This is a genomic window from Pedobacter jamesrossensis (assembly GCF_042650905.1).
GTDB classification, from domain to species: Bacteria; Bacteroidota; Bacteroidia; order Sphingobacteriales; family Sphingobacteriaceae; genus Pedobacter; species Pedobacter jamesrossensis.
The window spans coordinates 1-57,671 of record NZ_JBHSBY010000137.1; the positions used below are offsets into that span (position 1 = coordinate 1).

The 57,671-nt window shown below is 33.3% G+C and carries 47 protein-coding genes and 1 tRNA gene (1 of these 48 running past the window's edge); 20 read left to right on the forward strand and 28 right to left on the reverse strand.

Annotated elements, in window-relative coordinates; translation table 11 throughout:
* Positions 1-155: 155 nt before the first annotated feature.
* Positions 156-695, reverse strand: coding sequence for a DUF2892 domain-containing protein (locus tag ACFOUY_RS16310; protein WP_378962218.1), 540 nt, complete (start codon positions 693-695; stop codon positions 156-158).
* Positions 696-809: 114 nt separating this feature from the next.
* On the opposite strand from ACFOUY_RS16310, the gene ACFOUY_RS16315 reads away from it, so the two are divergent.
* The 3 genes from ACFOUY_RS16315 (at position 810) to ACFOUY_RS16325 (ending at position 2,729) form a co-directional block, all read left to right on the forward strand.
* The gene (locus ACFOUY_RS16315; RefSeq protein WP_378962220.1) at positions 810-1,328 is read left to right on the forward strand and encodes a thioredoxin family protein; all 519 of its coding nucleotides are present in this window, start codon (positions 810-812) and stop codon (positions 1,326-1,328) included.
* A gap of 69 nt (positions 1,329-1,397) precedes the next feature.
* On the forward strand, positions 1,398-2,075 hold the full coding sequence (gene ung, locus ACFOUY_RS16320; RefSeq protein WP_378962223.1) for a uracil-DNA glycosylase: 678 nt from the start codon (positions 1,398-1,400) through the stop codon (positions 2,073-2,075).
* The gene (locus ACFOUY_RS16325) at positions 2,076-2,729 is read left to right on the forward strand and encodes an alpha/beta fold hydrolase (protein ID WP_378962225.1); all 654 of its coding nucleotides are present in this window, start codon (positions 2,076-2,078) and stop codon (positions 2,727-2,729) included. It begins immediately after the preceding gene.
* 61 nt (positions 2,730-2,790) lie between these two features.
* Here the strand turns inward: ACFOUY_RS16325 and ACFOUY_RS16330 are convergent, their stop codons facing one another.
* Positions 2,791-3,261 (reverse strand): Lrp/AsnC family transcriptional regulator, encoded by a 471-nt coding sequence (locus ACFOUY_RS16330; protein ID WP_056090420.1) that lies wholly within the window; start codon positions 3,259-3,261, stop codon positions 2,791-2,793.
* 126 nt (positions 3,262-3,387) lie between these two features.
* On the opposite strand from ACFOUY_RS16330, the gene ACFOUY_RS16335 reads away from it, so the two are divergent.
* Together ACFOUY_RS16335 and ACFOUY_RS16340 are read left to right on the forward strand one after the other, a co-directional pair.
* Positions 3,388-4,050 carry a metal-dependent transcriptional regulator gene (locus ACFOUY_RS16335; protein WP_378962226.1) on the forward strand — a complete coding sequence of 221 codons (663 nt, stop codon included), beginning with the start codon at positions 3,388-3,390 and terminating at the stop codon, positions 4,048-4,050.
* A complete protein-coding gene (locus ACFOUY_RS16340) occupies positions 4,037-5,899 on the forward strand; it encodes an Nramp family divalent metal transporter (RefSeq protein ID WP_378962228.1) in 1,863 nt (620 codons plus the stop codon). The genes ACFOUY_RS16335 and ACFOUY_RS16340 overlap by 14 nt, the downstream gene beginning before the upstream one ends.
* Here the strand turns inward: ACFOUY_RS16340 and ACFOUY_RS16345 are convergent.
* Positions 5,892-6,365 carry a TlpA family protein disulfide reductase gene (locus tag ACFOUY_RS16345; RefSeq protein ID WP_378962231.1) on the reverse strand — a complete coding sequence of 158 codons (474 nt, stop codon included), beginning with the start codon at positions 6,363-6,365 and terminating at the stop codon, positions 5,892-5,894. The genes ACFOUY_RS16340 and ACFOUY_RS16345 overlap by 8 nt on opposite strands.
* A gap of 219 nt (positions 6,366-6,584) precedes the next feature.
* On the opposite strand from ACFOUY_RS16345, the gene smpB reads away from it, so the two are divergent.
* The gene (gene smpB / locus ACFOUY_RS16350) at positions 6,585-7,034 is read left to right on the forward strand and encodes an SsrA-binding protein (protein ID WP_378962233.1); all 450 of its coding nucleotides are present in this window, start codon (positions 6,585-6,587) and stop codon (positions 7,032-7,034) included.
* 49 nt (positions 7,035-7,083) lie between these two features.
* On the opposite strand, the gene ACFOUY_RS16355 is transcribed toward smpB, so the two are convergent.
* A complete protein-coding gene (locus tag ACFOUY_RS16355) occupies positions 7,084-7,740 on the reverse strand; it encodes a protein-L-isoaspartate(D-aspartate) O-methyltransferase (RefSeq protein ID WP_378962234.1) in 657 nt (218 codons plus the stop codon).
* A 190-nt stretch (positions 7,741-7,930) separates the two neighbouring features.
* Here ACFOUY_RS16355 and ACFOUY_RS16360 point away from each other — a divergent pair, with 190 nt between their 5' ends.
* A complete protein-coding gene (locus ACFOUY_RS16360; RefSeq protein ID WP_378962235.1) occupies positions 7,931-8,611 on the forward strand; it encodes a hypothetical protein in 681 nt (226 codons plus the stop codon).
* A gap of 81 nt (positions 8,612-8,692) precedes the next feature.
* Here ACFOUY_RS16360 and priA read toward each other — a convergent pair whose 3' ends face one another.
* Together priA and ACFOUY_RS16370 are read right to left on the reverse strand one after the other, a co-directional pair.
* Positions 8,693-11,173: a replication restart helicase PriA gene (gene priA, locus ACFOUY_RS16365; protein WP_378962236.1), complete on the reverse strand. Its 2,481-nt coding sequence runs from the start codon at positions 11,171-11,173 to the stop codon at positions 8,693-8,695.
* The gene (locus ACFOUY_RS16370) at positions 11,173-11,559 is read right to left on the reverse strand and encodes a DUF423 domain-containing protein (protein WP_378962237.1); all 387 of its coding nucleotides are present in this window, start codon (positions 11,557-11,559) and stop codon (positions 11,173-11,175) included. The genes priA and ACFOUY_RS16370 overlap by 1 nt, the downstream gene beginning before the upstream one ends.
* 93 nt (positions 11,560-11,652) lie before the next feature.
* Here ACFOUY_RS16370 and ACFOUY_RS16375 point away from each other — a divergent pair, with 93 nt between their 5' ends.
* Together ACFOUY_RS16375 and ACFOUY_RS16380 are read left to right on the forward strand one after the other, a co-directional pair.
* A complete protein-coding gene (locus tag ACFOUY_RS16375; protein WP_378962238.1) occupies positions 11,653-13,221 on the forward strand; it encodes a hypothetical protein in 1,569 nt (522 codons plus the stop codon).
* Positions 13,222-13,247: 26 nt separating this feature from the next.
* On the forward strand, positions 13,248-14,657 hold the full coding sequence (locus tag ACFOUY_RS16380; protein ID WP_378962239.1) for a DUF5723 family protein: 1,410 nt from the start codon (positions 13,248-13,250) through the stop codon (positions 14,655-14,657).
* Here the strand turns inward: ACFOUY_RS16380 and tsaB are convergent, their stop codons facing one another.
* The 7 genes from tsaB to ACFOUY_RS16415 form a co-directional block, all read right to left on the reverse strand.
* Positions 14,658-15,344, reverse strand: coding sequence for a tRNA (adenosine(37)-N6)-threonylcarbamoyltransferase complex dimerization subunit type 1 TsaB (gene tsaB, locus ACFOUY_RS16385; RefSeq protein WP_378962241.1), 687 nt, complete (start codon positions 15,342-15,344; stop codon positions 14,658-14,660).
* A gap of 151 nt (positions 15,345-15,495) precedes the next feature.
* Positions 15,496-15,726 (reverse strand): membrane protein insertion efficiency factor YidD, encoded by a 231-nt coding sequence (gene yidD / locus ACFOUY_RS16390; protein ID WP_378962244.1) that lies wholly within the window; start codon positions 15,724-15,726, stop codon positions 15,496-15,498.
* The gene (locus ACFOUY_RS16395) at positions 15,713-16,108 is read right to left on the reverse strand and encodes a ribonuclease P protein component (protein ID WP_378962246.1); all 396 of its coding nucleotides are present in this window, start codon (positions 16,106-16,108) and stop codon (positions 15,713-15,715) included. The genes yidD and ACFOUY_RS16395 overlap by 14 nt, the downstream gene beginning before the upstream one ends.
* Positions 16,109-16,175: 67 nt before the next feature.
* Positions 16,176-16,334: a 50S ribosomal protein L34 gene (rpmH, locus tag ACFOUY_RS16400; protein WP_010601723.1), complete on the reverse strand. Its 159-nt coding sequence runs from the start codon at positions 16,332-16,334 to the stop codon at positions 16,176-16,178.
* 233 nt (positions 16,335-16,567) lie between these two features.
* Positions 16,568-17,302 (reverse strand): LytR/AlgR family response regulator transcription factor, encoded by a 735-nt coding sequence (locus ACFOUY_RS16405; protein WP_378962247.1) that lies wholly within the window; start codon positions 17,300-17,302, stop codon positions 16,568-16,570.
* A complete protein-coding gene (locus ACFOUY_RS16410) occupies positions 17,280-18,341 on the reverse strand; it encodes a sensor histidine kinase (RefSeq protein ID WP_378962249.1) in 1,062 nt (353 codons plus the stop codon). Before ACFOUY_RS16410 ends, ACFOUY_RS16405 begins: the two co-directional genes overlap by 23 nt.
* A gap of 128 nt (positions 18,342-18,469) precedes the next feature.
* Positions 18,470-19,240 (reverse strand): LiaF transmembrane domain-containing protein, encoded by a 771-nt coding sequence (locus tag ACFOUY_RS16415; RefSeq protein ID WP_378962250.1) that lies wholly within the window; start codon positions 19,238-19,240, stop codon positions 18,470-18,472.
* Positions 19,241-19,397: 157 nt separating this feature from the next.
* On the opposite strand from ACFOUY_RS16415, the gene ACFOUY_RS16420 reads away from it, so the two are divergent.
* Positions 19,398-20,243: a ChaN family lipoprotein gene (locus ACFOUY_RS16420; RefSeq protein ID WP_378962252.1), complete on the forward strand. Its 846-nt coding sequence runs from the start codon at positions 19,398-19,400 to the stop codon at positions 20,241-20,243.
* Positions 20,244-20,282: 39 nt separating this feature from the next.
* Here ACFOUY_RS16420 and mscL read toward each other — a convergent pair whose 3' ends face one another.
* Complete coding sequence (gene mscL / locus ACFOUY_RS16425; protein WP_378962254.1) at positions 20,283-20,720, reverse strand: large conductance mechanosensitive channel protein MscL; 438 nt, start codon at positions 20,718-20,720, stop codon at positions 20,283-20,285.
* 165 nt (positions 20,721-20,885) lie between these two features.
* On the opposite strand from mscL, the gene rpoN reads away from it, so the two are divergent.
* Complete coding sequence (gene rpoN / locus ACFOUY_RS16430; RefSeq protein WP_378962256.1) at positions 20,886-22,358, forward strand: RNA polymerase factor sigma-54; 1,473 nt, start codon at positions 20,886-20,888, stop codon at positions 22,356-22,358.
* Between the two features lie 78 nt (positions 22,359-22,436).
* On the opposite strand, the gene ACFOUY_RS16435 is transcribed toward rpoN, so the two are convergent.
* The 4 genes from ACFOUY_RS16435 to ACFOUY_RS16450 form a co-directional block, all read right to left on the reverse strand.
* Entirely contained in the window at positions 22,437-23,450 is a 1,014-nt protein-coding gene (locus tag ACFOUY_RS16435; RefSeq protein WP_378962258.1) for a PorP/SprF family type IX secretion system membrane protein, read from the reverse strand.
* 3 nt (positions 23,451-23,453) lie between these two features.
* Positions 23,454-26,930 carry a PKD domain-containing protein gene (locus ACFOUY_RS16440; RefSeq protein ID WP_378962259.1) on the reverse strand — a complete coding sequence of 1,159 codons (3,477 nt, stop codon included), beginning with the start codon at positions 26,928-26,930 and terminating at the stop codon, positions 23,454-23,456.
* 187 nt (positions 26,931-27,117) lie between these two features.
* On the reverse strand, positions 27,118-27,258 hold the full coding sequence (locus tag ACFOUY_RS16445) for a Sec-independent protein translocase subunit TatA/TatB (protein ID WP_378962261.1): 141 nt from the start codon (positions 27,256-27,258) through the stop codon (positions 27,118-27,120).
* Between the two features lie 60 nt (positions 27,259-27,318).
* Positions 27,319-28,173, reverse strand: coding sequence for an HD domain-containing protein (locus ACFOUY_RS16450; RefSeq protein ID WP_378962262.1), 855 nt, complete (start codon positions 28,171-28,173; stop codon positions 27,319-27,321).
* Between the two features lie 227 nt (positions 28,174-28,400).
* Here ACFOUY_RS16450 and ACFOUY_RS16455 point away from each other — a divergent pair, with 227 nt between their 5' ends.
* Entirely contained in the window at positions 28,401-29,054 is a 654-nt protein-coding gene (locus ACFOUY_RS16455) for a TetR family transcriptional regulator C-terminal domain-containing protein (protein ID WP_378962264.1), read from the forward strand.
* Positions 29,055-29,060: 6 nt separating this feature from the next.
* The gene (locus ACFOUY_RS16460; protein WP_378962267.1) at positions 29,061-30,359 is read left to right on the forward strand and encodes an ABC1 kinase family protein; all 1,299 of its coding nucleotides are present in this window, start codon (positions 29,061-29,063) and stop codon (positions 30,357-30,359) included.
* Here the strand turns inward: ACFOUY_RS16460 and ACFOUY_RS16465 are convergent, their stop codons facing one another.
* Positions 30,360-30,719, reverse strand: coding sequence for a response regulator (locus ACFOUY_RS16465; RefSeq protein ID WP_378962269.1), 360 nt, complete (start codon positions 30,717-30,719; stop codon positions 30,360-30,362).
* Between the two features lie 256 nt (positions 30,720-30,975).
* Between ACFOUY_RS16465 and ACFOUY_RS16470 the strand changes: the two genes are divergently transcribed.
* Positions 30,976-31,575 (forward strand): GIN domain-containing protein, encoded by a 600-nt coding sequence (locus ACFOUY_RS16470; protein WP_378962271.1) that lies wholly within the window; start codon positions 30,976-30,978, stop codon positions 31,573-31,575.
* 407 nt (positions 31,576-31,982) lie between these two features.
* Positions 31,983-33,638, forward strand: coding sequence for an LTA synthase family protein (locus tag ACFOUY_RS16475; RefSeq protein WP_378962274.1), 1,656 nt, complete (start codon positions 31,983-31,985; stop codon positions 33,636-33,638).
* Positions 33,639-33,697: 59 nt separating this feature from the next.
* On the opposite strand, the gene ACFOUY_RS16480 is transcribed toward ACFOUY_RS16475, so the two are convergent.
* From ACFOUY_RS16480 to ACFOUY_RS16500, 5 genes are all read right to left on the reverse strand, one after another.
* Complete coding sequence (locus tag ACFOUY_RS16480) at positions 33,698-36,091, reverse strand: GAF domain-containing protein (protein WP_378962276.1); 2,394 nt, start codon at positions 36,089-36,091, stop codon at positions 33,698-33,700.
* A 194-nt stretch (positions 36,092-36,285) separates the two neighbouring features.
* The gene (locus tag ACFOUY_RS16485) at positions 36,286-39,891 is read right to left on the reverse strand and encodes a BamA/TamA family outer membrane protein (RefSeq protein WP_378962277.1); all 3,606 of its coding nucleotides are present in this window, start codon (positions 39,889-39,891) and stop codon (positions 36,286-36,288) included.
* Positions 39,892-40,044: 153 nt separating this feature from the next.
* Positions 40,045-40,956, reverse strand: coding sequence for an SdiA-regulated domain-containing protein (locus tag ACFOUY_RS16490; RefSeq protein WP_378962279.1), 912 nt, complete (start codon positions 40,954-40,956; stop codon positions 40,045-40,047).
* Positions 40,957-40,967: 11 nt separating this feature from the next.
* A complete protein-coding gene (gene ppk1, locus ACFOUY_RS16495) occupies positions 40,968-43,010 on the reverse strand; it encodes a polyphosphate kinase 1 (RefSeq protein ID WP_378962281.1) in 2,043 nt (680 codons plus the stop codon).
* Positions 43,010-44,230, reverse strand: coding sequence for a Pycsar system effector family protein (locus ACFOUY_RS16500; protein ID WP_378962283.1), 1,221 nt, complete (start codon positions 44,228-44,230; stop codon positions 43,010-43,012). Before ACFOUY_RS16500 ends, ppk1 begins: the two co-directional genes overlap by 1 nt.
* 310 nt (positions 44,231-44,540) lie before the next feature.
* On the opposite strand from ACFOUY_RS16500, the gene ACFOUY_RS16505 reads away from it, so the two are divergent.
* A tRNA-Ile gene (locus ACFOUY_RS16505) sits at positions 44,541-44,614 on the forward strand.
* A 249-nt stretch (positions 44,615-44,863) separates the two neighbouring features.
* Here ACFOUY_RS16505 and ACFOUY_RS16510 read toward each other — a convergent pair.
* A complete protein-coding gene (locus tag ACFOUY_RS16510) occupies positions 44,864-45,232 on the reverse strand; it encodes a response regulator transcription factor (RefSeq protein WP_378962285.1) in 369 nt (122 codons plus the stop codon).
* A 502-nt stretch (positions 45,233-45,734) separates the two neighbouring features.
* Here ACFOUY_RS16510 and ACFOUY_RS16515 point away from each other — a divergent pair.
* Genes ACFOUY_RS16515 through ACFOUY_RS16525 form a run of 3 tightly spaced genes read left to right on the forward strand, consistent with a single transcriptional unit; the run spans position 45,735 to position 51,439 of the window.
* Positions 45,735-46,817 (forward strand): efflux RND transporter periplasmic adaptor subunit, encoded by a 1,083-nt coding sequence (locus ACFOUY_RS16515; protein WP_378962287.1) that lies wholly within the window; start codon positions 45,735-45,737, stop codon positions 46,815-46,817.
* A gap of 25 nt (positions 46,818-46,842) precedes the next feature.
* Positions 46,843-50,013: an efflux RND transporter permease subunit gene (locus ACFOUY_RS16520; protein WP_378962289.1), complete on the forward strand. Its 3,171-nt coding sequence runs from the start codon at positions 46,843-46,845 to the stop codon at positions 50,011-50,013.
* Positions 50,006-51,439 carry a TolC family protein gene (locus ACFOUY_RS16525; RefSeq protein WP_378962291.1) on the forward strand — a complete coding sequence of 478 codons (1,434 nt, stop codon included), beginning with the start codon at positions 50,006-50,008 and terminating at the stop codon, positions 51,437-51,439. The genes ACFOUY_RS16520 and ACFOUY_RS16525 overlap by 8 nt, the downstream gene beginning before the upstream one ends.
* A gap of 158 nt (positions 51,440-51,597) precedes the next feature.
* Here ACFOUY_RS16525 and ACFOUY_RS16530 read toward each other — a convergent pair whose 3' ends face one another.
* The 3 genes from ACFOUY_RS16530 to ACFOUY_RS16540 all read right to left on the reverse strand — a co-directional run bounded on the left by ACFOUY_RS16530 (position 51,598) and on the right by ACFOUY_RS16540 (position 55,902).
* Positions 51,598-51,786 (reverse strand): cold-shock protein, encoded by a 189-nt coding sequence (locus ACFOUY_RS16530; protein WP_316758234.1) that lies wholly within the window; start codon positions 51,784-51,786, stop codon positions 51,598-51,600.
* 150 nt (positions 51,787-51,936) lie between these two features.
* A complete protein-coding gene (locus tag ACFOUY_RS16535; protein WP_378962293.1) occupies positions 51,937-52,824 on the reverse strand; it encodes a polysaccharide lyase in 888 nt (295 codons plus the stop codon).
* Positions 52,825-53,241: 417 nt separating this feature from the next.
* A complete protein-coding gene (locus tag ACFOUY_RS16540; protein WP_378962295.1) occupies positions 53,242-55,902 on the reverse strand; it encodes an alpha-L-rhamnosidase in 2,661 nt (886 codons plus the stop codon).
* Between the two features lie 244 nt (positions 55,903-56,146).
* Between ACFOUY_RS16540 and ACFOUY_RS16545 the strand changes: the two genes are divergently transcribed.
* Positions 56,147-57,671: the 5' portion of an HRDC domain-containing protein gene (locus ACFOUY_RS16545; RefSeq protein WP_378962297.1), read on the forward strand. It continues 560 nt past the right edge of the window; only the first 1,525 of its 2,085 coding nucleotides appear in the window; the start codon lies at positions 56,147-56,149; its stop codon lies beyond the right edge, outside the window.

The following is a 57,671-nucleotide window of genomic DNA, read 5'->3' on the forward strand; positions in this document are numbered from 1 at the left end:
AGTAGCCTAAAAAGGCACTTTTCTTCATCTTTTAGAAAATATCGATTGCTGAAACCGAAATAGCCAAGGGACAAAGACGTAAAATACAAAGCAAAAAAAAAGGGGCCGTATCATAAATTAAATTATGATACGGCCCCTTATATAATTTTGGTTATTTATCTATAACGAACTTGCTGTTGCTTATCCATCATTCCCATTTGATCTTTCATTTGTTTAATCTGATCTGCTAACAGTTTATTTTTATCTGCTTTTTTTGCTTCAGCTAAATACATAGTCGCTTCGCGTTTGTTACGCTTTGCCATTGCAATACCAGCTAAACTTAATTTAGCTAATGCAACATTATGTTCCATTTGCATACCTAAACTTAAAGCTGTTTTAAAATATTTCTCCGATTTCATAGGAGCAGTTCTACTCTCTATTAAACCAACCAGCAAATTATAATAACCATGTTGAACTTTGATTAATTGTTTTTCGTAATTGGTAATTCTATCTAAGTACATTTTTGCCTTAGGCATATTATCTTTTCTAAGAAACCATTGTGCTAATAGCATATTCTCGTTAAAGAAATATGTTACAAGTACGATTAAACCTAATAAAATGGCAACAATTCCCCATGGCCAGAAACCGAAAATAAACAAAGCTACTGCGCCACCCAATAATGCAAACCCCGCAATTAATCTGATAATATTTGGCATAAAATTTATTCTAATTATTTTTTTTTGCAAATATCGTGTTTAAATAGCAGAAATTAGATTTTAAAACAATAATTTCATTAAAAATTTAAAATACGTTTAAACCATCAGATTAGTATGAAATATCTATTATCTACAATCCTAATTATCCTATCAATGAACCTTTCGGCACAAGAAGTAAATAAAAAAATCCATGATGAGGCACATAATAAAGATATATTAATAAATGCCTGTACTCGCGAAGGTGTGGTAACCTTCCCAGAATTTAAAGAAATGTATGATCCTTTATATCTGGCATATTCTCCTGATGCAGCAACAATGATTGAGTTGAAGAAACTGGTTAAAAAGGAAAGAATTAAGATTATTTTAGGTACCTGGTGTGGAGATAGTAAAGTAAATGTACCTAACTTTTTTAAAGTTTTAGACGCTATGCAATTCAAGGAAAAGAATGTTGATATTATTGCCGTTGATGGACATAAAAAAGCAGAAAATGGCATAATTGATGGTTTAGATATTAAAAGCGTTCCAACGTTTATAGTTTATGATAAAAAAGGCAAAGAATTGGGAAGAATTGTTGAACATCCGAAAACGACTTTGGAAGGCGACTTATTAGCTATCTTGCAAAAGAAATCTTAAACAAAACTTAATAATATTGGTTGAACAGTGGCGGGGAATTCTCGCCATTTATCATTAAAAACATTTTTTATGTCTGCAGCATTAGAACCTGGCTGGTTAGCCGTTTTAGAAGACGAGTTTGAGAAAGATTATATGAAAAGCTTAAAGGCTTTTTTATTAGAAGAAAAGGAAAAAGGTAATCAGGTTTATCCCAAAGGAGCCGATATTTTTAACGCATTAAATACAACACCTTTCGATAAAGTAAAGGTTGTCATATTAGGTCAAGATCCTTATCATGGCCAAGGCCAAGCTCATGGATTATCTTTTTCTGTACAGAGAGGCGTAGCTATACCACCATCTTTAAAAAATATTTATAAAGAATTAGAAACGGATATTGAAGGTTTTAAAACCCCTAATCATGGTAATTTAACCTACTGGGCAGAGCAAGGTGTGCTGCTTCTAAATGCAACACTTACGGTTAGGGCATCAGAAGCTGGTTCACACCAAAAGCAAGGTTGGGAAATATTTACTGATGAGATTATTAAAGCTCTATCTCAAAAAAGTGAGCATATAGTATTTTTACTCTGGGGAAAATATGCGCAACAAAAGGCGGCGCTTATCGATGAAAACAAGCACTATATTTTAATGGCTGCTCATCCATCTCCTTTCTCTGCTTACAATGGTTTCTTCGGATCAAAACCTTTTTCTAAAGCAAACCAGTTATTGATTCAAAATAATTTGAAACCAATTGATTGGAAAATATCTTAAATGAATCTTTATTTTATTAGTGGACTTGGAGCAGACAAGAGAATTTTCTCAAAATTAAAGCTCGATAAAAATATCAAAGTCATACACGTCGATTGGATTGAACCTAATAAAAATGAACCATTAGCTCATTACGCAAAGAGATTAAGTCAAATTATAAATTTGAGTGAGCGATTTTGTGTAATAGGCATCTCTTTTGGGGGAATGATTGCTGTTGAGATAGCAAAAATTTACCAACCACATGTAACGATTGTAATCTCTAGTCCTGTTGAAAGTAAATATTTACCTAAAATGTATCGTTTAGCTGGCAGACTAAAATTGATAAATCTAGTTCCAGCATGGATTTTAAAAGCTTCCAATAAAATCAGCCAAAATTATTTCTTTGGTGTAAAATCTGTTGAGGAAAAAAAGCTTTTAAGCCAAATTGTTGCAGATACAGATCCAAAGTTCTTGAAATGGGCTATTGGAAGTATTTTGAGTTGGAAAAATAATATTAGACCAAAAAACCTTTATCATATCCATGGAACAAACGATAAAATTTTATATTCAAAAAAAGCTAAGCCTAATTTTTTGATTAAAAATGGAACACATTTTATGGTTTATCAAAATGCTAGTGAAATTTCTGGTTTGATAAACGATTTAATTATAAAATCTTAAAAAAATAGATTGCTACATTTCAATGACGACTTTGTGAGGAAGCCTAATTAAGATTTTATGATTAATACTCCAAAGGCACAATCGGTTCTTTCTTTGTCGTAGACATAATCATCATCGTTTGAAAAGTTTTAACAACAGATATTTTACTGATTTTATCCATAATTAAACGCTCATAAGATTTAATATCTTTCACATAAACCTTTAATAAAAAATCTGCCTGACCAGTAACGTGATGACATTCGGTAATCTCTTTTATTTGATTTACTTCATCTAAAAAGATTTGAATGGTATTATTTTTATGAAAATCTAATTGAATTTGAATAAAGGTTTTAATACCTAAACCCAATTTTTCTTCATCAACTAGTGCATGATAGCTTTTTATATAGCCAGCCATTTCCAGTTTACGCACACGCTCTAAAGTTGGAGCCGGCGAAAGGCCTATTTCTTGAGATAATAACAAGTTGGTGATTCTACCATTTTCTTGTAAAATCCTTAAAATTTTAAAATCAATTTTATCTAATTCAGATGCCATATAAATTCAAAGGTATTGAGAACACAAACATAACCAAATTATATTCTAAATTTTAACATAATTTATCATATATATTTTAAATAAAAATTTTTAGATTTACCTAAAAATAAAATTAGATAAACATAAATGCGAAGTTTTACTGAAGAGAATTATCTTAAAGTTATTTATCACCTGGCAGAGAAAACAAGTAACGTTCAAACCAATGCAATTGCCGAACAAATTCAAACCAAACCAGCCTCTGTTACAGATATGATTAAAAAGCTAGCAGACAAAGGATTGGTAGATTATGTTAAATATCAAGGTGTTACTTTAACAGAAAAAGGAAAACATGCTGCCATAGATATTGTTCGCAAACATAGGCTTTGGGAAGTATTTCTGGTTGATAAGCTTAATTTTAAGTGGGATGAAGTGCATGATGTTGCTGAAGAACTTGAACATATTAAATCAGTTGACCTGATTGAAAGATTAGATGAGTTCCTAGGATATCCTAAATCAGACCCACATGGCGATCCTATTCCTGATAAAAATGGAAGATTTGCTAAAACCCAGTTTATAAAACTTATTGAACTTAGCATTAACGATAACGGAACAATTACAGGCGTTTCCCAACACAGCTCAGCATTTTTAAAACATCTCGAAAAACTAGGTTTAACGCTTGGCAAACAAATACAAATTACAGACGTTACCGATTTCGATGGTTCGGTAGAAATTATAGTAGATAATAAACAGATAAACATTAGCAGAGAAGTTGCAAAACATATTTTAATTAGTAATAATGGCAAAAACTGAGTCGTTAAGTGAAGTACATCAAAGTGTAAATACAGATAAAAGAAAAGGTTGGCGTAGGATTTTATCATTTATAGGCCCTGCCTATTTAATTAGCGTTGGCTACATGGATCCAGGCAACTGGGCAACAGATTTAGCTGGTGGAAGCAAGTTTGGCTACCAACTTATCTGGGTTTTGCTCATGTCAAACCTAATTGCGCTTCTTTTACAATCTCTAAGTGCCCGATTAGGTATTGTTAGAGGATTAGATTTAGCTCAGGCATCTAAACAAGCTTATCCAAAATGGGCGAACATTCCGTTATTCGGTTTGGCGCAAACCGCAATTATAGCATGCGATTTAGCAGAAATTATTGGTATGGCAATTGGTCTTCAATTGCTTTTTGGTTTGCCTTTAATCTGGGGTATTTCCATTACTATTTTCGATACTATTTTATTGCTCTTTTTACTTAACAAGGGAATGAGGGCCATGGAAGGCTTTATCGTTTCGATGGTTTTTATTGTAGGCATTTCATTTCTGGTCGAAATGTTTATTGTAGAGCCATCGTTAAAAGAAGTTGCAAAGGGTTTCGAGCCATCATTATTAAGTGGCGATGCACTTTACATAGCAATTGGTATAATTGGTGCCACAGTTATGCCGCACAATTTATATTTACATTCATCTTTGGTACAAACCAGAAAGATAGAACGTACAAACAAGGGCATTAAAGAGGCTTTAAAATTTAACCTGATCGATACAACGGTTGCTTTAAATCTTGCTTTTTTTGTTAATGCAGCTATCCTAATTCTAGCTGCAGCTGCCTTTTATAAAAACGGATTGCATGAAGTCGCTGAAATACAAGATGCCCATAAATTACTTTCGAATATTTTTGGAAATGTTGCACCTGCATTGTTCGCTATTGCGTTAATAGCTGCCGGACAAAGCTCAACGGTAACAGGTACACTTGCGGGACAAATTATAATGGAAGGCCACATAAATCTAAGAATCCAGCCTTGGTTAAGAAGACTAATTACACGTTTACTCGCTATAATTCCCGCATTTTTCACTATTCTGCATTATGGAGACGACGCATTAGGAGGTTTATTAGTTTTAAGCCAGGTTGTATTGAGTTTACAATTAGGCTTTGCAATTATCCCCCTGATTCATTTTACATCTGATAAAAAGTTAATGAAAGACTTTGCCATAAAAACATGGGTAAAGGTTTTAGCCTGGGGAAGCGCTATAGCTATTATTTCACTAAATGTGAAATTAGTTATAGAAGAAATAAGTGGTTGGACAAAAGGCACTGATAATTGGTGGATTTACGTAATTCTGATTCCTTTTATCATTTTAGTTGTTCTCCTGTTACTTTACGTTTTCTTTCATCCATTAATTGATAAAAGAAATGAAAACAAACAAATGGTACCGCATGGCAATGCCTTAGACATTGGCAAAATTGAAAAAATTAGCTATGCAAGGATTGGCATTGCCGTCGATTTTTCGAAAAACGATAAAAACACAATCAGACATGCGCTTATACAAGGTGGAAAAGATGCGCATTACTATCTAATTCATGTTGTGGAAACCGCTGTAGCTCGTTATCATGGAGATATTGCTATGGACCATGAAACACAAAGTGATGCAGAAAACCTGGAAAAATACAAACTCAATTTAGCCGATTTAGGTTACGATTCGAGCGTATTTATTGGGTTTGGAGGTACCGCTAAAGCCATTGCAGATATCAGTAATAAAAACAAATTCGAATTACTTGTAATGGGCGCTCACGGACATAAGGGACTGAAAGACCTAATTTTTGGCACAACAGTAGATGCCGTGAGGCACAAAGTAAACATTCCAGTGCTGATTATCAGATAGATTTTAGAATCTTTTTTATCCCACCATCGCCATTGCTGTAAACTAATAATTTACCATTTGGTGCGTATAGATACATTGCAGGATATTGGGAAGGCAAAAATGTTGGGATAAAGGTTCTATTTTTATCTTGAAGAACAGTAACATTAGGTTTAAGGTTTAAACCCGGTGCGTAAGAACCAAAAAACTTTTGAATCGAGATCGACTCATCGAGTGTTACCATTAAAATATTAACGTTTTTAAATTTACTATAAATGCTATTTAGTTCCTTAGCTTCTCTTTGGCAATGCTCACAAGTACAATCAAACAGAATAAAAAGTGTTTTCTTCGATTGATTTAAATTTGCATTAGCGTAAGCTTTTCCATCTAATTTAAAAAATTTAAACTGAGGGATAAAAGTTGGTTGTTGAGCATTTGTATTAAATGCAAAAAAAAGTATTGTTACAAAAAACAGGTTTCTTAACTTCATATCGAATAAAATAAAGTTCAAACTTAAATTTTAAATCGAGAACAAAGTAATTATAAATTAGGTTTTACAAAAGATGAACATTCTGAATGACGAACACAAAACGAGATGTTTTAATTAAAAAGTAATTTTAAAGCATTTTTTAAGATATTTGCAGCCCGACTATTTTATAGTTTGATAATAAAGCAGAAAGTTTAAATCTGCATTGAAAGAATTACGATTTTGAAAAACGATATTAATATAAAAAATAAAAGAGCTTATTTCGACTACAATTTAATTGATAAATATGTAGCAGGAATAGCACTTTTAGGAACAGAAATTAAAGCAATAAGACAAGGTAAAGCTAATATGACTGATGCCTTCTGCATGTTTATTGGTGGAAATTTATATGTTCGAAACCTGCATATTTCTGAATATAGCCATAGCTCCTTTTACCATCACGATATTAAAAGAGACCGGGCATTACTACTCCAAAAAAGAGAAATCAGAAAGCTAAAAGCTAAAGGCGAAGAAAAAGGTTATACTATTGTGCCTTTAAGAATTTTTGTAAACGAACGAGGCTTTGCTAAAATTGAAATCGCACTGGCTCAAGGTAAAAAAGAATTTGATAAACGCGATAGCTTAAAAGATAAAGATATGAAACGCGAATTAGATAGGGCGATGAAAAGATAGTTTAGTTTGCAGTTAAACTGCAAACTTATAATTTCCAATTGAGAACTAACTACCAGGCTTGATCGCCAACTAATGGCACAAACCTAAAGGTATCTAATACAATTTTTTCGTAATCTGTATCACTTATACGAATCACCGTTACCATTTTCTGAGTATGCTCATCGCCTACCGGAATAACCAAAATACCGCCAACTTTTAATTGCTTTAATAAAATCTCAGGAACTAAAGGCGCTCCGGCAGTTACTATAATTTTATCATAAGGTGCTTGTTCTGCTATTCCTTTAGAGCCATCGCCACAATAAAAATGTGGTTTATATCCCATTCCTGGCAAAACCTGAATCGTACGGTTATAAATATTTTCTTGTCTCTCGATGGTAAAAACCTTTGCACCAAGTTCCATTAAAATACAAGTTTGATAACCAGAACCTGTTCCAATTTCTAGAACTTTATCTCCTTTTTTAATATGTAGTAATTCACTTTGGTAGGCTACAGTATAAGGTTGTGAAATGGTTTGTCCGTCGCCTATTGGAAATGCTATATCTTTATAAGCCTGATTCCAAAAAGTTTCATCAAAAAAGAAATGACGAGGTACCTTTCCAATTGCATTTAATACATTTTGGTCTTCAATTCCACGAGATTTCAATAACTCTACAAGTTTCTTTCTCGCTCCTCTTTCCCGGTAATTATCAATAAATTTATAGGCCATGAAGTCTCAAAAGTATGTTTTTTATCCGATGAATTAAGGTAATAATTTTGTTCTAGCTGTAAGTTGCAGGTAATCAAAACTAAAAATATTTTAGTCAGATTTTATGCAGAATAATATTATTTGTTCGTTATAGAGAATTATTTCTACTTTTGAAAACTGATAAAACATATACTAATCTATCTCCTCTTAAATGAAAAAAGTATTACTAAGCATAATTATATCATGCGCCGCCCTTACATCTTTTGCACAAACAAGTGCTGATTACAACTATTCTATTGCAGTAAGGGGTTTCAGTATGATGCAGTTACCTAAAATTTTAAATCAAACCAATACCCAGGATTACACTAAAATGGCTGGTAATGGTGCTATTCTAAAATTTAATGATAATCAAATCAGCTATAGAATTAGTGGTAATTATTTCCGCGATAAAGATGTTCAATTTCAAAACACATGCGAAACTTGCGAAATAGCACGAGGAAAAGTTACGGATTACTCGTTTAAAATTGGTTTCGAAAAGAACTTTAATTATTCTAGAATTCAACCATATTTTGCATTCGATATTGGTTACCGCTCAAACAGATTTAGTGGAACATTAACTCCAGCTAATTCTAGCGTTGGTACTTCAACTCAATCGGCAGATGCGAGTAAAAATGGATTGGTAATGACACCTACCTTAGGACTTAAAATAAATATAATTCCTAATTTGAGTATTTTTGCTGAAAGCAGTTTAGATTTTAACTTTTCTTATGAAAAACAAGATCTTACACAGCAAAATCAGGTTGCAAGAAATATTTACACTTATAATAAATGGGAATTTTTGCTAAATCCGGTTTCAGCAGGAATTCAATTTAATTTCAATAGCAAAAACTAAAAAGCTCAAACTGTCAACTTATGATTTGTGAGTTGGCAGTTTGAACTTTTTTTGAATTATCTAAAATTAAAACCTAAACAATTAATACGGGTCAACATCGATTTGTATCAATACACTCTTAAAATCTTTAATAGCATTAAATTCTGTTAGTGTTTCTCTTAAAACATTCTTAACTTTTTGTATGGCAGTATGTTTATCTGCCTTTATTATAATTTGTTTAATGTAAAGATTCCTTACTCTGCTTATTAATGGCTGTTCAGGCCCTAAAACGCGTTTCCCAAACTTTCCTTTTAAGGTTTGCCCCAGTTGAGAGGCTGCCCGTTCTAAAACATTGGAGTCTTTGTGTTTTACAGAAACAAAAATCATTCTCGAAAATGGTGGATATTGAAATTTTTCTCTTTCGGCAATTTCATCATTGTACATGCCTAAGTAATCGTTATCTACAACCTGCTTGATAATTCGGTTATCTGCGTCGTAGGTTTGGATGCAAACATTGCCTTGGTCAGCTCGTCTACCCGCTCTTCCTGCAACCTGAGCTAATAACTGGTAGCTGCGCTCGTATGCTCTAAAATCAGGATAACCTAACAAAGTATCTGCATTGATAACACCAATTAAACTCAGATTATCGAAATCAAGTCCCTTCGCCACCATCTGAGTACCAATCAAAATATCAGTTTTCTTATCCTGAAAATCGGTTAAAATTTGCTGTAAACCGTTCTTGGTTCTGGTGGTATCCATATCTAAACGGGCAATAGTTATATCTGGATAAAGTAGTTTTAACTCTTCCTCAATACGTTCAGTTCCGAAACCTTTTTGCTCTACATGGACGGAGCCACAAGCAGGACAAATATTAACACTACTTTGTATAAATCCGCAATAATGACAATGAAGTTTACCACTACTTTTATGATAAGTTAAACTAACATCGCAATTAACACACTTAGGTGTATAACCACAAGTTGCACAAATTAGAATAGTAGCATAACCTCTTCGATTTTGAAAAAGAACAATTTGTTCTTTTTTGCTCAAAGCTAAATCAATGTCTTTTATCAAAACACTAGAGAAATAAGAAACCATGGTTTTCCTTTTGGTTTCTTCGGCAATGCTAACCACTTGCTGATTTGGTAATTGAACTCCACCAAAGCGTTCTTTCATTTCTACTAAGCCATACTTACCATTTAAGGCATTGTAATAGCTTTCTAAAGATGGTGTAGCCGAACCAAGAATTACTTTTGCTTTGTAAAGATGCGCTAGATAAATTGCTGAATCTCGAGCTTGATAACGTGGCGCAGGATCGTATTGTTTGTAAGATGGTTCATGCTCTTCATCTACAACGATTAATCTTAAATCCTGAAAAGGCAAAAACACTGCTGAACGTGCGCCTAGAATTACTTTGTAAGCACCTTGCTTAACCTTATTCCAAATTTCTACACGTTCACTGTTATTAAATTTTGAATGGTAAACCCCAATAGAATTACCGAAATATTTCTTTATACGCTCAACAATTTGAGTTGTTAAAGCAATTTCTGGTAAAAGAAATAAAACCTGACTATCACTGTTATTTATAATTTCTTCGATAAGTTTAATGTAAACCTGAGTTTTGCCAGATGCTGTTACCCCATGAAGCAAAACAACATCTTTCTCTACAAAAGCATCATGAATATTTTCTAAAGCCTTTTGCTGACCATCATTTAAAGTGAAATTTATACTAAAATCATCATCATGAGCTGCAAGCCTGCTTACAGGGCGTTTTAAAACTGTAAAAATATCTTTATCAGTTAGGGCTTTTAACGCTGCTGGTCCACAATTACTTTCTTCCAAAAGCTGTTCCTTAGCAATTGGAGTTCCTGATTTGTTTAACTTAAGGTAGGCTAGCAAGGCATCAAGCTGCTTTGGGGCTCTATCCAAAACTGTAAATAATTGCTTTAAATTTTCTTCATCATCATAAAATTCATTTAGAATGATGAAAGATTTCATCAGTGGTTTATATTTCTGAATTACCTCTTCTGCAACTAGAATTAGTTCTTTATCTAATAGATGATTTATTATCGGATAAATAGTTTTCTGACCGAGCAGTTTAGAAACATCATTAACTGTTAGTTTGTCTTGTTTCTTTAATGCGCTAATAATAATTTCTTCCTTTTCGGATAATTCAACTTGATCATCAAAATCCTCTCGAAGAATTAATATGGTTTCACTGGCCAGTTTTAAGCTTGCGGGTAGAGCTGCCGACATCACGTCGCCTTCGTTACACATATAATAATCGGTCATCCAGGTCCAAAATTTTAATTGTGTTTGGGTAACTGATGGCACCGAATCTATAACATCTAAAATATATTTGGCTTCGTAAACAGTAGGTGGAGTTGTTGTAATTCCGCTAATTAATGCGGTGTAAATCTTATGTTTTCCAAACTGAACGACCACCCTTTTGCCAATTTCAATTTGGTCATTTAAATCAAAAGGTACACGATAAGTATAGTTTTTCGCCAAAGATAAAGGCAAAATCACTTCCACAAAAAGTGTTTCTCTTTCCGTAAAAATATCAGGTTCAAATCGGTTCATTATTTATCTTTTACAGCAGCAAAGAATAGCATTATCCAGCCTAAAACAAAAAGCAAACCTCCTATTGGCGTAATTGGACCGAGAACATCAACAAAACCGATATTTAAAACACTTCGTGTTGCCAATAAATATAAAGAGCCAGAAAAAAGCAAAATACCAAAAGTGAAACAAAAATATGCAATATTGATTAGCTTGTTTCTATAACGGGCAAATGTAGAAAGATACAAAAGTGCGAAGGTATGATAGAACTGATAATCGACTCCTTTTTGCCATATTTCTAGTGATGGAGCATCAATTAGTGCCTTTAAGCCATGTGAGCCAAAAGCACCCAATAAAACAGCAACAGCACCAAAGAAAGAAGCAGTAAGAATAATACGTTTGTTCATATATGTTTTAGCTTAAAGCAATCGCTAAATTAATAAATTGAGTAAGAACTTCGTACAAATGGATGTAATAATTTAAATTTGTTGAACAAACAGATGAGAAAACTATTAGTTCTATTAATTGCATTGATTACGGGTGTAGGCTTTATGGCATACATCTATTTTTCTAAATTGAATAATGAAAATAATGCTAAAGACTTAGCGCTACAATCTGCAACAAATAACGCAGCTCTTATCTTCGCCTTCGAAAACGACAAAAGTTTTTACCAGATTATTGAAGGGCAAGGCTTACTACAACAAGTTTTAGGTAAGCAAAAAACTGAGTTGTTGGCCAGTTTTAAAGAAAACATCGTAAATGATAACACTTTGAATAGCTTTTTAAAAGACCAACAAGTGTATTTAAGCATTCTACCTGATGAAGAAAAAACGCTAAACTTTTTAATAACAATTCAAATCGAAGCAGATAAAAATTTCAAACAGTTATACGAGTCGTTAAGAGTAAAGAAAAAGATTTCTAAGGATGCAGGGAATATCTACACGCTTAAACTTAGTGATAGCCTGAGTGTTTTTTTGGGTGTACAAAATGAAGTATTAACCGCATCAACCTCTAAAAAATTAATAACCGATGCGGCCAATAGGTTGAGTGAAAATCCTTTTACAGAATATATTAAGCAAAATAATTTGCTTAATAAAAATGTGCTCGCTCATCTTTACATTAATTTTAATCAGGCTCCGTTATTGTTAAAAAATATACTTGCCGGAAACATAAATGGAGAAATATCGATATTAAATAAGCAAAATAGTTTCGCATCGTTAAGTTATAATTTCAGTAAAGAGAAAATTTTATTCAATGGAAATACTGAACTAAAAGCAACAGACAACTATCTAAAATTATTCGAAAATATTGCTACTCAAAGTATTTCTATAACCAATCTATTACCAGATAATACAGCGAATTATGCAGTTTATGCTTTTGACGACTACAAAAACTGGTTTAAGAAATTGCAGGACTGGCAAGTTCAAAAAAATGAGGAAAAGAAAATAGCATCAGTTAAAAATTCAGTTAAAAACGAATATAGAGTAGATCTTAATAACATTTTCATACCTTATGTAAAAAACCAATTTATTAGTTTTCAACTTGGTACCGGCGAAAAATTGGGTGCTATTACATTGTTAAACGGAGAAAAAGTAAAACAACTTCTTTTAGATATTAGCGCAGATTATGATGAAGATATTAAAATATTTAAATCATCAGATATTTTATATAATTTCTTTGGCGAACCTTTTAAAAAATTTGCTAGACCTTACTACACTATTATTGATAACAACTTAGTTTTCGCTAATAATGCAAGCACTGTTCAATCATTTTTAAACAGTTACAAAAACAATAGATTACTTATTCAAACACCAAAATATCTAGATGCTTTAAACCAACTTTCTACTACATCGAATATTGGTTATTATATTAACACAAAAAACTCTGCAGATATTTTTAGAAACAATATTTTGTTGCCCTTTTACAAACATTTAAGAGCAGATAGCGGATTAAAAAGTTTTGATACTTTTTACTATCAAATGAGTGCCGATAAAGATAAATTTATCACTAACATGCTTTTAAACAAATATTTAGAATCAAAAGTACCAGACTCTTTAACCAATCGTTAAATAACAGCCAGCCAAGAACCAATTTCATGAAGAAAATTTTACTTGTCGTAATTTTATTAGCATCATTTCAAAATTTGTTCAGTCAGCAATATGCGCTTTTTGGAACAAAAACAATGTTCGATGCATTTGAAAATCCTTCACAAAAATCATTTACTTTAGATTCTTCCCGAAGATTTTCTTCAAATTTCTTCCTACCCTATTTTGGTGTAAATGGGGCTAATACAGGTAGCGCTGAATCTGCAATTAGGAGGCTAATTGTAGATGGCGCAAACGATACCAGAACTTTACCGATAAATACCGGCGAAATTAACCACTTCTATGCAAATAGTAATGTTTATGTACTCACGCTTCGTATTTTCCAATCTTACAAGTACCAAAAAGAAATGGGCTTTGCTTGGCAAGTTAGAACAGATTCACAAGTAGATTATACAAACGAATCACTCGCCATATTTGATTCTTACTCAAGATTTCCAAAAAATACAAATTTGCCTGATATCTTCAACACAAAAGGCTATCAACAATCTTATCATCAGTTTAGCTTCACTTATCGCGAAAATTATAACAAGAGGTTGGCATTTGGTGTAAAAGCAAGTTTATTGAGTGGTATTGTGTATAACGATTTAAACATTTCTGATTCTCATTTATATATCGACCCGGAAAATAATATTTTGGATATTGGTCTTACAGGCACGTACTCCAGCAACTTTAACGATAAAAATAAAATATCAAGAAATACAGTTATTCCAACTTTTAAAAACCCTGGTGTTTCTGTTGGTTTTAGTACGAACTACACCACTAAAAAAGGATTATTTTTAATGGCAAACGTTAAAGATTTAGGCTTTATCTGGTGGCGCAACAATACAAATAAAACAACTGTTAATATGACCACGCCAAATTTTATTGATTTGAGCTCCAGTCAAAGTAATATAAACAAAGAAATAAAAGACATTTTTGAATCATCAGAACAACCGAAAAAATTTACAGCATTAACAAATGCAAAAGCCGATGTTTACTTATCTAAAAGCTATGGCTTTTACAAACCAGCTTTGGCAATTTCAAAAAACTTATTTTATAAAGGCGGAGATATTGCTTTAATCAACACATTTAAATACAATGATTTATCGGCTAGCGTAACCCCTCTTTATAACTTAAACAATGTGTTTATGGTTGGCCTACAAGGCAAATATCAAACCCCTAATTTTGAAATTTTTATGGGTACAGATAATTTAATTTCTAGCGCAAGCACGGCTAACTCAATTTTAAGAAATGACGCAACCGGTACTGGTTCAGTTGGCGCATCCTTTTACATGGGTGTTGGCATTAAATTCGGGAACATTGTCAACCACCCTCAATTTAGCGATGTTATGCCTGGCATAAATGATAATGAAGGTGGTAGCTTCTTTAAAAACCTGTTTTCAATATTTAAAAGGAAATAGTTAAACCTTCTTTTTAGGTTGAGTTAACACAAAATCCTTTAGATAGAACGGTTCAAAGTAAGCAACATCTTCAAAATTAGCTTCTTTAAAGGCTTTTTCTGCTAGTAAAGACATGTTGCCAGCAGAATTAAAATTTGAAGTACTGAAAGCAGCATTTGTATGATTTAAAACATCTTCACATTTTGGAGCACCATCGCCTAAAAAGGTAATTTTATTAGCCGAAAGTAATTCTGCAAAACTATCTTCATCAATTATTTTTGCCGACGTTTCTTCCAATACATTTAGGTGGGTATCAAAAACAGTTGTGTACACTTCCATTCTTCTTGCATCAATCATCGGGCAAATTAAACCATCATAATCAGGATTTTCAAGAATGAAACCTGAAGCCATCATTTTTAACGTTTCGACAGCAATTAACGGTTTATCCAAAGCAAAACATAAACCTTTTACTGTAGAAACTCCAATGCGTAAGCCAGTGTATGAACCTGGCCCCTTGCTTATTGCAATGGCATCCAAATCTTTTAATTCGAGTTTCGAAGCAATCATTAGTTCTTCAATAAACAAAGTTAAATTGCTTGCATGAAGGTTTTGACCACTTTCTTCTTTTACAGAAACAGTTTTACCATCAATCGATAAAGCAACGGAACAAACAGCTGTAGCAGTTTCTATTTGAAGTATTTTAGCCATGATTATGGGTTAGGAATTTATTTTGAACAAAAGTTTAATAAGTTGCGAATTTTTATTGTTTTTCTTTTTTATACCGACCTGTAACCTAAAACTTGCGACAATCTTTTTTACATACAGACTTATAACTTAAAACCTGTAACTCGTAACAAAATTAAGGCACCGGGTCGTGCCCATGTTTACCCCAAGGATGACATCTGCCAATTCTTTTCAGGGCCATCCAACCACCTTTAAACGGCCCGTACTTTCTTATTGCTTCGATTCCATACTGAGAACAAGTTGGTGTAAACCTGCAATTTGCACCCAGCATTGGCGAAATAGCATATTGATAAACTCTTATCAAACCTAAAAAAAACCAGCCAAATACCTTATTAATGTACCCCATTTGGTTGAATTAAACCTTGAAAACGCTTGAAAGTAGCAATAAGTTTTTTCTGGATAAAAGCAAATTCGTATTTTTCTTTACCTACAAACTGTATCGAAAACAAAAGTAAACCCTTGTCTTTAGGTAATTGAGTATAAAAATTTTCTTCTTTATTTAGGCGATAAGCTTCTCTAATTCTGCGTTTAAGCAAATTACGATCTACAGCCCTTTTATACCTCTTTTTAGGAACATTGATAACCACTTGAGCCTGAACATCAGTTGGTTCATCAATAAAGATATAGGAAACCCGAAAAGGGTATAATAAAAAAGAAGAACCGTTTTTAAACAACAGGTCTAAATATTTCCTGCTGCATAACCGTTCTTCTTTTTTGAATGTGTACATATACTTTTGATTGATAATTGCAGATTTTGATCTGCCGATTCCGAGTTAACGGAAAAGCAATCAAAAATTATGCTTTATGCTTGCGTTCGTCAGAAACTGTTAATCTTTTTCTTCCTTTAGCACGACGTGATGCTAATACTCGTCTGCCGTTAGCTGTTGCCATTCTTTCGCGGAAGCCGTGTTTGTTTCTTCTCTTTCTTTGCGAAGGTTGGTATGTTCTTTTCATGACTGTATATTATCTTATTATAATTTCAAAATTAAGAGGTGCAAATATAAAGCGATTTCTCTACAATTGCAAGTCTGTTTAATTATTATTTTTCTATTCGAAAATCAAATGTAGTAATTCTTTTTAAAATGCAGCCCCGCCTACGCTTCAAGCCCGAGAAAATCGGGGCTTTCTCGCTAAAGTCGGGTTTAATTAAAAACTGTTTCTTCTACTATTTAAAGCTGCAAGTTGGCTTACAAACCTAGAGCAGCTTTTAATTTCACATAACCTGTTTTACTTACCGGCAACCATATATCCGATTTAAGCAATACTACGTAGCTATCTTTTTCTTTAAGCTCTATTTTAGTAACCTGAGCTAAATTAATAATATAAGAACGATGTATTCGTATAAACTGACCAGCATCTAAAGTTTGCTCAAAGTAAGTCATGGTTTTATTTTTATAAAACGAACCATCACTTGTGCTTAATTTCACGTAGTCATCATCGGCCTCCAAATAATTAATATCAGCTACTGGAATAATTTTAATTACACCATCCTTCTTAACTACTACCCTATTATTTTGTGCCGGACTTTTAGCTGCCGCATCTAAAACAGCTTCTGTATTTTCAGTCTGGTTTAATCTCGCTGGTAATTTCTGAATGGCTAAATCGAAGCGGGTTTTATCAATAGGTTTCAATAAATAATCTACCGCATTAACTTCAAAAGCTTTTATCGCAAACTCATCAAAAGCTGTAGTAAAAATTACGGCAGGCTTATCCTCAACCAGTTCAAGCATTTCAAAACCACTTATTTTGGGCATTTGAATATCAAGAAAAATTAAATCGGGCTTGTGTTGAGTTATCGCTTTTAAGCCTTCAAAACCATCGCAGCATTCTGCAACAATCTCTATTTCTTTATATTCTGAAAGGTAATATTTTACAATATCTCTTGCTAAAGGCTCATCATCAATTAGTATGGTCCTGATCATTTTTTTGAGGAATTTTTAAGGTTGTAATATATAAATTATTTGCCTCAATTTCTGTTTGCAACAAATGTGGATTTGCGAACAAAAGGTATAATCGTCGTTTAATAGCTGTTAAACCAAATCCTGTTCCACCGGTAGCTTTCATTTCAGGGTCGAAAGGATTTTGTACTCTTAAATTTAATATGTTTTGCTCTACCGTTACATCAATTTTAATTGTTATGCCAGCTGAAGTATTGTATAGGCCAAATTTTATTGCATTCTCTACAATTGGCTGTAGTAAAGTACCAGGTAAACAAAGCCTATGTGTTTCTTCATCTACATTAACTTCAATCTTTAATCTATGACTGAAACGGACTTTTTCGATATCTAAATAAAGTTGAATATACTCCATTTCTTCTTCAACTGAAACCCAAAGTTCGTCATCTCTTTTTAGCGTTCCTCGTAAAAAGGAAGCTAATTTAGTAATCATTACCCCTGCTTCTTTAGGGTTTACCATTGTTAAAGCAAAAACAGAGTTTAAACTATTAAAAAGAAAATGTGGTTGAAGCTGATGCCTTAATTTATTTAATTCGGCTTCTTTAGCTAAGCTTTGCGCCGTTAAAAGTCTGGTTTGAGTTTCAGATTGTTCTTCTAACCGATACCATAAAATATTTGCTAAAGCACACCATCCCAAACACATGAAACATATTAATCCACGAAAAGTAAAGGAGAAATTATAAAAATCCAAATAGTTTTTAAAATCGGCAAATACATAACCTAAACTATATTTTGCTGCATATATAATTACGAACGTTAAAGCCAAGCTAATAATCAAAACGTATAAAATACGCTCATTTTTAGGTTGATAATAGCCTAACATATTACTTACCCCAACACAAGCAATTGCAAGTAAAAAATTGTTAACAACACTATCTGTAAAAGCTATTATCCAAGAAAAATTGACTACATAGTGAAGTCCTATCCCACATAAAATAGTCCAGGCTATAGCAAACACCAGTGATATTTTTTGAATTTGTGGAACTGATAATGGTCTTGTTGTCAAAACTTATAAGTTTAGTTTAGGTTTTTTAAATTTGCAGATAAGCTTCAATCAATTTTGCTTTCAAATCGATTGAACTTACCTCTATCCCATCCACAAGCTCACTTATTTAATTTGAGCCTTTTTATTACTTAAAAACTTTTTATTTCAATTCCACCGAACATTACTGTTCCATCTATAATTAATGTTTTTTGTACTTCGCCTGTTGGAATTAAATGCCCTCTTTTATCTTCAATACTTCCAAATATTGGAGTTACGTTCGATTTGATTACCCAATTCTGCGGAACAACCAATTTTACACCACCAAACACCGCAGTTACATCAAAGAATGCATTTTCAACAAAATCTGCTTGTGTTAAATTAACATCGGCACCACCAAAAACTACAGTTATATCGCCCCCTTTTAAATTTTTAGAATAAATAATCTGATTGCTTCCTCCGAATACAGCAGTTGCTTCAACAAAATCATGACTGCTTGCTTTTCTATCTTGGGTTGCGTTAATGTCATCATTTGATGAGTTGAAGGTATCATCAAATCGATTTTTATTTCCCGCTTTCTTAAAAGAACCTTTAGGTTTAAAAATTAAGTAAGCACCTAAAATCACTAATCCAATTCCTAAAGCATATTTCGAAGCATCAAAATCTAATCCTGTTATGTCATCAATAGTAAAATAAGAACCAATTAATACCATAATTAACCAACCAGCACCTTTAAAATTTCGTCGTGCACCTACAAAAAGACCAATTACAATTAAAAGTGTATGCCAGCTGAATACCCAATGCGGAACATTAAACCCTATATTATCTAAAAGAAATGCTAAGCCGATGAAAACGATTACCAATCCGCTGAGCATTCTGCCAGAACGGTTATTGGTTATATTATTATTATTTAAATTTTCCATTTGTGCAATTATTAATAACCAAAAGTATCTATAAAGAAATATTGTAAGCATAGCAATTCAGCAAAAAATAGCCAAAAGGCGGTGAGTTGCTAAATTTCATCGGTGAAAAATATTTTAGTAATTTGACAGCATGAAATTTCTCTTAACAATATGCATCATGTTTATTTGTGTAAACCTGAATGCTCAAGATATCAAAAGCAATTACAAAATATATGATGTAAAAAAACAAAAAATTATTTCTGTTGATGATATTATTACAGATATGAATAGCGCAGACGTATTATTTTTTGGAGAAGAGCACAACGATTCTATCGGGCATTATCTTGAAGCAGAAATTTTTAAAAAATTAAACGAAAAATATCCGCAAAAAACAGTGCTAACCTTAGAAATGTTTCACACCGATATACAACCGATTATTGATGAATATTTAGCCGATTTAATTTCTGAAAAGAATTTTACCAAAGAAGCCAGAGCGTGGCCAAACTATAAAGATTACAGACCTTTAATTGAATATGCAAAAGCGCAAAAACTTACTATTATTGGTGGTAACGCCGCAACAAGATATAGTAATGCCGTAACCAGAGGTGGCCTGGAAACATTAAAAAACTTTCCAAAAACATCTTCATCATTTTTACCTCCTTTGCCTATTGATACTGCAACAGGCAGATATAATGAAAAATTTACTGATCTACTGGGCGGACACAGCATGGGATCAATGAAAGTTTATCAAACTCAAAATTTTTGGGATGCTACAATGGCTTGGTCTATCGCTAAATTTATCAAAACCCATAAAAACGTTAAAGTATTTCAATTAAATGGAAGATTTCATAGTGACGAAAAACTGGGCACACTAGCACAACTTCAAAAATATGCTCCAAAACTACAAATCCTGAATATTTCATCTTTTTCTGATGAAAGCTTTGACAACCCAGATTGGGGAAAATTTAAAAATTTAGGCGATTATATTATTATCACTAATCCAAAAATTAACCGAAGCTTTTAAATAACAAAACCGCTGATAATCAGCGGTTTTGTTTATATTTTATGCCTTAGTTTTAAGCAAATCTCTAATTTCTGTTAAAAGAATTTCTTCTTTTGTTGGTGCAGGTGGAGCAGCAGCTACCGCGGCCTCTTCTTTGCGTTTCATTGAATTAATGGCTTTTACCATCATAAAAATAACCAATGCTAAGAGTAAAAAATTAATAGCAACCGTTATAAAGTTACCGTATGCAAAAATTGCAGCACCATCAACCTTTTTAGCATCTGCTAAGGCAGTTCCTTCGGCAACAGTACCTCTTAAAACTACATACATATTACTAAAATCAGGTTTACCAATAATAGCTGCAACTACCGGCATAACCAAATCATTAACAACACTATCGATAATTTTACCGAAAGCTCCTCCAATAATTACTCCGACCGCTAGGTCCATAACATTGCCCTTAATGGCAAACTCTTTAAATTCTTTTGCAAAGCCCATAATTAATTAAGTTATAGAATGATTTAAGAACGAAAATAACAAACATTAGTTTGCAAACAAACGTTTATCGAAATTTTTAAACTAAATTCTCTGCATCATTAGATTAATATCTACAGAATATTTGATATGATTTGTTTATTTTTGCCCCACTCTTTTATATAAAATATGTTAAAGCAACACCTACAGCAAAAGTTACTACAGAAATTATCACCTCAACAAATACAATTTATAAAGTTGTTGCAGGTGCCTACCGTTGCTTTAGATACGAGAGTTAAAGAAGAACTTGAAGAGAATCCGGCGCTTGAAGACCCAAGTTTAATGACGGCAGACGAACCCAAAGGTGAATATGACGATTTAAACGATGGTCCAGATGATTATGAAAAATCATCGGATGACAATAGCATGGATGAGTTTAATGTAGATGATTATTTACAAGACGACAGCACCAACGATTATAGCACTAATTATAATAATAGTGATGATGATGAAGAGAAAAAGGAAACACCAATTGCAATAGAAAGTACTTTTTTTGAAAGTCTTCAGGAACAACTTGATTTAATTCCACTCTCTGACCAGGATTTTATTATTGGCAAGCAAATTATCGGAAGCTTGGACGATGATGGTTATTTACGTCGTCCGCTAAGCTCGATGATTGATGATTTGGCGTTTTCTCAAAACGTTATGGTTGAGGAAGAAGATGTTCTGGAAATGTTAAGACTTATTCAAAGCTTTGACCCTCCGGGTATTGGTGCCCGAGATTTAAAAGAATGTTTATTAATTCAACTAAAAAGGAAAGACGCAGGCAATCCCATTATAGTGAAGGCTATGAATGTTGTTGAAAATTACCTTGATGAATTTACGCGTAAACATTATGATAAATTAGAGAAAAGTTTAGGCCTGGATAGTGAAGAACTTAAAGAAGTTGTTAACGAAATTCTTCGCTTAAACCCTAAACCAGGGGATGCAAATCAGGTTACGACCAAGCAAATGCAAATCATTCCTGACTTTCATATCAGTAATAATGATGGGATTTTAATATTGACATTAAACTCGAAAAACGCTCCGGAATTAAAGGTAAGTCGTTCTTACCAGGAAATGTTTGAGCATTATGATAAAGCTTCATCGAAAGATAAAAAACTTAAAGAAGCCGTTCAATTTGTTAAGCAAAAATTAGACTCTGCAAAGTGGTTTATCGATGCAATTAAACAAAGGCAACAAACTTTGCTTAAAACCATGAATGCAATTATGCATTATCAATACGAATATTTTTTAACTGCCGATGAGCGTAAAATGCGCCCTATGATTTTAAAGGATATTGCGGATAAGATTGATATGGATATTTCAACAGTATCTAGGGTTGCAAACTCTAAATATGTTCAAACTGAATTTGGCACATTCTTATTAAAATCTTTTTTCTCGGAGGCTATTCAAACAGAAAATGGCGAAGAAGTTTCTAACAAAGAGGTTAAAAAAATTCTTGAAGATTGCATTGGTAGCGAAGATAAACGCAAACCACTGGCAGATGAAAAGCTTACTGAAATTTTAAAAGAACGTGGATATAATATTGCAAGAAGAACTGTTGCAAAATATCGTGAGCAAATGAATATTCCGGTAGCTAGATTAAGGAAAGAATTATAGATAGTTATTTTCATGTTTAGTTTTTTGGTTAGCAGATTTACCTAAAGACCAAAAAACTAATCTCCAACAAACCAAATTCTACCACATTTTAATATACGATGGTACTTTGTAAATATTGTTAAGCAATAAGCCAAGCACAATTTCATGGCTACCATTACTTACGGTATTCAAATCTGATGTTGTAAAATCATAAGAATAGGTTAAGTTAACCATTTTACCAATATTAAATCCTGCCATAGCAGAGAAAGAATCATCTTTTCTATAACTACCACCCAACCATATCTTATCTTTAAAAGCAACTTTCATATTTAAATCTACCGAAACTGGTGAAGGTTGAACATACTTAACCATAACTGATGGAATAGCGGCAATCTGATCATCTAAAAAGAATTTATACCCTGCCGTCGCAAAAAAGTGTGGAACTTCTTTTCCTGTATTGTAATTATCAGAATTTGTAAAACTTAATTTCTGTGATAAAATTTGCTGTGCAGAAACTCCTGCGAAAACTCTAGCTCCATATAGCCAAATACCCACACTTAAATCGGGTCTTAATTGGCTAACTATTGCATTGGAGATAGCAGGATCGGTTTGTGTATCAGGAAATACAAGTGAATTTACATCTAATTTTATACTAGAAACACCTGCAGCTGCACCAACAGATAAATTAAAACTATTACTTAACTGCAAGTGATAAGCGTAGGTTAAATTAGCATCAATTCTGGACAAAGGTCCTGCCTTATCTTGAACCACGGTTACGCCCATGCCATGATGCGCAGGAGATGAAGTATAATTCTGCATATAATTTCTATCCATTGGATTACCAGTTTGTTCTGGAAATGAGGTTAATGCATTACTCCACAACTGATTATCTCCTAAAGCCCAATGTGCTGAAACAAAAGAAGTTTGAGGTGCATTATCTATACCTGCCCATTGCTTGCGAAAGCCAGCCTTAAAATCAATATAATTTTCAATTCCTGATAAGGCAGGATTTAACAGGTATTGATTAAAAATATACTGTGTATATTGAGGCTTTTGTTGCGCTAAAGCCTCAAAAGAAATAAATAACGCAATTACTAGTAGATATTTTTTCAATTTTTATCTGATTATGGTTAGCGGTCCGGTTACAGTTTTCCTGCCATTTCTTGGATTGATAATATAGTAATAAACCCCCACAGGTAAAGGTCCATTTTGGTAACTACCATCAAAAGGGATTTTATATCCGTTACTAAAAAAAACTCTTCCCCCATTACGATTAAAAACCTCTATTGTTGCTTTTGGATAGCTATCCAAATATTTAATATTCCAAAAATCATTAACTCCATCACCATTTGGTGTAAACGAATTTGGAGGTATTAAGGCTTGCAAAACTTTAACAGTAACAGATGTTGTTGTAGTACAACCCTCATTTGTTGTAACTAAAAGTAAGTAATTGGTATCTTTTTGTGGCGATGCTATTGGATTTAATACATCATCATGATCTAATCCAATAGATGGGCTCCATTTATAAATCAAACCAGAGCCTTGAGCCACCGCTGGTATTTTAACTTCACCACCAGCTAAAATATAAAGCGTGGCTCCCATATCTGCAGTTGGCGATTCATAAACAGTTATTACATTCTTTATACTATCTGCACAACCATTTGCTGCATTTACAGTATAGGTTATTTCATGCTGACCGACGCCAGCAACTCTTGGGTTAAAATTTCCATCCGCATCTACACCTTTTCCACTGTACTTCCCGATAATTCCAAAAGTTTCTTTCGCTTGGTTAATAATTACCGAACCATCATTTTGGCAAACAGAAGGAATATCAGCAAATTCTAATATTGGAGATGGTTTTAGGGTAATTATCTGCGAAGTTGAGTCTTTGCAAGTTTCTCCAGAATAAGCAACCAAATGAATGGTAAAGTTTTTATCTGCATTGCCACCGAAAACAGGATAAGTTAAGTGGATATTATCTCCTGTTGGATAAACAATTGTTTGAAAAACTTCTGGTGCATTTAAATAATCCTGATATATTAATATTTTGGTAATTCTACCTATCAATATGGTAGAAGTATTATTAATTACCACATCTTGATTACTACATAAATTATTTTCGTTCTGAACCGTAAATCCAGCCTTTTCAACGGCTCCATTCACTATAAATTTCTGCGTTCTACTTGTGATACAACCATTAATATTAGTAATTTTTAAAGTAACGGTGTACTCACCCGATTCTATGTATCTGTGCTTTCCATCTTTATCTGTTGACGTATTTGGATTTGTTGCATTTGCAGCAACATCTCCAAAATCCCATTCGTATTTAAAAAAATCTGTTCCGCCAGTTACATCAACAGATTTATTTACAAACAAAGCAAAAACATCAGTTAAACAAACATCAGGTAAGCTAAAATCAGCAATAGGTAAATTAGTTACGGTTACATTCTTTGTAAAGGCGATGCTAACACATCCTTCTGCAGAGGTTGTAACCAGCGATATGGTGAATACACCCGGACTTGCGAATTTGTAAGAAAATGGTGCTCCATCTATTTTATCAATTTTTGTTCCATCACCCAAATCCCAACTCCACTTCACAATTTTATTACTTGTTTGGAGGCTGCTTATTGTAGACTCATCTTTTACCAAATAATCGGTATTAATGCAGGTATTACTTGCTGATGAAAATAATGAAACCGGAAGTGGAAATATTTTAACTGGTTTCTGTAACGCATTAGACGAACAACCAGTACCAGATTTTACAACTAAACTTACCGTGTAATTTCCTTCAGCTGCATATTGATGTTTCGGGTTTTGTTCGTTTGATTTTTTACCATCTCCAAAATCCCATAACCATTCGGTAATTGCAAAGTCTACCGCATTAGATGCACTTTTATCTGTAAAAAGTATATCCGATTTTGCACAACTTGTTGCAGCTACATCAAAAGCAACAGTTGGAAGATCATAAATTGTAAAAACATAGTTCGTTTCTAGATCTCCATTTTGACAGTTCACTGCATTATCAGGCACATGAGCAATTACATTTAAATGGTATTCGCCTGCAACTGTATAGGTTTTTTTTGCTGGATAACGGTAAACATAAATGGTTTGCCCATTTACTATTTTTACTTCTGGTATAAGGCTTGGACTTATTAACTCTGGTTGACCATCTAATTTCCAAGTAATTTTATCGGGTTGATAAGGTAGATTAACTTTAAAATCGACTTGCTGCCCAATACAACCATTTGGACTTTCCTCGTTTTTTGCTTCATTAACCACCGTTAGATAGTTGTTTGAAGAAAGGTTTGTTCCAGCAGAATAAGAATAAGATTCTGCCTGCCCGAATCCGTATGCTATTGCATTAAAGCCATCATCAGCAGTTAGCGTTAAACTAAGATCGGTAACAGGAATCTGAGCATAGGCATAAGCTGTATTTCCAGATAATGTATTCCAGTTTACAACTGGTGCTACGCCATTTATTTTAAATGTAGCGGTTTTATTTGCTCTAATTAAGATATTTAAATAGCGCTCAGCAATATTCTGCAGAGGAGACGAAAACACAGTTACTCCTTTAATATTAAATTCTATTGGGTTTAGCATCACCATTTCAGGATCGCCAATTATTAAACCTCCACTAACTGATGAACAGGCTTGAGTTAGAGAATATTGTGCAACACTAATTAATTTATCGGCTGAAATAAATGTAGACTCAGTTAATTGACCGCTTTCTATAAACGTACCCTTATTGACAGTATATGTTTGTCCATTATAATTAACCTTTGTATTATCTTCTTGCGCCAAAATCCGCAAAATGTACTTTCTATTAATAAATGGAACAACTCCATAATTTTTACCCCAACTTACAGTAGGATAAAGTTGTTGATATAATGGATCTTGAGAACCGCTACAGGCAATTGTAACTACAGAGGTGCCAGAAAAAGCAGCAAATCTTTTACAAGATGATGTAGAAGGGTCTGTTTCGACAAATACACCTGTTAAATCAGCAGAACCAGAAATATATTCATAAACATCGCCAGCCTTTAGTAAGGTTATTGTTTTGGTTGCACCACTTTTTTCGTGTAGAAGAACTGTCGTATTATCCTCAACAGCAACAATAGCCAAGTAATTATTACCACCATTACTTTGAGTATAATTCATCGAATAATATGTCTGTCCTAAAGTTTCATAAGGCAATATTAAAGATGCTGCAGATCTGGCATTGCCGTATATATGAGTATAGGCCGAAACTTTTGGTTTACCATCTGTAACTTTAATATGAATACCTCTATTTAAGAGATTAACATTTGATTCAGAAAAATTAATATAAGCATTCTCTCTTGGCACATCGAATTGAACGGCAGTATTAGCAGGAATAGGTAGGATTTGAGACCAGGTACCGCAACTAACTGTAACTTCAGAATCAAATTTTGAAGTTACAAAAACTGCAATATTTGCTAAAGAGCCACCTGATGGAACATGAGTTGGAAAAACAGCCCAAAAATCTGTTCCTTCATTAGAAACATTTTGCGCAAAAACTTTACTGGTAAGTAAAATTGAAATAACAACAAAAACTAATAAAACAGCCTTTTTCATTGCTATTAACCTAATTCTGAAATAGTTTGCATTTTTATAAAAATAGAAAAGCAATATACTATTTAAGAAAGTACGAGAAAAGCAAGTATTAAAAAATTAACACTTTTTTTAAAAAAAATCTTTTTTCATTAAAAAAAGCTATCAGTGTAATCTTATTTAAATATTCATTTTGCTTTAACAACTAAATTTACTTTACTGGTGGTTCGTTTTTAGCATTTTTAAATTCTTTAACGCTTCTTCCTATACCTTTCATTAATTCAGGTATTTTTTTGCCCCCAAAAATTAAAACAACTATAACTCCGATTAAGACAATTTCTAAAATAGACATGATTTATTTTTTACTGAATATACGATTTAAAGTACAATAATGCTCTAAATTAAAACGCAGCTATACGAGTAAGGCATTTAATGTTCTTGCTTTCACTTTAGGAACAGCACCATATTTCATAAACTCTGAAAAACCTTTCAATTGTTTTATGGCCTTTATAGCCTCATAACCAACAAGTGTACTTCTAATTTTATTAAGCAACATCGTATCTGTTTTAAACATATCACTTTCTGTTAAAATTCCTTTATCGATGAATTTTTTTATTAATTCGGCCATTTTGCCATTTGCGTAAAGATAAAGTGGCAGCTTAAACACTTCATCATTTAAACGCACAAAGGTTTCATTAATCCACAATACTTCTTTTTCAGCATTAATTGCAATTTGCCCATCCTTCAAAGTAACTGCATTTAAAAATTCTATTGCCCTTTGCCTTGATATAATTCCAGCATAAACCCCATCACGCAGCGTATAATCCAAGCGGTCGGCACATAAAGCAGGCATTGGTTGCTCTAAAATATTAAATGTTCCAAAAACGATTTGATTAACGTTATATCCATATTTTATCAAAACATCAGGAACTTCAGATTTATACAAAATTTCTGCAAATACTTTTTCATGATAATCTTCTTCTTTATTATCAAAAACATAATCGCCAACATGAGAAAATGCTGTATGCGAAACATCATGAAGTAAACCGGCTATTTGCTCCAATTCAGAACCTCCAAGTTTTCTAATTAACATCATAACGCCAATTGCATGTTCTAATCTGGAATGGCATATATCAGGATTAACCAAATATATAGCACCACTCTGATGCACACCAGCCAACCGCTTCAATGCATCAGTAGCTAAAATGTCTTCAAATATTTGAGGCAATTCCATTTTGCCATAAAGTATATCGTTAACCTGTATCATGCCTTCACTCCTTAATATTCAATTAAAATTACCAAACAATATTACTAAATATTTTAGCCAAATAAAAACTTAAATATCCACAAAAAAACCTTTAAAACTAAATAAATTAGCTAACATATTAACTTTCAAATAATTTGAAAATGATTATTACAATATCATGATTAACAAATGGCAAGAATAAAAAACAAGCATTTGATATAAACGTTATAATTGTAAAAAATAGGTATATGGCAACTTCTCCGCAAATACGTAAGGCTTATCTCGATTATGTTTTAACTAACAATGAGAAACCGAAATCAGTTTACAGTTTTGTTAAAAAACTTAAAATTACCGAAGCTGAATTTTATCAGTTTTATGCTTCTTTTGAAAGTATAGAAAAAAATATCTGGTTTGAATTAACTTTTGAAACCATTTCAAAAATCAAAGAACAAGAGGTTTGGTTTCAATATTCATCTAGAGAAAAAATGCTTTCTTTTTTTTACAGCTATGTAGAAAACCTTAAAAACGAGCGTAGTTTTATAATTTACAGCTTAAAAAACTTTAAAGGCAAATTTTCTACACCAACAGTGCTTGCTGGTGTAAAGCCAATTTTTGAAAATTTTGCTGAAGAAATTATTAATGAGGGCCTAGAAAGTGGCGAGCTTGCAGAACGTAAGTTTTTAAGTAAAAGGTATAAAGATGCTTTATGGATTCAGTTCGCTTTCATATTAAATTTTTGGGTAAATGATGATAGTGATGGTTTTGAAAAAACAGATGAAGCAATAGAAAAAGGCATAAATGTTACTTTCGATTTGTTCCAACACTCTCCTATTGATAATTTATTTGAGTATGGAAAATTTTTGAGCAGAAATGGGAATTTTAAAGAGCGCATGGGGTTATAAAAATAAATGAAAGAGCAAAAGAGTATTCCGGTTACAAAAGCAGAACGTTCGGCAAAATTTGTTAAAACAGGTTTTCAAATTGGCGGCAATTACATAAAGCATTATTCGAAAAAGTTATTCAATCCTGATTTAGATAGAGAACAATTGAATGAAGACAATGCGACAGATATTTACAAATCGTTAAGCGAACTTAAAGGAAGCGCATTAAAAATTGCGCAGATGTTAAGTATGGATAAAAATATTCTTCCAAAATCTTACGTTGACAAATTTACACAATCTCAATACAATGCTCCGCCCCTTTCCGGACCACTTATTGTAAGAACATTTACCAAGAGTTTTGGCAAAACGCCAGAAACAATTTACGATAGTTTTAATCTTAGTTCTACAAATGCAGCTTCAATAGGTCAGGTTCATCAGGCTACTTTAAATGGCAAAAAATTAGCCGTTAAAATACAATACCCTGGTGTTGGTGATAGTATTTCATCCGATTTAAAGTTGGTAAAGCCTTTTGCATTCAGGCTACTTGGCATGTCTGAAAAGGAATTGAATATCTATATAAAAGAAGTAGAAGAAAGGTTACTGGAAGAAACCGATTATGAATTAGAGGTTAAACGCTCTATAGAATTCTCTGAAGCTTGCAAAAACCTCGATAATGTAGTTTTTCCAACTTACTATCCTGAATTATCTGGAAAGCGTATTATTTCTATGGATTGGATTGACGGCTTGCACTTGAAAGAGTTTTTAAAAACAAATCCCTCGCAAGAGTTGAGAGATAAAATTGGTCAGGCTTTATGGGATTTTTATAATTTTCAGCAGCATGAATTAAGAGCTGTACATGCAGATCCTCATCCAGGAAATTTTATGATTACGCCCGATGAAAAACTTGGAGTAATTGATTTTGGATGCATTAAAGAAATGCCGGATGATTTTTACAATCCGTTTTTCTCTTTAATTTCTACTGATGTTATTCAGGATAAAGCTAAAACAATTGACGCTTTTAGAAAACTGGATATGATTCACAGTGATGATACATCTGCTCAGGTTGAATTCTACTATAAATCGTATAAAGAAATGATTGAACTTTTTGCTAAACCATATATTAACGAATCTTTCGATTTTAGCAAAAACGAATTTTTTGAGAAGTTATATGAATATGGTGAAAAAATTGCTAAAATGCCCGAATTTAAACAAGCTAGAGGTGTAAAGCATTTTATTTATGTAAATCGAACCAACTTTGGTTTATACACAATTTTGCATGAATTAAAGGCAAAAGTAAAAACAAATACCTTTAAGCCAACACTTTAATTATCCTGCATTTTTTTTCACTACGTCAACCATATGGTCAATATCAAATGGCTTTTGAATAAAGTCATCTGCTTTGCTTTCTTCTGCAATTTCTGGTAATTTATCAGAGGTTGAAGTTAAAACAGCAGGTATATCCTCCGTTTCGGGGTTGGTTTTTAACTCTTTAACTATTTTAGAGCCTTTCTTTGTTCCTTTAATATGATCGTCTATAACGATAACATCTGGCTCAATTTCATCAATTTTCTCAATAGGCTCAGTTGTTAAAGAGGATGTAACATTAAATCCCTCCTCATCTAATACCTGATCCATAATATCCAAAATATCCTTGTTATCCTGAACAAGAACAACTTTTTTCTTCATAACAGCTAACCGCTTAATTTCTTATAAAGATAAGAAAAAGAATATTGATGAGATTAATACTATTTCATTTTACTTTTTTTTTAAAAATTACAATGCCAGTTCATCCGGTTTATAATCCTGTTCGTCGATTAGTTACAAGAGCTTGTATAAAACCCCTATTTAGCCTGCAACGTTTTTTGATTACCTGCGTCTTATCTACAAAACCTTTAGAAAATCTTAAATAACTAATTGACAAATAATTATAAATAACAGCATTATGAAAACCTCAATCAAAACCTTAATCGCATCATCATTAACAGCTATCGTTTTAACATCTTCAATTTTTGCAACAAGCGCATTAGCAGCAGAAAAAAAACCTAAAACTGTTTCAGCTCCTACCACTTTTAAAAGAGTTTCTGTTAAAGGAAATGTTGAAATTACTATTATACAAAGACAAAATGATGGCATAAATTACACAGAAGATAATACAGGCAAAGCAAAAATTACGCAAGAAGGCGATCTGTTACGCATCAGTTCAACAGATAAAGAGGCTTGTAAATTAATCGTTTATGTTAATGACATTTATCGTATTGAAGCTTCAGACAATGTTATTGTTAAAACAAGTGGCAAGTTAAAAACCAGGTTTTTACAAATATTTATAAAAGGAAGTGCACACGCAGATATTAGTTCGACTACAGAAGGGTTATACACAGTTATAGAAGGTAATGCTGAATTAAAATTAAGCGGTGCAACAGATAACCACACTTTAGTAATGGGCAAAACACCTAAGCTAACTATTGATAGATTTGCAGCATTAAGAACTAACATCAGTTCAACTGAAGCTAAAGAAATTGAAACCGCAGCTCTAATTAAATAATTAATATCTAATTATTTATAAAAGGCGATGAGAAATCATCGCCTTTTATATTTAAAAAAAACACATCTTCAGTCTTTCTTCAGAATCACTTGCTATTTTGCAGAAATTCATAATCGATGGCTAATCTTTTTAAAAGCAGATTTTCAATTTTATTTGCTTTTCTTGTTTATTTTTTAACTTTTTCATTTCTGATAAGAACAATTCTTGTAATAGAATCTGCAAGTAGAAATGCCAATTTTAAAGTATTGGAAATTGTTAGGATTTATCTATCAGGGCTTTTTTTTGATCTCGGATCTGGTTTATTAATTATCACAATATATTCTATTTTTCTACTTATAGTTCCAAATAAATTTTATTTAAAAAAATGGAACAAAATATTTAGTTGGGCAGCGTTATTCTTTTTTGTTATGATAACGTTATTTTCATTTTTTGCCGAGCTAACTTTTTGGCAAGAATTTGAAAGCCGGTTTAATTTTATAGCAGTAGATTATTTAATTTACACTTACGAGGTTATTAATAATATTAACGAATCATACCCACTTCCACTTTTAATATCGGGCATGCTACTTCTTGCAATTGGAATTACTTACACATTTTATAAGCTAAATATTTTTAAAAACAGTTTTAATTCCAATATAACATTTAGCAGAAGACTTTTAATTTCCTCTATTTTAATTTCTTCTGCCGTTCTATTTAGTTTGTTTGTTAAAAATAGTTGGGCAGAAAGCGGAAACAATCGCTATGCGAATGAATTAAGTAAAGCTGGTATATATTCATTTTTTGCTGCTTTTAAAAACAATGAATTAAACTATACCGATTTTTACAAACTGATAAATGATAAAGAAGCCTTTGCTTTAGTTAAGGAAGAACTTACCGAAACTGGAACAATTTTTTCTAAAGGTCTATCAATAAGAAGGGAAATAACCAACACAAACCAAACTTACAAACCAAATGTAATTATGATTACAGTGGAAAGTTTAAGTGCTGATTTTCTAGAACATTATGGCAATAACCAAAACCTTACACCAAACCTAGATACACTTGCAAATCATAGCGTATTCTTTAGTAATATGTATGCAACCGGAACTAGAACTGTTCGTGGTATGGAAGCGTTAACACTTTCTATTCCACCAACACCAGGCAGTAGTATTGTGCGCAGAATGGATAACGAACATCTTTTTACAGTTGGTCATGTTTTTAAACAACAAGGCTATACCAACACATTTTTTTATGGTGGTGATGGTTATTTTGATAATATGAATCACTTTTTCGGCAATAATGGTTACAACATTGTTGATAGAGGCAGAAAATTGCTAAACGAAACTTATGATGGAACCCGAACTTTAATTAAGGATAACGATGTAACGTTTGAAAATGCATGGGGTATTTGTGACGAAGATATTTTTAATGTAGTTATAAAAGATGCGGATAAAAAGTATAAAGAAAATAAGCTTTTTAATAACTTCATTATGACAACATCCAACCATAGACCATATACTTTTCCAAACCATAAAATTGATTTACCAGTAGGCACGAGAGAAGCTGCCGTACGATACACCGATTATGCAATTGGTAATTTTATTAATAAAATAAAAACCAAACCATGGTTTAAAAATACAGTAATTATTATAGTTGCCGATCACTGCGCAAGCAGTGCAGGTAAAAATGAGATAGATATTTCTAAATATCAAATTCCTTGTATGATTTTAAACTTGCCAAATACTGCTAAAATGAATATTAGTAAAATGACCTCTCAGATTGATCTTTTTCCAACGCTTTGGAGTTTATTAGGCTGGAAATACACAAGCAGTTTTTATGGCAAAAATGTATTAGACGAAAGTTATAAACCGAGGGTAGTTTTAGGCACTTACCAAAAACTGGTTTATATGAAAGGAGATAGCCTGGTAATTTTAAGTCCGCAAAAAAAGGTTGATACTTATCTCTACAATAAGACTAAAAATGAACAGATAAAAACTAGTTTTCCTGTAACACTAACCAATCAGGCAATTGCGAATTATCAAACTGCTTTCGAAATTTTTAAAAACGGAAGTTTGAAACAATAAATTTAAGACAAAAAATAGCCTGTAAAATTTAAATATCTTACAGGCTATTAAAAATATACTTAATTTAAGTTTACACTTAAATCTTGAGCTTTAGATTGCTCTAACTCTTTTCTTTTGGCTTTAGTTAAATATTTAACACCAACTCTTAACGCTTTTAAACCAGAAACACCTTGAAGTTCTTCTAAATCTAACTGCTCTAAATCATCATTTAAGTACCCTTGGTCTTGCAAATATTTAATATATTCGAAATATTCTTTAGCTTCATCGGCATTAAAATAAACCATTGCAATTTTATCAGGTTGCGTTAATCTTTCAGTCGTTCCTTTTATTAATACTTTATCAATACGTTTTTTTACAACTTCATACCTAATGTTGTAAGCACCTTCAACATCAAAACGGCGTTCATCATTTCTGAAACTAATATCAATAGAATTTGAGTGGATAAATACCAATTGAGTAGTTTCTAAAGGTCTAGGCATTTCGCCAATTAAGCTTTTAGATAAACGGGCAATTTCTACCATCGATGTTAATTGCCATAAACGAATATTCTTCAAATACAATAAATCAAATGGTCTGTTTGGAGCAATTTCCTGACCAATGTAAATATCATATTCTACACCATCGGTTCTGAATTTAGCGAAATAGCAAGGATAAGATGCCTGAAGATTTTGCTGAGCAGTTTCTAAATACTGGCTAACTTCCATATTTATCAATTGCATAGAAACTTCTAGTTTTCTTCTGTTTTCGTATGCTAATCCAGTTTCTGGTAATATTTCAGCAAAATAATCATCCACAATTTCTCCTGTTTCTGGATGATTTAGTTTTATAACTGAGAAAAAAGGATAAACCTCTGCAGCTAGAAACTCGTTCAAAAGCATTTCTTCATTGCTAGATGCAACATTGCTGATCCTAACAATCCAATCGTTACAGTTGAAGATTAATTTATCAATCAACTCCAAACGAACAAATTTCCTCAACCCTTTTAAAGTTTTAATAATATTCAATAAATGAACATGCATATCTTCCTTTAAGGCTTGATTACGCTCTACAGTTGAGTTACGGATGTCAATAGCACCAAACAATGGGTACATATTTTTAAATGTAACTGTATCAATTGGCTTATGCTTTTTGTTCTCCTTATTCTGCTGAATAAAATGCCAGACAGCCTCGTTAAATTTCCATTGTACCGAAGGTTGCAATGCTGTAAATTTATCCATTAAAACAGCATCCATTTTGGCATTAAACTCTTCTATACTATATTGAAATAACTGTCCGATAAGGGGCATTGCAGGCCTTAATCTAGATAATATTTTATCGTCTACAATAATCTCTTCATTTGAATAAACTTCTAAAACACCTGCAAGTTGGGTATTATAGTAAATAGGTAAAACCGAATAAGAACAAACACCCGCAGCTTTTAAAACTCTTAAAAAAGGATCTTTAGCCATCTGGTCTTCATTAATCGAACTTACAAAAATAGGCCGCGGGTCTTCTTTGTATTTATCAACCAGTGAATAGAAGACTTCCTCTTCCATATTTGATGCTTTTGCAGAGTTGATAAGCATGCTCTGCGAAAAATCTTGATTATCGAAAACCAGCTTATTATTTACGGTTAAAAATGGCATTAAACCAAACTCAATTTTACCATTTCTGCTAAGCGTTTTTAGTGCCTGAATTACATGATTATAAGCTTCTGTTTGATAATTATGATCTACAAGCGCATTTCTAATACCATCAATTGCATGTTGCAGAGTAACATCAGTTATAGAAATTACGCTGAAGCCTTCGAAAGTGAAGTTTTTTAATGATAATACCTCAAACAAATATTCTGTTTCGGTTCCTTCCTGAAAGTGCTTAGCTAGTTCTTCAAAATTAAGCACAGGCAAATCCCCTTCATGCTGAATATCGATAAACTGCGTATCATTCTGAATATTGTAGTAAGACGTTAATTTATTATCAGGATTTACGTGTGTATAAATAATCTCATTCTTCAGTACCGAAGTGAAATTGTAAAATCTATCCAATATCAAATTATAAATAAACTTAACTTGTTTTTTTTCTGATGGCTCGTTATTTTTATTAGTATTCGATTTAGGATCGTGATCTTTGAAAAATTGATAAAATGCATTTGTGCTAAAGAAAATTTCATCGGGTACTGGTGTACTCAATGCCCAGAACATCTCATTCTCATTGGCCATTAGAGGCGTAAGAATAGTGAAAATTAACTCTAATGTTTCTTTATGCTTTGATAATTCTTGTGTGGTTATATTGCCGAGCAGCGCATTCTCTTTCTCAATTTTTTCCAATAAGAACCTATAAAACTCCGATTTAACAGTTTTTTCTGTTTTTAATCTGTTTTTCAGGTAATTAACTAACGGCCTGAAAGACAAGTTCGATTTTACCTGACAACCAATACATTCATTTTTATGAATTTTGATAACATTGGTATTCATTTGTATATGTTTGTTATAGACGTAAAATTAAATAGTTAAAATAATATTTCATACAAATATACAAACAGCAAAAGTTATAAATAGTCTGTACAACGTAATACAATTTTTACATTACCTATATTAGAATACGTCAAAAATGATGTTTTAGTTTCGATAAATTAAACTTTCGTACTCCTTAAATCTATGCTTAATACTTAATATCTAAAATTTAAAGATACGTAGGGATACCAACCATCCGTAGAATGCCCCATTACAAAGCGAACAACAGTTAATGATGCAGGAGCAAAATACATGCCTCCACCAACACCATGATGCCAAGCATTTGATGAATCGTTATTACTCCAAACCCGACCAACGTCATAAAAACCGAGTAAACCTATTTGTCCCGGAAGTATATAACTAACCAAATCGCCAAGTTTTGCTCTTAATTCTAAATTGTTATAAAAACTATGGTCGCCTGCAAATCTAAATTGGCGATAACCAAGTAAGTTGCCTTGCCCACCAAGAAACTGCGACTGATAAAATGCTGGTTTTCCAACAGTAACTCCACCACCAAAACGATCGGCTAATATAAATGCTTTTCTACCATCTAAGTTTTTGTACAAGGCAATACTCGCCGTAAACTGTCCGAAAGAGTTTGAATACTTATTTATTCCTTTATAGCCCAAAAGTTTAAAATCTACATAACTACCCAAGGTTGGCAATAAATCGTTATCGCGGGTATTATTTACAAAGTTTATAAAAGCCCCTGCAAACATTTTTTCATTACGAACAGTCAGGCTATCATAAGAATGCAATTGTGCTGTATTGGTAATAAAACGACCTTCATTATCTTCTTGATTTAGCTTGTAATATTGAAACGAAGGACCAATAGTTATTGTAGATTTTGGTCGGCGCCACCTTAAGGCAGGTTCTATCTGGTATAAATTAAATCTAGCCCGATAATATCTAATGTCATCACCATGCTCATCGAAAGCGGTTTCGTTACCAACGCCAAAGAAATTTTGGGTGTTGTTTGGTGCGTAGGCATCTGCCTTGATTGTAAAATCTGCCTTTCCTAATGCTTTAAGCCATTCGCCTTTATAATTAAAGCGGAAGGCTTTTGAAGAAAACGAGTGTAAAAATGAAATTGTTTGAGAATTACCATAAGGTTGTTTTCTAAAACCAGGGTTTGTTTGTTTGTAAATTAAACCAAGCAAGATTCCATCGTCGTTATTGTAACCTGCATTTAACAGCCAAGAATTTCTGCGGTACATATCTTTTGGAATGTAGCTGAAGTTTGAAGTATCGTTAGAAATAATTTTTCTAATTTTATCAGCATCTTCTCCGTTATAAGTTGCCTTATCAGTTCTTCCATAAAGTTTTACCAAGCTATTGCTATTCGCAAAATCGTAAGCCTTTTTACCCTTACCACCTATTATTCTGATTTTAATATTCGAATTTTTATTATCCAGAGTTAAACTATCATTTCCATTATGCATGTAAACACGAAGTTCTTTCGTAACTTTTGGATCGAAGGTGCGGTTAAAAAGTTCATCTTTAATATTTCCCTCTTTGGATATTTTATTGATTTTGACTTTTAGACCCTTTTCAGAAGCATCTGTAATTTGGATTAACTCATTTTTGTTAGTTACTTCGATATCTACAATCCTATTAAAGAAATGATAATAGTCGTTCATAAGCCTAGGCAACGCTTTAATTCTCGAACGCATTTGCGCAATTAAAGCATCGTGATGTAATGAATAACTCGGTTCTGGTAGTTTACGTAATGCCTTTTCAAAAACTGTGTCGTTGTAGTTTGAACAAAAATCTGCTACAATTTTATCCCATTCTTTTTCATCAATATTTGCCGTCCAACGACTGCTAATCTCTCTTCCCTCCCACAAAAACCAATTAATATCTTTAATTTTTCGTTCGTAACCTTGCATCATTGGTAGTAAGGATGAAGACTGAGTGTAACGTTGCAACTTACCATCGGCTCTAAAAAAAACCTGGTCTCTATCTCTTGGAACTGGTGTATAATGCGAGCCATCGTCTGTTTTAGTTTCTTTCCAGCGCCACTGGTCTTCATGCCTATCCCAGTCGCCTAGTAAAACATCTAAAGCTCTTGCTTTAACCCAAGCCGGACCATCTAAAGTATTATCGTTATCGTCGGTTAGTTTTTTATCCATTTTCGGAGAACTATCAGACTCACCTAATGGCTCACGCTCTTCTAATAAACAAAGTGTGTTAGCAAATGCCGATTCGTATTCGCCTAAATTATCATCAGGAGAAACCCATCCGATTATGGGATTGCTATGTGGAATTCCAGCAGCCTTTGCCAATTCTGGTACTACAAGTGCCGAAAATGGATGCTGGGCAGACATATTATCTTTGATAATATCTTTCGCAAATGTTTCTCTTAATCCGGCAGGTAATAAAACTTCAGGAAATTTCTCTACGCTTCGTAAAACATATTCTTTACCATTTTTATCTTCCAATCTTAACGATCTGGATTGATTTCCGCCACCGCGTTGTGTTGCTTTAAGTCCGCCAGCAATTTGAGAAATTCTAAGCACCGGAACTTTTGTTTGCTCTGCATATTCTTTACGATAGTTATCGCCAAAAATATACCGATGGAAACGACCTACACTATCATATTCTGGTTTAACGCGAACCAAAATACTATCAGCAGTTATTACTTTATCACGACTTCTAATCTTTTGATTTATGGTTTCGAATTTCTTTATGTAACTGTAAACACGCTGAACGCCAGTATCTGCATAGATATAATATTCATAACGCATATCGTTATTCATTAACTGATCTGCAACAACATAACCCTGCTGCATTTCGTGAAATAAAGATGTTTTACCTTCCTTATTTGGCGACACTTTTGACCCAGAACCACTAACTATTTGCAATTGTTTCCCTTTAATTAATTGCAAGCCATGTTCGTGCCCGGCTACATAAGTAACATTTGGATAATCGCCAAAAACACCGTTCACAGATTTAATCATGTCTTTATAAGCAGGATGGTTTAAATCTTCAGGGCTTAATAATGTAGAACGTAAAAACGGATATACCGAACCCAAAACTGGCATTGGAATGTATAGATTCTTATTTAATGAGGTTAATGGGAAAAGATGGTTTCTTAAATTAAAATAACCACCATGTGGACCATAACTTTGAAAAGGATGATGAGAAGCCAATAAGATAACCTTGCCTTTATTTTTCTCTAATAAATCTTCCATTTTTACTAAAACCTCATCTTTGGTACGGCACTCACATTCTCCATTAGGATTCGATTTATTATATGGAAATAACCACCATTCACTATCGTAAGCAATAATGGTTAATTTATCTGTTAAATTTATAGCAACCGGATCTGGACAACCATTCTGTGGAAGAAGTTTTAGTAAAGGGTCGTTCTGTGCCTTTAAATAATCGTCTTGTGCTTTTATTTTCGCTAAACCTTTTGGTCCAGATTTATCCCAATCGTGATTACCTGGCACGAAATACACAGCCGCTCCCTTTTCACGCATGGGTGCAAATTGTGATTGCAAAATCTTTTTAGTTTCTTCTTCTTCGGCACTTCCTGGCAAACCCATTCCTGCAGGGTAAATATTATCACCAAGATAAACAACAGTAGTTTTTTTAGGGATAATTTGTTTCGCTGCATTTTTTAAATCCTGCATCTGCCCTGGATTCATTTCGCCTGCATCGCCAAACAAAATGACGCGATATTTTACATCATTTTGTGCATAAACAGCAAAACTTATCAGCGTAAAAAATATTGATAGTGTAAAATTTTTAATCATAGTGTTTGGTTTATAATGTTTTCCTAATTGGAAATATTAAAATAGAATTTATCAGACTATTATTCTGAGTTTGTCAAAAAAATTGAACTATTTTCCGGCTTTTTGACAAACTCAATTGAATAATTTTCTATTTATATGATAAAACCTCTTTTATTATTTTTTTAGTTTAAACTGCAAAATATCACCAGCAGCCAGGGTTCCGCCTTCATTTGAAATATAAAGATTATTATCCTTATCAAAAGCAATTCCTTCTGGTTGGTTAAAATTACCACCTTTTAATGGATAAGCAGCTTTAATTTTAAAATTATCATCTGTTACAATCAACAGTTTATTAACTGATGAAAGGATGTACCACTCATTAGTACTTGGATTTTTAGCTAGAGCAGATGGTTTGAATTTTATTTTTTTTGTTCCTGATAAGGCTTCAATTTCGCTAAAAGGCAAACTAAAAGTCCCTGCGGGTTTTAAAGTATTATCAGCCGAAAACTCAAAAGCATAAATACTTGTTGCTTTATTTTTTTCATCAGATTTGCTTCCTTTAGTTAAAATATAAATTTTACCCGCTTTCTCATCGGCAGCTAACCCTTCATATTCTGCCTTTGGAACTAAATCTTTAATTTTAATAACATTAGCTGCTTCAGGTTTACTTATTTCTGAAATTGGGAACATGTGCAATTCGCCATTACTTTTAAGTACAATAATCTGATTTTTGATGATGGTCAAATCTTCATAATCTCCTTTGCTTCCAAATTTTGTATATTTCGATTGCTTATCGTTTAGACCAAGGTAAAATAAATCACCATCTTCATCTTGAATAGCAAAAACCTGTTTTGGGTCGCCATTATGAAATACGATGCCAGAAATTTCGAATAAATTTTGAGGCATATTGAACTTAACCGGATTTTCCAAATTGTAAGGTAAATCTGCGATTTCTGCTGTTTCAGTTTCGGCAGTTTCTGTAGCGGATTTTGCCTCATCATGTTTACCATTTACACATGAAATGAAGAAAAATGCCATTAATAAAATTACAAGTGCTGAAGATATTTGGGTTTTAAAGTTTCTCATTGAATAAAAATTTAAGGTTGATTTTTTAAAAATTCGTATATATCATATTGAGATGCAATAAGTGTTCCATCCTTTGCTACGGGAACGTTATTCATGTTTTCATCAATCAATACAGCCTGAACATTATCCTGCAACTGAATATTGATAACCTCTAAAATTTCGACTTTTATTTTTTCATCATATATCGGAAAACAAACCTCTATCCTTCTGTAAATATTGCGATTCATCCAATCGGCAGAGCCTAAATACACATCTTTTTTACCCAGGTTATGAAATACGAAAACTCGACCGTGTTCTAGATATCTATCTACAATACGAATAATTTTAATATTCTCACTCATGCCTTCAACTCCAGGAATTAATCGGCAAATGCTACGAACAAGCATGGTAATTTTAACTCCCGCTTGCGATGCTTCGTAAAGCTTATTAATTAAAACCTTTTCTTCTAGATTATTTAATTTAATAATTATCGATGATTCTTTGCCAGCCTTTGCATGTTCAATTTCCCTATCGATAAGGGCTAAAAACTTTGTCTGTAAATTAAATTGAGCTACAAGAATGTGTTCAAACTTTACTAAATCTGGCGATGATGGTTTTTCTCGCTTAGCCAAAAAGATAAATAACAATTCTATTTCACGTAGAATAGCTTTGTTGGCTGTCATTAAAATATGATCAGTATAATATGCTGCTGTACTTTCGTTAAAATTTCCTGTAGCCAATAAACCTGTGTAGGTCATTCTATCGCCGGTTTTTCTTTTTACCAAAGCAACCTTTGCATGAACTTTTAAGGCAGTAACACTGTAAACAATCTCTACCCCTTTTTCCTTCATTTTCTTTGCCCATTTAATGTTGTTGGCCTCATCAAATCTGGCTTTTAACTCTACTAAAACGAAAACTTTTTTACCATTTTTAGCTGCACTGATTAGCGCATTTATAATTTTCGAATCGCTTGCAACGCGGTAAATGGTCAGATAAATTTCCTGTACATCAGGATCTATTGCCGCTTCGTTAAAAAACCGAAGTACGCTATCGTAACTTTGATAAGGCGTATGAATAATGATGTCTCTTTTCTGAATCTCTTGTGTTAGGGTACCATTAACAATGTCTGTATTACATATTTTTGGCCAAGATTGATTAGATAAGGCTGAATTGTTAGCCGGAAAACCCATCAAATCTTTTAGATTATGATATTGGCCACCTTCGACCATATTGGCTTTTTTGAGATTAAAAAGTTTCTTTAGCAATGCCAAAACATTTTTTGGAATGCCAGGCTGATGGAGAAATCTTGTAGCCAAACCTGAATCGCGTTTTAAAAGTTGGGCTTCTAACTGTTCTGATAAACTTCCCGAATATTCGTCTTTTAAGTCAATCTCCGCATCGCGGGTAACTTTGAAACTAAAGCATCCAGTAATTTCTGCATTCTTAAAAACTGAATCAAGATTAAAACGTACGATATCATCCAGAAAAGCGATAAAAACTTCCTTATCAAGTTCTATTTTATAAAATCTTGGCAACTCATTCGAAGGAATATTTAGAATTACAGTTCTTTGAATCCCATCTTGTTTTAAAGTAATTAAAAAATAGAGCTCGTTATTCGACGGAAAGAAATTTGTCTTCTCATCAACATAAACAGGCTGCATAAAAGCTAAAACCTGACTTAAGAAATATCGGCTTATCTGTTTCTTAATTTTATCAGGAAAAACATCGCCATAAAGCAAATTAATATGATTAGCTTTTAGCTGAGGAATAATATCTTGCTTTAAAATTTTACCGTAACGCTGTTGGTGCTCGGAAATGAGGCTATTTGCACTGTTTAACGAATCTGCTTCAACCTTAATATCGTTATCTGTTCGATTACTCAACTTTTCTAAAGCTAAAAGAACTGGCATTCTAACCCTATAAAACTCGTCCAAATTGGAGGAAAATATGGATAAAAATTTAATGCGTTCTAAAAGGGGAACTGAGGATCTTTCGGCTTCGATTAAAATGCGCTCGTTAAATTTAAGCCAGCTTAAATCTCGGTTAAACAGCTTAGTTTTTACTAATTCTTCCATTAAAGTTTACCGTAGGCTGCGTAAGCGACAACAAATGCAAGAACCGCTGCAATAAGACCAAACATAAAAATATTGTAAGCTAATCTAATCAGCTTGTATTTTCGTCCTAAAACAACACCTTGAGAATAAACATCGGTAATTAATGTGCCATATAAAAAGTCTTTATCATTCATTACTCTTAACATGCCGTCTGTGTAAGCTGGCAAAGACATTTTATAGAAATTACCAAAGAAAAGCAGGTTTACCTTTTTGTTATCCATGTCTTCTGGTGTAAAAACACCTGGCGGAATAGATGGACGAGTAGACAAAATAGAAACCACAACACAAGTTAAACTCACTATTAATAAAATAAAAGTTGGTATAATTAAATTACCATGGTCTTCTAATCTTCTTAAAAGCAAACTAACGATTAACGATAACATAATTGAATTAACCGTAATTAAAATATGCGCTTTATTATCGGCCATATCGCTTAAGCGCTGGTTATTTGCCGATGTAATTCTGAACATAGTTTCGATGCCCTTATCTGGCTTATCATCTTTACCTTTTTTGCCCTTATTGTTTTCTACCTCCTGAGATAAATTGGTATGCAATGCGGGTTCTACAAATTCAATCTGTTCTTTTTTATTCGATAATTTGCTTTTAATTTTCTCTATGTTTTTCAATTTTTGGTCGTTAAGCAAAAGTTGAGCATAGTCTGTATGATAATGATGGGATTCTAAAAACTGTATATCCTTAATTCGCCAATCGTTTTTACTGATGTCTTTATTATAAATTAACTCGGCTTCTTTATGCATTAACTTTCCTTTTTCTCGGAAATCAGCAGAACCCAAGTGAAAAAGATCGGCATCGCAAAGAATATTTTCGAGCAAATTATTAGGTTTCTGAGGTATTTTAGTACTTAGAATTGCGCCAGAAACTTTACCTCTTATATCTTTATTAATACCTAAACTTTCTAAATAATTATCAGCCGTTTCTGCGCCTTTCACTTCGTGATGCAATGCATCTACAAAATAACCTGTATCGTGAAACCACGCCGCAACTGTAACAATAAAAAAATCTTCATCATTTAACTGATAATGATTTGCGATTTCATGAGCCGCCCTTACGACATCTTTGGTATGTTGAAGATTGTGATAAACTAATCTTGAATCGTTATGGGTGTTAAAATAATCGTTGACATGCTTTTCTACATCAATTTGTAGTTGCTTATAATCCATGAGCATATTGCTAAATATAAATCTAATTGAAAAACATTTTCTAGACAAAAGAACAGAATAGATATGTTTAATACTATAAAATTACGTTAATTTTCATAAAAACGATTCACACAAATAATTAGATATGCATTTCTATAAATTTTACATTAACGTTATCTATAATACACAAACAGCATTTTTGTTTTAAAAACTGGCAAATAACTGAAAATGAATTGGAAACAATTTATTTGAAATTTTAATTAAAAACTTTTTCCTAATCTGAATACAATTTAGTAACATTGCACTCGCAAAAAAGCAACAGCTTTTTTCCGGGCCTATAGCTCAGCTGGTTAGAGTAGAAGACTCATAATCTTTTGGTCCCTGGTTCGAGCCCAGGTGGGCCCACTTAGTTTAAACCCCTTTAAGTTATTCTTATAGGGGTTTTTTGTTGGGTTAACCGTCTTAAATCATGTTTTGTAATAGATGAAAGTCATTACGCGTAGGCTGTCCTTTCGAATAGATGTTGTTTTTATCCTGACGCACTTGAGCAGCTAAGAAAAGAAGACGCTAGAATAAAATATATTTTTAAGAATCGTTATAAACTTTAAGATATTTTAAAATTGAAACTAAGTTATAAGATTCTGTAATCCAAAGTTAAGAAGTTTGCTGTAGTAACTGATTTATTGTTAAGAGTAAATTAGCAGTTTCATAAGGTTTTCCTAGAATTGCATCAGCTTCACACTCCATTTCGCTTATTTCATCAAAAGATAATGCTGTTATTATTATTATAGGAATATGATTTGTATGAGGTCTTTCTTTTATATCATTACATATTATCCTTCCATCCTCATCTTCTAGCTTAATGTCGAGTATGATAAGGTCTGGCTTAAAACCACTTATTATCGAATCAATTGATTTGGCATTTTCACTACATTGAACGGTAAACCCTTCCTGCGATAAAAGCAAATTTAAGGCTTTTAAAAATAGTAAATTATCATCTACAATTAGAATTCTTTTACTCATAACATTAAATTTATACAGTTTGGTTTGCCTTTTCACAGTAACATTTCACTAAATTTATAGTTATGGTTATTCAATTATTCTGCCAGCTTTTAATTTTGAGGTTTAAAGTATATTAACCTGACAAAAAACATTTTTGGTTCACTCATTCCAATTAAGATTTATTGGAAAATCAATATTGCGAATACAAATAAAATCAGGTCTAGCGCAAGTAAGCTGAAATTAGTCCGCAACTGATCAATTAATTGCATTTTATCAAAATAAACTTTTTCTTAAAGTTAGTTGGTTCAAATTATTCTGTGCAAAAATAGTACTCCTCAAATATGAATTTCAACTTCATTATAACTTCATAAATCTGTAGTTATTTCGTACCAGTATTAAATCAATAGGGCATTTTAATTTATAGAAGTCAATTGTATCAACTTAAAGATACAATTCATCAACTAGATTGATTACCCTAGAAATTAGGAAGAAACAAATCAGATAAACTATTCAAAAAAACAAAATGAAGAGAAATGTCATGTACCTCGCTTTGAGTGCTTTGCTTTACGTAACAGGTTGTACATCCAAAAAAGAAGAAAAAGAAGAAGTAGCTACCTATGCGGTTACCACACCACTTAAAATAGATACTTCGTTTACCAAAGAGTATGTGTCCCAAATAAAATCTGTAAGAAACATCGAAATTCGCGGGCAGGAAAAAGGCTATCTACAAAATATTTATGTTGATGAAGGCCAGCATGTAAAAAAAGGGCAACTTTTATTCAAAATTATGCCTAAAATGCTTCAGGCTGAATTATTAAAAGCACAGGCAGAAACAAACTCAGCCGAAATTGAACTTCAAAACACAAAATTACTTACTGATAAAAACGTAGTTTCAAAAAATGAACTCGCAATGGCTAAAGCAAAATTGCAGGCCGCAAATGCCGAAACTTCGATGGCTAAAATGCATTTAGCATTTAGCGAAATCAGGGCTCCATTTGATGGTACAATCGACCGAATTCCTTTAAAACTTGGCAGTTTGGTAGATGAAGGTGCATTGTTAACCAGCCTTTCTGATAACAGTCAGGTCTTTGCTTACTTTAATGTTTCAGAGCCAGAATACCTTAATTATCAACAAACTGCAAAAGCTAAAGGTCAGCAAGAAGTTAGTTTACTGCTTGCAAATAATGAGCTATTAAAGTCGAAAGGAAAAGTAGAAGTTATCGAAAGTGAATTTGATAATGAAACAGGAAATATTGCTTTCAGAGCGAGATTTAACAACGGAGACAACTTACTTAGAAATGGTGAAACGGGCAAAATTCAAATGGTTGTGCCTTTGAAAAATGCTATTGTTATTCCCCAAAAGGCTACTTACGAGATTCAGGATAAAACCTATGTTTTTGTACTTGATAAAAATAACAAAGTGCATTCAAGAACTATTACTGTAGCAAGCGAATTACCTGATTTATATGTAATCAGCGATGGTTTATCTCTAACAGATAAGATATTACTGGAAGGCGTACAAAAGGTTAAAGACGATGATAAAATTGCCTTTAAATTTCAGCAGCCGCAAGAAGTTATCAAACAATTGAGATTGAAAACCGAATAATCTAAATCCCGCTAATACTTATTTTATGTTTAGTAAATTCATACAAAGGCCCGTCCTTTCTATAGTTATATCGCTTATAATTGTGTTTTTAGGTGTGTTAGCGATAAGCTACCTACCCGTAACGCAATTCCCTTCTATTTCCCCACCAAAAGTAAACATCACGGCAGAGTACCCTGGGGCAAATAATGAGTTATTAATTAAATCGGTCGTAATTCCGCTTGAACGTGCACTTAACGGTGTACCAGGAATGAAATATATTGCTTCTGATGCTGGTAATGATGGTGAAGCATCCATTCAGGTTGTATTTAATCTGGGTACCGACCCGAATCAGGCATCTTTAAACGTTCAAAATCGTGTAGCAGCTGTAACGAATAAACTTCCGCCTTTGGTTGTTCGCGAAGGTGTAAAAATTAGTCGCGAGGAGTCTAACATGTTAATGTATATCAACTTATATAGTAAAGACCCTAAGATGAACCAAAATTTCTTATACAACTTTGCTGATATCAACTTACTTTCTGAATTGAAAAGGATTGATGGTGTAGGTTTTGCAGATATTTTGGGCGATAGAGATTATGCCATGCGTATCTGGTTAAAACCAGATAGAATGCAGGCTTACAAAATTTCTGTTGATGAAGTGATGAAAGCACTTGATGAGCAAAGTTTAGAAGCATCGCCAGGTAAAACAGGCGAAAGTTCGGGTAAACGTTCTCAGGCATTCGAATATGTTTTAAAATATTCTGGTCGTTTTAATACAAAAGAAGGCTACGAAAACATTGTTTTAAGAGCAAATGCTAATGGCGAAATGCTGCGTTTAAAAGATGTTGCAGATGTTGACTTCAGCGCAGCGGCATATAACTTATATTCTACGTTAAACGGAAAATCATCGGCAGCAATCGTTCTAAAACAATCTTACGGCAGTAATGCAAGTCAGGTAATTAAGGATGTTAAGGCGAAAATGGCTGAAATTAAATCCAGTTCTTTCCCTAAAGGTTTAGATTACGAAGTAAGTTACGATGTTTCGAAATTCTTAGATGCATCTATAGAAAAAGTGATTCATACGCTTGTAGAAGCTTTTATTTTGGTAGGACTAGTGGTGTTCCTTTTCCTTGGCGATTGGCGTTCTACTGTAATTCCGGCTATTGCAGTACCCGTTTCCCTTATCGGAACATTTGTATTTATGTCCTTCTTCGGCATTACGCTAAATTTAATAACCTTATTTGCGTTGGTGCTTGCGATTGGTGTGGTTGTAGATGATGCAATTGTGGTAATTGAAGCGGTGCATGCTAAAATGGAAAACGACCGGAAGCTATCCGTCCTCAGGGCAACTCAAGAGGCGATGAAAGAAATCAGCGGAGCGATTATAGCGATTACATTCTTAATGGCTTCGGTATTTATTCCGGTAACTTTTATGTCTGGTCCGGTTGGTATTTTCTATCGTCAGTTTTCGATTACAATGGCTACAGCAATCATCCTTTCGGGTATTGTGGCACTAACACTTACGCCTGCCTTGTGCGCCATCATGTTAAAAAATAATCATGGACACGATAAAAAGAAAACTGTTGTAGATAAATTCCTAGACAGTTTTAACAGCGGTTTTGCAAAACTCTCTGGTAAATACGAAATTGTATTAACCAAAGTTGTTAGTCGCAGGTTATTAACTTTTTTAGTACTAATCGTTTTCTGTTTAGGCATTTGGGGCTTAAGTGGAAGTGTTCCATCAGGTTTTATTCCGAATGAAGATCAGGGTATGGTTTATGCCATTATTCAAACGCCTCCGGGTTCTACCTTAGAGCGTACAGACCAGATAGCAGAGAAACTTCAGAAAATGTGTGAAGATATTGATGGTGTAAAATCAGTTTCATCATTAGCAGGTTACGAAATTCTTACTGAAGGTACAGGTTCTAACTCTGGTACATGTTTAATTAACCTTAAAGATTGGGATGAACGTAAAAGCTCTGCTCAGGACATTATAAAAGAACTTGAAGAAAAATCGAAATCTATTCCGGGTGCAACAATAGAGTTTTTCCAACCACCAGCCGTTCCTGGTTACGGTGCTGCAGGTGGTTTCGAGCTTCGTTTATTGGATAAAGCTGGTAGCGGCGACTATAAAAAAATGGAAACCGTAGCTAACGATTTCGTAAGAGAACTGAACAAAAGAAAAGAGTTATCATCTGTATTTACATTCTACAGTGCAAGTTTTCCTCAATATATGTTAAATATTGATAATGATATTGCGCAACAAAAAGGTGTAACTATTGATAACGCAATGAACACACTTTCTACTTTTGTTGGTAGTAATTATGAAACCAGTTTTATAAAATACGACCGCCAATATAAGGTTATGGTTCAGGCTTTGCCACAATATAGAGCCTTGCCAGAAGACATTTTGAAATTATCTGTTAAAAACGATAAAGATGAAATGGTTCCGTTCTCTGCCTTCATGAAAATGGAGAAGGTTTATGGGCTTTCTGAAATTACCAGACATAATATGTATAACGCTGCAGAAATTAGCGGTCAATCGGCTCAGGGTTACAGCTCTGGCGAAGCAATCAATGCAATTACAGAAGTAGCAAAGAAAACATTGCCAAGAGGTTTTGGTATCGACTGGGCAGGTATTTCTAAAGATGAGGTATCAAGAGGTAATGAAGCTATTTACATTTTTCTAATTTGTTTAGGCTTCGTTTACCTTGTACTTGCAGCACAATATGAAAGTTTTATCCTACCATTATCGGTTATTCTTTCGCTGCCTGTAGGTATTTTTGGTGCATTCCTTTTCTTAAAACTGCTTGGTTTAGAGAATAACATTTATGCACAGGTTGCAATGGTTATGCTAATTGGTTTGCTAGGTAAAAACGCAGTACTGATTGTGGAATTTGCAACACAAAGGCACGCTCAAGGCGCAACAATACTCAAAGCAGCAATGGAAGGTGCAAGTGTACGTTTCCGCCCAATTTTAATGACTTCATTCGCCTTTATTGCTGGTTTAATTCCTTTAATGATAGCAAGTGGGCCTGGTAAAATTGGTAACAGAACCATTGGTTCGGCCGCAGCGGGTGGTATGCTTTTCGGTACTATTTTCGGGGTAATTATTATTCCAGGTTTATACTACGTATTTGGTTCTATAGCAGCCAGACATAAGCTGATTAAAATTGAAGAAGAACATCCGTTAACTGAAGAAATAGAAGATAATGTTTAGAAAAAATATTTACAAATACATTGGCTTAGTGTTAATAGGCGCAGCATATTCGGCATGTAAAGTACCGGAATTTGCCCAACGCAACGAAAATAAAAATGTACCTGTGAGTTTTAACAACTCGCAGGATAGCACAAATATAGCAAGCATAAAGTGGCGTAGCTTTTTTACCGACCCAAACCTGATTAACCTAATTGATACCGCATTAAAAAACAATCAGGAATTAAATGTAACATTACAAGAAATTGAGATTGCCAAGAACGATATCAGAGCTAAAAAGGGCGAACTTTTACCAAGTGTTGGTTATGGAGTTGGTGCAGGATTAGAGAAAGTTGGCCGTTATACGAGTTCTGGTGCAGGTGATGCTTCGACTGATATTACGCCTGGCAAAGAAGTGCCAGAGGTTTTGCCAGACTATAGATTTGGTTTACAGGCAAACTGGGAAGCTGATATTTGGCATAAATTAAGGAACTCTAAAAAAGCAGCAGTAACCCGCTATTTATCAACCGTTGAAGGCAAAAATTTTGTGGTTACTAATTTGGTTGCCGAAGTTGCTAATTCATATTATGAGTTATTGGCTTTAGATAATCAGTTTGATATCGTAAAGAAAAATATTGCTTTACAAAATAATGCGCTTGAATTGATGAAAGTTCAAAAACAGGCTATGCGTACCACAGAATTAGCGGTAAGAAAATTTGAAGCAGAGGTTTTAAGCTCTAAAAGCCTCGAATTTGAGATTCAGCAGAATATAACGGAAACCGAAAACAAGATTAATTTCTTATTAGGCCGTTATCCACAGCCTATCCCTAGAGATAAAAATAGTTTTACCGACCTTCTCTCTCCTACTATTCAAGCTGGTTTACCATCTCAATTATTAGCAAACCGCCCTGACATTAAACAAGCAGAACTTGATTTAGCTGCTGCGAAATTAGATGTAAAAGTGGCTAAAGCACAATTTTATCCGTCTTTAGGTATTTCTGCAACTATCGGTTATCAGGCTTTTAATCCATCTTATTTATTGAGAACACCAGAATCTTTAGCCTACTCATTAGCAGGAGATTTGGCTGGTCCATTAATCAATCGAAATGCGATAAAAGCAGAATATTTAACAGCTAATGCAAAACAATTACAAGCTGTATTCAATTACGAAAAAACTATTTTAAATGGTTATGTGGAAGTGGCTAATCAATTATCTAATATTACTAATCTTCAAAAAAGTTACGATTTAAAATCAAAACAAGTTTTAGCACTTACGCAATCGATAGATATTTCTAACGATTTATTTAAAGCGGCTAGAGCAGATTATTTCGAAGTTTTAATGACACAACGCGATGCTTTGCAATCGAAATTAGAATTAATTGAAACTAAAAAACAACAATTAAATGCAGTGGTAAATATTTATCATGCTTTAGGTGGTGGCTGGAATTAAAAAGTAAAATCGTTCCAAATTCATAAAACAGAAAAGCCTTTTAAGTTATCTTAAAAGGCTTTCTTATTTTGTTTGCTAAATAATTAGCTTCAATTTTCTTTTTTAAAGTACTCTAGTTTACTATTAAATAAAAGCAAATACTCGAAAGGAAAATCTGATTAGGCAAGTCTAACGTTTGTTGCTGTTGGACCTTTTTTACCTTGAGAAATTTCGAATTCTACTGTATCGTTTTCAGCGATTTCGTCTACTAATCCAGTTACGTGAACGAATACTTCTGAACCATTATCGATTGTTATAAATCCGAATCCTTTTTCCTTGTTGAAAAATTTTACTTTACCTTGTGCCATTCCTTAATAGATTTTTGTTTTTTAATTTTTCAACAAGATAGAATAAAAAAAAACATGATGCAAGTGCTACTAAAAAAGTTACTGTAGACATTTCATCGTATTTTCATTAATTAACCTCATAGAACAGTAGTGAACTATGAGGTTAATTATTTATTGTATTTTATTAACAACTAAATCATCAAAGTAAATGTAACTGGTTTGGCTTGAGCCCAAAACGGCAACATCCTTTCCTCCTCTAAAATTATGGAATGACAGTCTTTTAATTAACCTTTGCGCATCGTTAGTTGTCCAACGTATCGATTGATCTAAAACTGTAGTTCCATTAATTAATACCTGTACCCAACCATTCTTACTTGAACCAGTATTACTTTTAACATATAAATGAACGGTATAAGTATTGCCTTTTACCAAACTTCCTGTAGAAGGATAAGACTTACCAAAAGTATCACCACATGGTCCAGCCATATCTCTATGGTAGACATAAGGTTGAAAATAAACCCTAGAGCCACTATTATACCACATTAACCTCAAACTTCCTCCGTTTCCATCAGTAGCAATATCGCAACCTGTATTTCCTTCTCCAATAAGAAAGCCAAAACCTACTTTCCCACCCCTACTCCAATCGAATTGGCTATGGAAGCGAACTTTAAAAGTCGCTTCATAAGCAGAACCATCTGATAGATCTACTCCAGCAATTAATCCATTTGAAACTGAATTTGGAGCAAGTGTTGCTCTAGCCCAGTTTCCAGATATATAGGCTCTATCTTCGTTCCATCCTGTGAGTGCTGCCATACCAAAATCGGCACTAGCTTCGCTGTACGAGTATGAACCATCTGAATGCGTAAATTGGGTATTAATATTTGAAGGGAAAGCTTGTATAGCAGCAGTAGCCATACTTTTTTCAACAGAAAGTTTTTCGGTTGTTGGACTTGTAATACTTTCAATTTCTGTAGAATCTTTAGAGCAACCTGCAATGATTACCGAAAAAAAGAACATAGAAATACCACTTAATTTGAATAAATTAATTTTTTGACTCATTTTAATATTTAGTTAAGATTTAAATTTGGTTAGTTTTCAAATGCAATTTCAGGTACTCGACAATCTATTGCGAAAAAAAAAGTGCTTTCTGATTTGTAATCTGTTTTGGTTAGGGATATCTGATAATCCAAATTACACAAAACGTATTTTCAAAAAGACAGCGTTTACCTAAAATCTACCAAAATCTATGTCTAAAGACTTTTCTAACGATTGAAATAATTAAACAATTGCTATTTAAAACTGAGAAACATTAAGAAACTGGTTAAAAATGATTTATAGATTTTATAAAGGTGCGTGGAGACACGCATCTTGGCTATTGCCATGGAACGTGTCTCCACATTCTATAAAGTAATTGGAGTTGAATTTAAATAGTTTCTAAAATTTAACTTAATAAAACTGAAGGAATTTTAATGCAATTTATTTGATTTCGAACTCGTAACTACCTGCCGATATTTCAGTTTTGTTTTGAATTACTTTTCCATTTAGATAAACATTTTTACCAGCAACGCTTGGAATTTCCAGACTTGCAGTAGAGTTTGCCGGAACTTTAACACTATATTTAATAGCTTTTCCAATTCTTTTCCATGATGAAAAGATTGTACCATAAGGGCCTTCATGGCTTGCTGTAAAATGGTTTAATTCTTCAACAAAATGAGGCTGCAATAAAATATTTTTAAACCCGGGATGCTTTTCATCTATTTTGATACCGCCAATACCCTTAAAAAACCAGCCTCCAATTTCACCGAACATCATGTGGTTATCAGAAATATCTCTCTTTGCATCCAAATCCCAATTCTCGTGTAAAGTTGTAGCACCATTTGCAATCCACCAACCCCATCCCGGATATGTATCCTGTGCAGCAAGCTTATAAGCTGTTTCCGCTTGTCCATTATCACTCAAGGCATTTAAAACTGCTTTTGCACCTAACACTCCAACATCAATATGCATACCATGGGCTGCAACACGTTTAGCCAAATTTTCTGCAACCTTTTGCCTATACTCATCATCAACAATATTCCATTGCAAAGCCATACTTAACTCGGTTTGAACGCCAGTGCCATAAATACCAGTTGCTGCATTAAAAAACTTAGCATTAATTGCCTTTCTAATTTTTTCGGCCAACGCGTTATAAACTAAATAATCATTTTGATTACCAAACATCTTCGCGGCTTTTGCCAGGATATTTGCATCTACATAAAAATATACAGACGAGGTATATTCTAAATTAGATGTAGATTTAACAGGTACCCAATCACCACGACCAAAAGTTGTTAAGCCATCTTTACTTATGCTATTTACATAATTTACATATTGTTTTATGTTCTTATAATTATCGGCTAAAGCTTTATTATCACCATAGAACATATATATATTCCACGGAATTATCGCTATTGTACTCGTCCAATCTGTTCCATTAGCTGTTCCATAACCCCAACCACCAGTCGGAATAATATCTGGCAAAACACCATTTGGCTGTTGTTCATCACGATGATCGCCCATCCATTTTTCGTAAACAGTTATCCCATCAAAATTGTAAAGGCCAGTTTCAACAGCAAAATGCCCATCGCCTGTCCAGCCGTTTTTTTCGCGTTGCGGGCAATCTGTTGGAAAACCGTAAAGATTAGATAAATATGAGTTATTCGTTGCCCACCATATTTTATCTACTAGAGGATTTGAAGAAGATATTTTCCCTACAGCAGGCACATCACTGTGCATAAAATATCCGGTAAGGTTTTGCGCATCCAGTTTTAGTGGATTACTTGTCGTAACTTCAACATACCTAAAACCTTTATAATTAAAAAGCGGCATAAATTCTTCCTCTCCATCGCCATTTAGGATAAATATGTCGGTCTGAAAAGGATCTGTATTATCTTTCGGCCGATAGTAAACATCTATGTTTGATAAATCTGCACGACCGTTGGGATATAAACGCTCAGTATGTTTTAAATGGATAACAGTTCCCTTTGGCCCGGCAACCTTAATTTTAGAAACTCCGGCAATGTTTCTTCCTAAATCAAAAAGGTAAGTGGTATCATCAAATTTGCGAAAAGTTTTCACCTTTATTTCTTCTACATTGCGGATTGGATGCATGGTTTGCGAAACAATATTTTTTGAAGGCGTTGCCCTTAAATTAACACCTTTCCATTTTGAATCGTCAAAATCGACCTTATTCCATCCTTTTTGTTCTAAACGTGCATCATGGTGCTCTGCCGTGTAAATATTATTGGAAACTATTGGACTCAGACTCGTTTTCCAATCACCTCCAGAGGAAATAACTTCTGTTGTACCATCTGTATAAGTAATTCTTAAATCCAGACAAAACGCTGGTCTGGCCCGCCATGGAGCTTTATCGAAATTCCATACCGCTAAAGGCTGATGATTGTACCAACCATTTCCCAGTAAAACCCCAAGCGCATTTTGACCCTGCTGAAGGTTAGCTGTTACGTCATAGCTTACATATAAATTTCGTCTATCGAAACGGGTATACATCGGATCTAAACGGTGATTACCAACTTTTTTACCATTTAAATAAATCTCATACAAACCTGCAGCAACTATATATGCCCTGGCTGATTTAATTTGTTTTACTGTTTCAAAAACTTTTCTAAAATATGGAGCAGGCCGAGTATTGATATCATTTCTATCACTAATCCATGTTCCTTTCCAATTTTCCATTCCCATCAATCCGGTTTCAAAACTTGATATTGCAGCTTTGATGGGCTTATTGTTCTTATCCCACAACTCTATTTTCCAGAAATATTTGGTAAAAGGTAACAACGCTCTTCCTTTATAGGTTATTAAATTATCGCTGGAAGTAATTTTACCCGAATCCCATTGAATATTCTGTTTTGCTGAAAGTTGTAAAGAATCTGTACCGATTACAATACGATGAGCTAATTGGGAAGCTCCTTTTCTATCATCATCCATCATCCAGGATAACCTAGGATTTGGATTATCTATACCAATTGGCCTGATTAAATGTTCGCACTTTAAACCAGTTACTCCAATTGCAAAGGCGGTATTACTGAACAATATTATAAAAAATATATAAATAGCGTTAGTGTTAAATAAGTTCATATTTAAATAGTTTGCCAACATTAAATCGTTTTAGTAAAGTTAAATATCACACAATTTAAAAAATAATCCTACATCTGTAACATTAATATTTCTATTATAATCCAGATTTTAAACAATAAAGTTGAGCTTCAATTTATTAAACAACACTAAATACTAACATTGTTAGTAAGAATAAAAGAAAGGTTGTATTTTTGGGGTCAATTGCAGAGTTTTCCTCTGTATAGATTCGATAGATACCCAATTGATGCACGAACACCAGCTTATTCTTGATTTCTTAAAATCGACAAATCAATCTATTTTTCTTACCGGAAAAGCCGGAACTGGAAAAACAACCTTACTTCGACATATTAGAGAAACCACAAAAAAGAATTTTGCTGTTGTGGCGCCAACTGCTGTTGCTGCCATAAATGCCGGTGGTGTTACGCTTCACTCCTTCTTTCAAATCCCTTTTGGTCCGCTCATTCCAAACCCCGAAGCCGGCGAAGCCATAAAATATTCTGCAGAGAAAATTAAACTATTAAAGTGCCTCGAATTGCTTATAATCGATGAGATTAGTATGGTTAGGGCAGATATCTTAGATTTTATCGATAATGCGCTAAGAAAAACCAAAGCATCGCAGTTACCTTTTGGCGGCGTTCAGGTTTTAATGATTGGCGATCTATATCAGCTTTCGCCAATAGCTCATGATGCCTGGCATATTCTTAGAAATTATTATGCAAGTCCTTATTTTTTCGACAGTCTGGTTATCAAAGCAAATTCACTTACTACCTTTCAACTCGATAAAGTTTACCGACAATCTGACCCGGTGTTTCTCGATATTTTAAATGGAATAAGAGAAAACGCTATTGATGGTAATTTGCTAGCGAAATTGAATGAGAGATATGATTTGGAGATGAAGCAGATTAATAAAGAAGAGTATATCACTTTAACAACACACAATAATCTGGTTACTCAAATTAATCAGGAATATTTAGAAAAGCTTGAAGGGAAAACGCATTTTTTCAGCGCAAAAATTACCGGCGATTTCCCAAAAGATGCTTATCCGGTTGATGAAGTTTTGGAACTAAAAATCGGTGCAAGAGTGATGTTCATTAAAAATGATTCTTCTGGGAAAAAACTTTATTATAATGGAAAAGCTGCCGTTATAACCAAAATTAATGATGATGGTATTAAAGTTCGCTTTAATGATGAGCATACAGAATTAGATGTTAATCAGGAAGAATGGCAGAATATAAAATATAACCTAAACCCAACTGACAATAAAATTAACGAGGTTAATACGGGCAGTTTTGCTCAATATCCTTTTAAATTAGCTTGGGCAATTACGGTTCATAAAAGTCAGGGATTAACTTTTGATAAAGCAATTGTCGACGTAAGTTCTTCTTTTACGCATGGTCAGGCTTATGTGGCTTTAAGCCGTTGCAGAAGTTTAGATGGGTTAATTTTGAAATCGCCAATTAAGGCAGAAAATGTAATTACTGATGAAAAGGTCATCAAATTTACAAAGGATGCAGTGTTTACAAAACCAGATTCCATCGCATTAGAGAATGCAACGCAAGCTTACGAATGGAGCCTGATTCGCGATTTATTAGATTTTGAATCTATAAGAAAAAACTGGCTGATTTTAAAAAAATCGAGCTTTGGAAACAATCCTGGCAATACTGCTTTTCACGAAATTGTAGATAAAAGTTCTAAAACTTTAGAAGATGAAATTATAAATGTTGCAGCCCGATTTATCAAAAAAGAATTAACTGAAATTGTAAAAACAA

Bases quoted from the DNA above. Each gene is read 5' to 3' on its own strand.
- ACFOUY_RS16345 (WP_378962231.1), bottom strand. From the start codon at position 6,365: ATGAAGTTAAGAAACCTGTTTTTTGTAACAATACTTTTTTTTGCATTT.
- ACFOUY_RS16525 (WP_378962291.1), top strand. From the start codon at position 50,006: ATGTTTAGAAAAAATATTTACAAATACATTGGCTTAGTGTTAATAGGC.
- tsaB (WP_378962241.1), bottom strand. From the start codon at position 15,344: ATGGCTAAAATACTTCAAATAGAAACTGCTACAGCTGTTTGTTCCGTT.
- ACFOUY_RS16480 (WP_378962276.1), bottom strand. From the start codon at position 36,091: ATGAATACCAATGTTATCAAAATTCATAAAAATGAATGTATTGGTTGT.
- ACFOUY_RS16380 (WP_378962239.1), top strand. From the start codon at position 13,248: ATGAAGAAAATTTTACTTGTCGTAATTTTATTAGCATCATTTCAAAAT.
- ACFOUY_RS16500 (WP_378962283.1), bottom strand. From the start codon at position 44,230: ATGGATTATAAGCAACTACAAATTGATGTAGAAAAGCATGTCAACGAT.
- mscL (WP_378962254.1), bottom strand. From the start codon at position 20,720: ATGGGCTTTGCAAAAGAATTTAAAGAGTTTGCCATTAAGGGCAATGTT.
- ACFOUY_RS16420 (WP_378962252.1), top strand. From the start codon at position 19,398: ATGTTTATTTGTGTAAACCTGAATGCTCAAGATATCAAAAGCAATTAC.
- ACFOUY_RS16310 (WP_378962218.1), bottom strand. From the start codon at position 695: ATGCCAAATATTATCAGATTAATTGCGGGGTTTGCATTATTGGGTGGC.
- ACFOUY_RS16330 (WP_056090420.1), bottom strand. From the start codon at position 3,261: ATGGCATCTGAATTAGATAAAATTGATTTTAAAATTTTAAGGATTTTA.
- ACFOUY_RS16460 (WP_378962267.1), top strand. From the start codon at position 29,061: ATGAAAGAGCAAAAGAGTATTCCGGTTACAAAAGCAGAACGTTCGGCA.
- ACFOUY_RS16540 (WP_378962295.1), bottom strand. From the start codon at position 55,902: ATGAACTTATTTAACACTAACGCTATTTATATATTTTTTATAATATTG.
- yidD (WP_378962244.1), bottom strand. From the start codon at position 15,726: ATGGGGTACATTAATAAGGTATTTGGCTGGTTTTTTTTAGGTTTGATA.
- ACFOUY_RS16315 (WP_378962220.1), top strand. From the start codon at position 810: ATGAAATATCTATTATCTACAATCCTAATTATCCTATCAATGAACCTT.
- ACFOUY_RS16370 (WP_378962237.1), bottom strand. From the start codon at position 11,559: ATGAACAAACGTATTATTCTTACTGCTTCTTTCTTTGGTGCTGTTGCT.
- ACFOUY_RS16510 (WP_378962285.1), bottom strand. From the start codon at position 45,232: ATGAGTAAAAGAATTCTAATTGTAGATGATAATTTACTATTTTTAAAA.
- ung (WP_378962223.1), top strand. From the start codon at position 1,398: ATGTCTGCAGCATTAGAACCTGGCTGGTTAGCCGTTTTAGAAGACGAG.
- ACFOUY_RS16455 (WP_378962264.1), top strand. From the start codon at position 28,401: ATGGCAACTTCTCCGCAAATACGTAAGGCTTATCTCGATTATGTTTTA.
- rpoN (WP_378962256.1), top strand. From the start codon at position 20,886: ATGTTAAAGCAACACCTACAGCAAAAGTTACTACAGAAATTATCACCT.
- ACFOUY_RS16475 (WP_378962274.1), top strand. From the start codon at position 31,983: ATGATAACGTTATTTTCATTTTTTGCCGAGCTAACTTTTTGGCAAGAA.
- ACFOUY_RS16520 (WP_378962289.1), top strand. From the start codon at position 46,843: ATGTTTAGTAAATTCATACAAAGGCCCGTCCTTTCTATAGTTATATCG.
- ACFOUY_RS16485 (WP_378962277.1), bottom strand. From the start codon at position 39,891: ATGATTAAAAATTTTACACTATCAATATTTTTTACGCTGATAAGTTTT.
- ACFOUY_RS16535 (WP_378962293.1), bottom strand. From the start codon at position 52,824: ATGAGTCAAAAAATTAATTTATTCAAATTAAGTGGTATTTCTATGTTC.
- priA (WP_378962236.1), bottom strand. From the start codon at position 11,173: ATGAACCGATTTGAACCTGATATTTTTACGGAAAGAGAAACACTTTTT.
- rpmH (WP_010601723.1), bottom strand. From the start codon at position 16,334: ATGAAAAGAACATACCAACCTTCGCAAAGAAAGAGAAGAAACAAACAC.
- ACFOUY_RS16325 (WP_378962225.1), top strand. From the start codon at position 2,076: ATGAATCTTTATTTTATTAGTGGACTTGGAGCAGACAAGAGAATTTTC.
- ACFOUY_RS16415 (WP_378962250.1), bottom strand. From the start codon at position 19,240: ATGGAAAATTTAAATAATAATAATATAACCAATAACCGTTCTGGCAGA.
- ACFOUY_RS16395 (WP_378962246.1), bottom strand. From the start codon at position 16,108: ATGTACACATTCAAAAAAGAAGAACGGTTATGCAGCAGGAAATATTTA.
- ACFOUY_RS16530 (WP_316758234.1), bottom strand. From the start codon at position 51,786: ATGGCACAAGGTAAAGTAAAATTTTTCAACAAGGAAAAAGGATTCGGA.
- ACFOUY_RS16340 (WP_378962228.1), top strand. From the start codon at position 4,037: ATGGCAAAAACTGAGTCGTTAAGTGAAGTACATCAAAGTGTAAATACA.
- ACFOUY_RS16490 (WP_378962279.1), bottom strand. From the start codon at position 40,956: ATGAGAAACTTTAAAACCCAAATATCTTCAGCACTTGTAATTTTATTA.
- ACFOUY_RS16440 (WP_378962259.1), bottom strand. From the start codon at position 26,930: ATGAAAAAGGCTGTTTTATTAGTTTTTGTTGTTATTTCAATTTTACTT.
- ACFOUY_RS16445 (WP_378962261.1), bottom strand. From the start codon at position 27,258: ATGTCTATTTTAGAAATTGTCTTAATCGGAGTTATAGTTGTTTTAATT.
- ACFOUY_RS16360 (WP_378962235.1), top strand. From the start codon at position 7,931: ATGAAAAAAGTATTACTAAGCATAATTATATCATGCGCCGCCCTTACA.
- ACFOUY_RS16355 (WP_378962234.1), bottom strand. From the start codon at position 7,740: ATGGCCTATAAATTTATTGATAATTACCGGGAAAGAGGAGCGAGAAAG.
- ACFOUY_RS16470 (WP_378962271.1), top strand. From the start codon at position 30,976: ATGAAAACCTCAATCAAAACCTTAATCGCATCATCATTAACAGCTATC.
- ACFOUY_RS16405 (WP_378962247.1), bottom strand. From the start codon at position 17,302: ATGATCAGGACCATACTAATTGATGATGAGCCTTTAGCAAGAGATATT.
- ppk1 (WP_378962281.1), bottom strand. From the start codon at position 43,010: ATGGAAGAATTAGTAAAAACTAAGCTGTTTAACCGAGATTTAAGCTGG.
- ACFOUY_RS16335 (WP_378962226.1), top strand. From the start codon at position 3,388: ATGCGAAGTTTTACTGAAGAGAATTATCTTAAAGTTATTTATCACCTG.
- ACFOUY_RS16465 (WP_378962269.1), bottom strand. From the start codon at position 30,719: ATGAAGAAAAAAGTTGTTCTTGTTCAGGATAACAAGGATATTTTGGAT.
- ACFOUY_RS16375 (WP_378962238.1), top strand. From the start codon at position 11,653: ATGAGAAAACTATTAGTTCTATTAATTGCATTGATTACGGGTGTAGGC.
- ACFOUY_RS16515 (WP_378962287.1), top strand. From the start codon at position 45,735: ATGAAGAGAAATGTCATGTACCTCGCTTTGAGTGCTTTGCTTTACGTA.
- ACFOUY_RS16450 (WP_378962262.1), bottom strand. From the start codon at position 28,173: ATGATACAGGTTAACGATATACTTTATGGCAAAATGGAATTGCCTCAA.